Source organism: Streptosporangium sp. NPDC048886, assembly GCF_055586905.1.
The window spans coordinates 170,475-226,078 of sequence record NZ_JBVJHH010000009.1; the positions used below are offsets into that span (position 1 = coordinate 170,475).

Here is a 55,604-nt window from a genome sequence, read left to right on the forward strand (position 1 = left end):
ATCTTCGCTCTCCTGATGGGCAGCGACGTGGCCCCGCGCCGGGAGTTCATCGTGGGCAGCGCGGCCGAGATCGACCGCGACCACATCGACGCCTAGGTCACCGGCCCGCAGGCCCGCCCGCCCGGTCACCGGCCCTTCAGGGCCTGTCCGGCGGGCGGCCCGCCCCTGGTCGTCCTCACCCGGCGGCCGTCCCGGCCGGGCGTCACCACGGGCTCTGGAGTGCAACGGTCGCCGACCGCCCCCGCCCCGCCCCCGCGCCGGTGACCGGTACGGCCATCGGCCGCCTGGGGCGCGCCGTCAGCGATCGGTACGGCCATCGGCCGTCCCCTGCGCTGTTCAGTGATCAGTACGGCCACCGGCCGTCTTCGGCGGCCGGTGAGGCCGCCGGCCGTCCCTCCGCGCCGTTCGGTGACCGGTACGGTCGCCGAACGGCGGGTCCGTGCCCATGCCGGGCCCCCGGCGCGTGGCGGGCTCCGCCGGGGGCGGGGCGTCAGGTCAGGTCGACCGGCTCGAGCTTGCCGGTGCGCACGTCGTAGATGGCGCCTCCGATGGCCAGGTCCCGCGGAAGGAACGGGCTGGTCCTGATGCGCGTCAGGTCATGGCGCAGGGCGGCGTCCTGGTCGGGGACGGTGTGAAACTCCAGGCTCCGGGTGTCGACGCCGTGCTGGGCGGCGAGCTTGTGCACGTCGTCGTCGGTGCTCTTCGCCATGCCGCAGTCGGTGTGCGGCATGACCAGCACCCGTTCCACGCCCAGCAGGTAGACCGCCAGCACGAGCGTCCGCAGCACGTCGTCGGTGACCCGGGCTCCGGCGTTGCGCAGGATCTTGGCGTCGCCCGGCTTCAGGCCGAACACCCCCAGCGGGTTGATCCGGGAGTCCATGCAGGTCACCACCGCCAGACCGCGCGCCGCCCTACCGGTCAGCGCCGAGTCGGTGAACGTGGCGGAGAACTCCTTGTTCGCGGCCAGCAGGTCATCGAAGGCACTCACATGAATATCCCTTGCTCGACGGTAGCGGTATCAACGAATCAATGATCCTGCATGCCCGTTTCGTGGATGTTTCCGGGGGTCATGCCGGCGCGACTTCGGGAAGATCCCACAATTGGCCCTCACTATGAGTGATGATGTCGTGACGTGAAGTGCGGCAACCTGGAGAGGGTCATGAGCAGGATCGAATCCCTGGCCGAATATCTGCGTGCCGAGGGCAGGCGGAAGCTGGACCGGGTGGAGGTCCGCGACGGGGGCCGCAACGCCCGCTCGGCGCTCGCCCTGCTCGACGCGGCGGCCTACACCCAGTCGCTCGACGACGACGATCCGCTCCTGGCGGTGCTCATGGAGGCCGGATGCTACGGCCCGCACGGCTTCGACGACTTCCAGCCGGACGGGCGGGTCACGGGGCTCGTCCGTTCGTGGGAGTCCGGCGAGCCCTGGCAGCTGCTGATGGCGATCCGGTCCGCACTCCAGGGCTCAATGGCCTGACCCGGGCGGAATACCGCTGAGATCCCGGGGGACACTGTCATCGGCTTCATGATGGTGTCGTCATTGAGGAGGAAATCGTGGCAATCGCGCGGATGCGGTCAGTCGTCCTCGACTGTCCGGACCCCAAGCGTCTCGCTGACTTCTACAGCGAGCTCCTGGGCTGGGAGATCACTTCCGTCGAGGACGACTGGGTGGTCGTCACCAACGGGCAGCCAGGACGGCTCTGCTTCCAGCTCGCCGAGGACCACCAGCCGCCGGACTGGCCCAACCCCGACCGGCCCCAGCAGCTGCACCTGGACCTGACGGTGGACGACCTCGACACGGCCGAGGCCGAGGCCCTCGCGCTGGGCGCGGTCAAACACCGGTACCAGCCGGGCGAGAACGACGGGTTCCGCGTCTTCCTCGATCCGGCCGGACATCCGTTCTGCTTCTGCGTGGACTAGGTCCCCGTCGGATGTGAGAAGCCGGCGGAGTCAGAGCCAGCCCTGGTCGCGGGCGAGCACGAACGCCTCGGCCCTGCTCGACACGCCGAGCTTGGTGACGATGGCGGCCATGTAGTTGCGCACGGTGCCGTTCGACAGGTGGGTGCGCCTGGCGATCACCGCGACCGGAGTGTCATACTCCGCCAGCCTCAGCACGTCGAGCTCGCGCGGCGTCAGCGGGCACTCCGGCGCGGTGAGCGCGTCCGCGGCCAGCGCCGGGTCGACGTAGCGGCCGCCCGCGTGCACCCGCCTTATCACGTCGGCCAGTGCCCCGCCGGGCGATCCCTTGGGCAGGAAGCCCTTGGCTCCGGCCTCCAGCGCCCGCTTGAGCAGGGGCGGCCGGCCGTACCCGGTGAGGATGACGACGGCGCAGGAGGGCAGCGCGGCGGCGAGCTCGGCGCTGACCTCCAGCCCGCCGAGCGCGGGCATCTCCAGGTCGACCACGGCCACGTGGGGGCGGTGGGCCAGCGCCGCCTCCACCGCCGCCCGGCCGTCGGCCGCCTGCGCCACCACCTCCAGGTCGCCTTCGAGGCCGAGCAGGGCCGCCAGCGCCGACCTGATCAGCTCCTCGTCGTCGGCGAGCAGGACCCTGATCACAGGGTCACCTCGAGCGTGAACACGCCGTCGTCGAGGCTGGTGCGGAGCGTGCCGCCCGCTCCGGTCAGCCGCTCGGCCATGCCGCGCAGCCCGGAGCTGTGGCGGTCGGGGGCCGTCGCGGTCGCGCCGTCGTTCGTCACGGTCATCCGCACCTCGTCGTCGTCGCGGGAGATCTCGATCCTGCACCAGTCCGCCCGGCTGTGCCTGAGCACGTTCGTGCTCGCCTCGCGCAGGACGTGTGCGAGCTGGGCGGCCACCTCCTGCGGCAGTTCGCCGCGCGGCTGGGAGGTGGTGCAGCGGACGCCGGAGGAGCTGAGCACCCGCTCGACCGCGGTGAGCTGGGCCCGCAGGTCCACCTGGCGGTAGCCGTGCACGGTCTGCCGCAGGTCGGTGAGGGCGGCGGCGGCCAGCCGTCGCAGGTCCGCGACCTCCTGCGCGGCGCGTTCGGGGGCCCGCTCGGCCAGCTCGGCCTTCAACGCGATCACCGAGAGATCGTGGCCGAGCAGGTCGTGCACGTCCCGCGCGAATCTCAGCCGCTCCTCCGCGGCGGCCAGCCTGGCCTGCGCGGCCCTGCCGTCCTCGGCCTCCAGCAGCAGGTTCCACAGCCAGACGTGCAGGCCGCTGACCAGGACGGTGGCGACCCCGCTCAGCGAGGTGACCAGCACGTACTCGTGGACCGGGCCGCCCAGCCACCAGCCGACCCCGGCGGAGACGGCCACGGCCGCCGCCATGACGGCGACGGCCACGGCGCGCCCGGCCAGCAGCGGCGCCGTGGCGAACACCGAGGCGCCGATCCATCCCCAGGTCTCCCACCGCCCGGCGCCGACCGGCCCGGCCAGCGGGATCGAGGCGAGCGTCGCGATCGCGAACGCGACGACCAGCCTCCTGTGCGTCTTCCCGGACAGCGCGGGCGTCACCGCGGCGTACAGCACCCCGGCCTGGGCGGCGGCGAAGGCCAGGACGGCGGCGGCGCCGAGTGCCGCTCTGACCGCGCTCGGCTCGCGCAGCAGCCCGGCTCCGGGCATGACCACGCCGGCCAGCACGGTCATGCTCAACGTGGCCAGCGTGGCGATCCTGGCCCGGCGCAGCCGCCTCTCCCGCACGGGCGCGATTCTAGGCCGCGACATCCTGTCCTCTCCGTACGGCCAGCGTCGTGAGAGCCGGCACGACCACGTAGCCCGGTGCGACGGTGGCGAAGTAGGCGCCGACGTCGAAGGGGACCATCAGGTAGTGGCAGAGGTCCATCACGATCAGGACGGCGGTCCACAGCAGGCCCAGCAGGAGGCCCTCGGCCGTCGAGGCTCCGCCGGCCCTGCGCAGGTAGTGCAGGGCGAGGCCGAGCACGATCGTGACCAGGGCGCCCGTCTTCAGCGTCACGAACAGCGCCGTCCCGGTGGCGGCCTCCGGCAGGGCCTCGGCCGCGCCGACCACCAGGGAGACCCAGACCACCCAGGTCGTCAGTCCGTACAGGACCGCTCGTACGGGGAGTCGCATGGTCACGTCACCGGGAGGAACAGGAGCGAGGCGCCGACCAGGAGGTCGATCCATATGCACCACTCGGCGTACCAGCGGGGCACGACCCGGCCGGCCCTGAGGTGGGCGGCGTCCCAGACGGCGTGGGCCAGCCAGCCGGCCGCGACGACGTAGCGGCCGACGTCGGGATCGGCGACCAGCGCGATCACCGCCAGCAGGATGTACGCCAGCAGCCCGGCGCCCTGCAGCGTCAGCACGCCGGGCCTGCGCAGCTCGCCGCGGGCGGCGCCGAAGGCCAGGTAGGCGAGCGCCAGGAGCGGCAGCAGCCAGGTGGTGTCGTCGCCGGGGCGCCAGCTGTCGGTGGTCAGGAACATGAAAAGGCCCATGGCGAGGCCGGCCAGCGTGGGCCAGCGCCGCCAGATCGCGGCGGCGGGGCGGAGAGCGGGTGTGTCGTCCATGTCTCAACGATCGGGCGGCCGCCGCGCAAAGGGCAGATGCGGAACGCACGGACCGGCCGTGCGTTCCGCATGCCCGGCCGGGACCGGAGCCGGCCGGCCCGGTCGGGGCCGAGCGCCCGTGGGGCCCCTCAGGGACGCGCGGGTCCCGAGAGGCCCTGTCGGGCCACCTGCTCGGCCGGCGCGGCGTCGCGTCCGGTGAACGCGGGTCCTGAGAGGCCCCGCGGGGCCCGGAGGGTCACTGTCCGGACGGAGCCGGATCTCCGGCGGCCGGCTCCTGGCCGGACGCGCCGAGGGCGCCGCCCACCGCCGCCACCGTGTGGGTGAGACGGACGCCGGAGCCGTCACGGCGGCCCAGCTCCTCGGGGAGCGGGACCGGCTTGCCGACGGTGGAGACCGCGCGGGCCGGCGCGGGACCGGCCCAGGCGAGCAGCAGCACGTCTTCGCCCTTGAGGAAGCGCTGGACCCGGACGCCGCCGGTGGCGCGGCCCTTGGCCGGATATTCGGCGTAGTCGGAGACCTTCGCCCCGCCGATCTGGGTGCCGGGCAGCGCGGTGGAGGATCCCGCGATCGTCACGACCCGGGACTCGCGTGCCGGGTCGACCACGCCGAACCAGATCACCGTGGCGCCGCCGTCCAGTCGGACGCCCGCCATGCCACCCGCCGGACGGCCCTGCGGCCGGACGTTGGCGGCGGGGTAGCGCAGCAGCTGGGCGTCGGAGGTGATGAAGACCAGATCGTGCTCCTCGGTGGTCAGCTCCACCGCTCCGACCACGGTGTCGCCGTCCTTGAGCCCGATGACCTCGAAGTCGTCGCGGTTGGCCGGATAGTCGGGGACGACCCGCTTGACCACGCCCTGCGCGGTCCCCAGGGCCAGGCCGGGACCGTCGGGGTCGAGCGAGCCGATGCCCACGACCGTCTCGTCCGGGGCGAGGGTGACGTATTCGGAGACGGGGTGTCCGCCGGACAGCGACGGCGGGTTGGCCGAGGGGGGCAGCGTCGGCAGGTCGACCACCTGGATCCGGATCATCCGGCCCTGGTTGGTGACCACGCCCACCTCGCCCCTGACCGTGCTGTTCACCACGGAGATCAGCACGTCATGGGCCGAGCGCTCGCCCTCGCCCGCCAGCGGGGAGGCGTCGGCCGTACGGGCCAGCAGGCCGGTCGAGGAGTAAAGCACCAGGCACGGGTCGTCGGCCACCTCCAGGGGAGCCGAGGCGTTCCTGGTGATGCCGGAGGACTCCAGCAGCACCGTGCGGCGGGGCGTGCCGAAGGTCTTGGCGACCTGGGCGAGCTCGTCGGAGACGACCTTGCGGAGCTTGTCCTCGGAGGACAGGATCGCGGTCAGCTCGGCGATCTCGCTCTCCAGCGTCTCCTTCTCCCTGTCGAGCTCCAGCTTGTCGAAGCGGGTCAGGCGGCGCAGCGGGGTGTCGAGGATGTAGCCGGCCTGGATCTCCGACAGCTCGAAGACCTCCATCAGCCGCTCGCGGGCCTGGGCCGAGTCGTCCGAGGAGCGGATGACCTGGATGACCTCGTCGATGTTGAGCAGGGCGATGATGAGGCCCTCGACGAGGTGCAGGCGCTCCTCGCGCCTGCGGCGGCGGTAGGCCGAACGGCGGCGGACCACGTCGAGGCGGTGGTCCACGTAGACCTGGAGCAGCTCGCGCAGGCCGAGCGTGCGCGGCTGGCCGTCGACCAGCGCCACGTTGTTGATGCCGAAGGTCTCCTCCATCGGCGTCAGCCGGTAGAGCTCCTCCAGCACGGCCTCGGGGATGAAGCCGTTCTTGATCTCGATGACCAGGTTGAGGCCCTTGTGCCGGTCGCTGAGGTCCTTCAGGTCGGAGATGCCCTGGAGCTTCTTGGCCGTGACCAGCTCCCTGATCTTGGTGACCACCCGCTCGGGGCCCACGTTGAAGGGCAGCTCGGTGACGATGATGCCCTTGCGCCGGGGGCTGACCTGCTCCACGGAGCACTTGGCGCGCATCCGGAAGGTGCCGCGGCCCTTGGCGTAGGCGTCGCGGATGCCGTCGAGGCCGATGATCGTGCCGCCGGTGGGCAGGTCGGGGCCCGGGACGAACCGCATCAGGTCGTCGAGCGTGGCGTCCGGCTTCTTGATCAGGTGGCGGGCCGCGGCGACGACCTCGACGAGGTTGTGCGGCGCCATGTTGGTCGCCATGCCGACCGCGATGCCGGTGGCCCCGTTGACCAGCAGGTTCGGGAAGGCCGACGGCATGACCGTGGGCTCGGTCTCCTGGCCGTCGTAGTTGGGCTTGAAGTCGACGGTGTCCTCGTCGATCGACTGCACCATGGCCATGGCCGCGGCGGCCAGCCGGGCCTCGGTGTAACGCATCGCGGCGGGCAGGTCGTCGGGGGAGCCGAAGTTGCCGTGGCCGTCGATCAGCGGCAGCCGCATCGAGAACGGCTGGGCCATGCGGACCAGCGCGTCGTAGATGGCGGTGTCACCGTGCGGATGCAGCTTGCCCATCACGTCGCCGACGACCCGCGATGACTTGACGTGTCCCCGGTCGGGCCGCAGGCCCATCTCGCTCATGGAATAGAGGATGCGGCGCTGGACCGGCTTGAGGCCGTCCCTGGCATCGGGCAGCGCGCGCTGGTAGATGACCGAGTATGCGTATTCGAGGAAGCTGGTGCGCATCTCGGCGGAGACGTCGATGTCGACGATCCGCTCCTCGAAGTCCTCGTCAGTCGGGGGTGTGGTCGTCCGTCGGGCCATCTGATTTCCTGCGCGGGCACCTCGGCCTTCAGACCGAGAGGGAAGCGCATCCTCCTTCTGTCTTCGTGGTGTGACGGTGGTCCTCGGCTCGCTGGAGGAGCGTCGGGTCGGTGTGCGGGGTATCGGTATATCCCGTGCCGGTGGCGATGCGGTAGCGTACGGCGACGCGTCCTGTGCGCTCACGCACGGGGAACGGAGTCATCGAAGGCGCCTCCTCGATGATGACGGGGCTGATCCGCGGGCTCAACCCCGATCGGCGTGACCGGATGCTGTGCCACGATTCGTTACGATACTCACGCCGTCCGACACTTCCGGACCGTCTGTCAGGATCGTTCAGGCGCCGGGCGTGCGAGGCCCGGCCCCCGGCCACGGGCCGGGCACGGGCCCCTCATACTCGTCTCCGGGGGCGTTCAGCTTGGTGTCGAAGACCCGGAACCCCCGCGCCCGGTAGTTGGCGAGCGCGACCGGGCTGTCGAGGGAGCAGGTGTGCAGCCACACCCGCCGGGTGGGCTCCCGCTCCGGCTGCCGCTCGGCCAGGTCCCAGGCGCGGGCCGCGCCGGTCTCCAGCAGGTGGCCGCCGATGCCCCTGCCGATCGCCCAGGGCAGGAGGCCGAAGCAGGTGATCTCGACCGAGGCGTCGTCGCCGGGCATGAGCTCGACGTAGCCCGCCGGGGTGCCGCGGTGATAGGCCACCCAGGTCTCCACGCCGCGCTCCAGCCAGTCGGCCCACTGCTGCCAGGTCCACGGCAGCCGGTCGGTCCAGTGCCAGTCGCCGCCCACGGCCGTGTTCAGGAAGCGGCTGAACTCGGGGGAGGCGACCTCGGCGCGCACGATGTCGACCTCGATCGCCGGCGGCTTCGCGGGGAGCAGGTCGGAACGCGAGGTCTGTTCGAGGTACCACGTTGTGACGTCCATATGAGATGCATCAAACCACGGTGGCGAGCGTGGCCGGTCCGCCCGCTCCCGCCGGGAACGGCCGCCCGTTCACGTCCGGTCCGTCCGGCCGCTCCCGCCGGGGCCGCCCGGCCGCTCCCGGCCGGTCCGTCCGGCCCGGGCGGGAGTGATCCCCGGCGCCTTCTCCCCGGCCCGGGCGGAGCATATGCTTGACCAAGCGGTTGCTTGATAGGCGCGGTCGGGCGACGCTCGGAGCAAGGGGCTGCGGCCCCTGTGATCGACATGCGGCCACAACGGAGGGGCGTCCACAAGATGATCGAGTTCAGGCCCGTCACCAGGCACATCGGCGCCGAGGTGAGCGGTGTCGACCTGCGCAAGCCACTGTCGGAGGGCGAGGTCCAGGAGATCCGCCGGGGCTGGCTGGAGCACAAGGTCCTCTTCTTCCGCGACCAGCACATCAATGACGAGGAGCACATCCGCTTCGCCGAGAACTTCGGCTCCATCAACCACCCGGCCTTCAAGAAGGACAGCGGCACCCCGATCCACATCCTCGACCAGACCGATCCCAAGGGGGAGGGCGGCGACGAGTGGCACAGCGACAACACCTTCGAGCCGGTCCCGCCGATGGGCTCGCTGCTGCGCTGCGTGCAGCTCCCCAGCGTCGGCGGCGACACCCTGTTCGCCAACACCTATCTGGCCTACGAGACGCTCTCGCCGCCCATCCAGCGGCTCTGCGACGAGCTCACCGCGATCCACGACATCACGGCCTCGATGAAGAAGGCCATCTCCAAGGGCCATGACTTCGACCTGGCCGAGATCCAGGCCAAGTGGCCGCCGATCGAGCGTCCCGTGGTCCGGGTCCACGCCGAGACCGGGCGCAAGGCGCTGTTCGTCAACCGCTCCTCCACCACCAGGCTGGTACAGCTGTCCGACCGGGAGAACGAGGCGCTGCTGCCGTATCTGATCGACCACATCCGCTCACCCGAGTACCAGGTCCGGCTCAACTGGCGGCCGGGCACCCTGGCCTTCTGGGACAACCGCAGCACCCAGCACTACGCGGTGGCCGACTACACCGAGCGCCGCCGCATGCACCGGGTGACCATCAACGCCTTCCCGGAGCACCTGGACCGCTGACCGGCCCACCGGCGGGGGCGCGGGACCGGCCGCGGGCGGGCGCCGGCACGTGATCCGGTACGGCCCGCGGGCCGTACCGGAGTGAAACAGTCACCGGGACCTGGTACCAATGACCGGTGAGCGAAGAGCAGATGCTGCGCGAAGAGGCCGAGGGGCGGCTGCGGGCCCTGGCGGGCGAGCACGCCCGGCTGCGCGAGGACCAGTGGGCGGCCATCAAGGCGCTGGTCATGGACCGCCGCAGGGTGCTCGTGGTGCAGCGGACCGGCTGGGGCAAGTCGGCGGTCTACTTCATCGCCACCGCGCTCCTGCGCGAGCTGGGCGAGGGGCCGACCGTCATCGTGTCGCCGCTGCTGGCGCTGATGCGCAACCAGATCGCCGCCGCCGAGCGGGCCGGGATCAACGCGGTCACGATCAACTCGGCCAACCCCGAGGAGTGGGAGCAGATCTACGGCCAGGTCGCCGAGGGCATGGTCGACGTGCTGCTGGTCAGCCCCGAGCGGCTCAACAACCCCGACTTCCGTGACCAGGTCCTGCCCGAGCTGGCCGAGAGCGCGGGCCTGGTCGTGGTCGACGAGGCGCACTGCATCTCCGACTGGGGCCACGACTTCCGCCCCGACTACCGGCGGCTGCGCACCATGTTCGAGGAGCTGCCCGAGGGCGTGCCGATCCTGGCCACCACCGCCACGGCCAACGCCCGGGTCACCCGCGACGTCGCCGAGCAGATGGGCGAGGAGACACTCGTCCTGCGCGGGGCGCTGGAGCGCGAGAGCCTCCACCTGGGGGTCGTCCGGCTGCACGGCGCCGAGCAGCGCCTGGCCTGGCTCGCCCGGACCCTGCACGAGCTGCCCGGCTCCGGGATCGTCTACACCCTCACCGTCGCCGCCGCCCAGGAGATCGCCGCCTATCTGCGCGAGCAGGGGCACGAGGTGGCGGCCTACTCCGGGCAGACCGAGCAGGCCGAGCGGCTCGCCGCCGAGCAGGCCCTGCTCGACAACAAGATCAAGGCGCTGGTCGCCACCTCCGCGCTGGGCATGGGATACGACAAGCCCGATCTCGGCTTCGTCGTCCACGTCGGCGCGCCGCCGTCGCCGGTGGCCTACTACCAGCAGGTCGGCCGGGCGGGGCGCGGGGTCGAGCGGGCCGAGGTGATCCTGCTGCCCGGCGCCGAAGACCGGGAGATCTGGGCCTACTTCGCCTCGCTGGCCTTCCCGCCCGAGCCGGTCGTGCGGACCGTGCTCGCCGCCCTCGAAGAGGGGGGCGTGCTGTCCACGGCCGCGCTGGAGAACAGGGTGGACCTCAGCCGCACCCGGCTGGAGACCATGCTCAAGGTGCTCGACGTGGACGGCGCGGTGCGCCGGGTCAAGGGCGGCTGGGAGGCCACCGGCGAGACCTGGGGCTACGACGCCGACCGCTATGCCCGGGTCGCCGCCGAGCGCGAGGCCGAGCAGCGGGCCATGCTCGACTATCTCGACACCGCCGAGTGCCGGGAGATGTTCCTGCGCCGCCGCCTGGACGACGACACCGCCACCCCGTGCGGGCGCTGCGACAACTGCACGGGCGCCCACCGCTCGCCCGAGGTCGAGGCGCGGGCGGTGGAGCACGCCGCCGAGAGCCTGCGGCGGCCCGGGGTGGAGATCGAGGCGCGCAGGCAGTGGCCGACCGGGCTGACCGACCTCAAGGGCCGGATCAAGCCCGAGCTGGGCGCCGAGCCCGGCCGCGCCCTGGGGCGGCTGACCGACATCGGCTGGGGCAACCGCCTGCGCGGCCTCCTCGCCGACGGCGCCCCCGACGGCCCGGTGCCCGACGACGTCTTCGCCGCGATGGTCAAGGTGCTGTCGTCGTGGGAGTGGGCCCAGCGCCCGGTCGCGGTGGTCGCGATGCCCTCCGCCGCCCGTCCCAAGCTGGTCCGCAGCCTGGCCGAGCGGCTGGCCCAGGTCGGCCGCCTGTCCTATCTGGGCGACCTCGGATACCGCTCGGGCCCGCCCGGCCGCCAGTTCAACAGCGCGCAGCGGGTCCAGGCCGTCCGCGGCACGCTCGCCATGCCCTCGGCGCTCGGTGCCGCCATCGCCGGGGCGGGCGGCCCGGTCCTGCTGGTCGACGACCGCGTCGACACCGGCTGGAGCATGACGCTCGGCGCCGCCATGATCCGTCACGCCGGGGCCCCCGCGGTGCTGCCGCTCGCCCTCGCGGTGACGAGCTAGGCGTGCTGCCCGGGCACGCCGGTGGCGCGGCCGGCGGGTGGGAGACCCCCGAGCGCGGCGCCTCCCCGGTCCACGGCGGTCACAGCCACCCCCGCCGCCTGAACACCACGTAGAGCACGGCGGATCCCAGCACCATCAGGACCAGCGCCAACGGGTAGCCGGCGATCCAGTGCAGCTCCGGCATGTGGACGAAGTTCATGCCGTACACGGTGCCGATGAGAGTGGGGGCGAAGAAGATCGCCGCCCACGCGGAGATCTTCTTGATCTCTTCGTTCTGGGTGTAGCTGGCCTCGGTCAGGCGCTTGACCTCCGCGTTCTGCGCCTGGCCGACCAGCGCGGCCTTGATGGTGAGGGTGGTCTGGTAGAACTCGATCACCCCTTGGAGATACTCCCTCTCGCCGTCGGCCAGGCTGCGGATCCGGTCGAACTGGTCGGCGATGTCGACCACCAGCCGTCGTCCTTCGGGGGAGACACGGGTGAGGTTGGTCATCCTCCCGTAGATCGCGCCGCCCAGCGCGCCCATGGTGCGCACGGCGAGCAGGCCGTGGCGGGCACGGAACAGCTCGTTGAGGAACTCCTCGGGATCGCCGACCCGTCCGCCCGTGACCCGCTGCTCCAGCCGCCACACGTCGCTCGTCACCGTCTCCACGTAGTCCTCCTGGTTGCGGATCAGGGCGGAGACGATCGCGTACGACAGTTCGGACGGCGTGGCGGGGCGCAGGCGCCCGGCCACGATCCGGGTGAGCACCGCGCGGGTCTCACGCAGGGCGATCCCCGGGTCGACCGCCGGGTTGATCGGTCCGTGGACGGTCACCACGTAGTTCCGGCCGATGAACTGGTCGAGCTCGATGTAGTGCACGTGGCCGCGCTCGCCCCGTGCGGGGGCGTGCAGGACGACGAACGTGTGGTCCGGGTAGACGTGCACCTTGGGCACACGGTTACGCCCGACGCAGTCCCGGACCGCCATCGGATGGAAGCCGAACACCTCCGACAGCACGCGCGCGGCCTCCTGGTCGCAGCCGGGGATGTCCACCCAGACCAGGACGTCCTCACGGTCGAGCAGCGCCGCCAGTTCTTCGACGGGACGTTCCTCGACCCCCTCGTTGCCGACCAGGTGAACGTCCATCCTGCTCACATCCCTCACCGGTGCCAGCTCGGGCCGGTCGGACCGGCGCCGCGGGCTGACTGCGTCCCGTTGACTCCGATCGTGTCAAGAGCCGTCCGCGCCCCTGCGACCAGGGACTTCACATCGGTGTCCGGCCTTCGCGGGCGGCCCGGCGCCGCCCCTGCCCGGGGCGGGGGGCGTCCTGCCGGTCGTGCCCTACCGGGGCAGGACGGCTCCCGCCACGGCGGGCCGTACGGAGTCAGAGGCGGGGGCGGGCGCCCAGGTGGGAGATGGCCCTGGAGGCCAGGCGGCAGCCGGAGGCGAGGGCGTCGGCGGGGGGCTTGCCCTCCAGCCAGGCCGGCAGGAAGCCGGCGGTGAAGGCGTCACCGGCGCCGGTGCCGTCGACCACGCGCTCCACGGTCTCGGCGGGCACCTTGACCGGCTCGGTGCGGCTGTTGGTATACCACAGCGCGCCCTCGTCGTTGAGCTTGACCACGACCTGGGGGAACCAGGCGGTGAGCACCTTCGCGGCGGCGGCGGGCTCGTCACGGCCGGTCAGCACCTTGGCCTGGTCGGCGTTGGCGAACAGCAGCTTGGCGTTCTGGGTCCATTCGAGGAACGGCTCGGCCCCGGTCCGCTCCAGGGGGGCGGAGGAGGAGCAGTCGACCGAGACGGACATCCCGGCGCGGCGGGCCATCTCCAGGGAGGCGAGGCCGGCCTCACGGGAGCCCTCGTTGATCAGGGTGTAGCCCGACAGGTGCAGGTGACCGCCCTGGGTGAACAGGTCGCGGGGCAGGTCCTCGGGCGACAGGGCGGCGTTCGCCCCCGGGTCGGAGAGCATGGTGCGCTCGCCCTTGTGCGTGACGAGCACCACACAGGTGCCGGTCGGCCGCTCGGGGTCCATGACGAGGCGGGCGTCGACGCCGTAACCCATCAGCTCCATGTCGCGGTTGCGCCCGGTGATGTCGGCGCCGCGACGCCCGATGAAGGCCACCTCGGCGCCCTCGACGGCGAGCCAGGAGGCGATGTTGGCGCCCGAACCCCCGCCGTGCATGGTGACGATCGCCGGTGTGTCGCTGGCCCTGGCCAACGGGTAGCGAGCCCGTGCGACCGCGTCGGTCATGAGATCGCCCACCACGACCACCCGCGTCATGATGTCACCACCTTGCTGCCTTCGATGCCGACGTGCCTCTAGCCGCGAAAAACTTAACAGCTTCAGGCCAGCGTATGGGGTCCGGACCGGACACGGGACCGTAGTCGATGCACAAGCGTTGTGGGAACATGCCCGGCCTGTCCGTCATGTGGGATCCACGTTTACTCTCGGGACTGTGGAGGTTTCTCAGTATCCCGCTCACTGGGAGGCGGACGTCGTCCTGTCGGACGGCGGTACCGCCCATGTGCGCCCGATCCGGCCCGCCGACGCCGACCGGTTGCGCTCCTTCTACTCCAGGCTGTCCGAGGAGTCGATCTACTTCCGGTTCTTCGGCCCCCGGCCCCGGCTGTCGGACCGTGAGATCACCCGGTTCACCAACGTCGACTACGTGGACCGCGTCGCGCTGATCGCGACGATCGGCACGGAGATGGTGGCGGTGATCCGCTATGACCGGATCGAGCCGGGAGAGGCGGAGGTCGCCTTCCTCGTCGAGGACGCCCACCAGGGGCGGGGGGTCGCCTCGGTGCTGCTGGAGCATCTGGCCGCGACCGCCCGGGAGCGGGGGATCGCCCGCTTCGTCGCCGACGTGCTGCCGGCCAACCAGAAGATGATGGCGGTGCTCAAGCAGGTGGGCTACACCGCGCAGAGCCGCTTCGCCGACGGCGTGGTCCGGATGACCCTCGACCTCACCCCGACCGAGACCGCCCAGGAGGTGACCGCCTCCCGCGAGCACCGGGCCGAGTCCCGCTCGATCGAGCGGCTGCTCTCCCCGGGTTCGGTGGCGGTCGTCGGCGCGGGCCGCGAGCCGGGCGGCGTCGGCCAGACCGTCCTGCGCAACCTGCTCGGCGCGGACTTCACCGGCCCGGTCTACCCGGTGCACCGCGAGGCGCGGGCCGTCGCCGGGGTGCGGGCCTACCCGAGCGTGACGGCCATCGACGGAGAGGTCGACCTCGCCGTGCTGGCCGTACCCGCCGACGGGGTGATCGAGGTGGTGAAGGAGTGCGCGGAGAAAGGCGTGCGCGGGCTGATCGTGGTCTCCTCCGGGTTCGGCGAGACCGGCCCCGAGGGGCGGGCCAGGCAGGATGAGCTGGTCCGCATCGCCCACGCCTACGGCCTGCGCGTCGTCGGCCCCAACTGCCTCGGCGTCGCCAACACCGATCCGGCGGTCCGGCTGAACGCCACGCTCGCCGCGACCATCCCCGGGCGGGGCCGGGTCGGGTTCTTCAGCCAGTCCGGCGCCCTGGGCACCGCCCTGCTGCAGCGGGTGGCCCAGCGCGGCATGGGCATCTCCTCGTTCGTGTCGGCGGGCAACCGCGCCGACGTCTCGGGCAACGACCTGCTCCAATACTGGGAGGAGGACCCGCAGACCGACGTGATCCTGCTCTACCTGGAGTCGCTGGGAAACCCCCGCAAGTTCGCCCGCCTGGCCAGGCGGATCTCCCGGCGCAAGCCGATCGTGGTGGTCAAGAGCGGCGGCACCACCCAGGGCGTGCCCACCGGCCACGCCGCGCCCGTGCTCGGCCTGCCCGACACCGTGTTGAGCTCGCTGTTCGAGCAGGCCGGGGTGGTCCGGGTCGACGACCTGATCCAGCAGTTCGACGTGGCGCAGCTCCTGGCCTACCAGCCGCTGCCCGCGGGGCCCCGGGTCGGCCTGGTGAGCAACTCCGACGCGCTGGCGCTGCTCGCGGCCGACGCCTGCGTGCGGGCCGGGCTGGAGCCCGGCACGCCGGTCAACCTCGGCGCGCGGGCGGGGGCCGCCGAGTTCGGCACGGCCCTGGCCTCGCTGATCCCGGGCGTGGACGCGGTGGTCGCGATCTACATGCCGCCCATCCCCGGAGGGGCCGACGAGGTCGCCGCCGAGCTGCTGCGGGTCTCCCACGACTGCGGCAAGCCGGTGCTGGCCACCTTCGAGGGCAGGATCGGCATGCTGCCGGAGCTGCGGGTCGGCGCCGTCCCCGAGCGCGGGTCGATCCCGTCCTACCCGGCGCCGGAGGAGGCGGTCCGCGCGCTGGCCCATGTCGTACGGCACGCGCACTGGCTCAAGCAGCCCGCCGGCCTCCAGGAGGAGATCGAGGGCGTCGACACCGCCGCGGCACGGCGGCTGGTGCTGTCCGGATTGGGGGAGGAGCCGGCCGAGATCGAGGCTTCGGAGCTGCTCGCCTGCTACGGGCTGACCGTGTGGCCCGCGGAGGTGGTGGGCTCGCCTGAGGAGGCCGTCGAGGCGGCCGGGCGGCTGGGCTGGCCGGTGGTGCTGAAGGCCGCCGATCCCGAGGCGGCCAAACGCGCGGGCACGGTGCGTCTGGGGCTGTCCGGCCCCGACGGGGTCCGGGAGGCCTTCGCCGGCCTGCGGGAGCAGCTCGGCTCCGACGCCGTGCTCGCGGTGCAGCGGATGGTCCCGCAGCCCGCGGTGCCGACGGTGGTCGGCGTCGTCGAGGACTCCGCGTTCGGGTCGGTCGTCTCCTTCGGGCTCGGCGAGGTCACCGCGCGGCTGTTGCGCGATGAGGTCTACCGGCTCGCCCCGCTGACGCGTGAGGACGCGGCGGCCCTGGTCAGGGCACCGCGCGCGGCGCCCTTGCTCTTCGGCGAGTACGGCTACCCGCCGGTGGCGGTCGAGGCGCTGGAGGACCTGCTGGTCCGGGTCGGACGGCTGGCCGACGACCTTCCCGAGGTGGCCAGGCTCGATCTCGACCCGGTGCTGGTCGGGGAGGCCGAGGTGATCGTGCTGGGGGCGCGCGCGGTGCTGAGCAGCCCGGTGGGGCCGCGGCTCGACGGCGGGCCGCGCCGTCTCGGCTGACGCCGCCCCGGCCGGACACGCCCCGGCGCCGGCCTGGACGCGATGAAAGGCGCCGGGCCGTGATGAAAGGCGCCCGGGGCGTGGTGAAAAGCACTCGGGCGGCCGGGGAGTGGTGAAAAGCGCCAGGGTGGCCGGAGAACGACAATTGACCACGGAAATTTGAATTGAATGCCGGTGGCGCGTAAAAGGGCCACGGCGCGCCGGGTCACGATTTGCGCCGATGGCCGAACCGCGTGCGCACAGGGTGAAAGCGCTGCCCCGGACAGGGCAGGATGGACCCATGAGGGAAACCCGACTCTCGGCCGCCGGCCTGCGCGACGCCATCGACCGCAGTGGCTACTATCCCGACCTGGTCGCCGACGCGGTCGAATCCGCTTTGGGCAAGGAGCAGGTGGGCGCCTACGTGGTCCATCACGAGGCCACCTTCGACCCGGCCATGGAGGTGCGCCGGCACGTCACCGTCCTGGTGCTCTCACCCACCCGGCTGCTCGTCTGCCACACCGACGAGCACCCGCCGGTGGAAGGGGTCTCGGCCTCCCACGCCTCCACGACCACCGAGGCCGTACGGCTCAGCCGCATCCAGTCGGTGGCCGTCACCCGGGTCGTCCCCGACCCCGCCTCCTACGTGCCCGGCGTGCCGCCCACCGAGGTCACGCTCACCATCGGCTGGGGGGCCATCTCCCACGTCGACCTGGAGCCTGCCACCTGCGGCGACGAGAACTGCGAGGCCGACCACGGCTACACCGGCGCCATCACGGCCGACGACCTCTCCCTGCGGGTGAGCGAGGCGGCGGACGGGCCCGAGGCCGTCTCGCACGTGCTGGCCTTCGCCAAGGCGCTGTCGGAGGCCACCGCGCGCGCCGCCTCATGAACCCCCTGGTGCCCGCCTACGGCGCGGCCTCGCTCGCCGACCTGTCCTCCTCCCTCCTGGCGGCCCTGGGAATGGGGGAGGGCAACCCGCTGGGGCTCGCGCCGGCCGGGCGCGTCCTGGTCTTCCTCGTCGACGGCCTGGGGGCCGAGCTGCTCCGGGCCCATCCTGAGACGGCCCCGTTCCTGTCGGCCCGGACCGGCCGGGTGCTCACCGCGGGCTTCCCCGCCACCACCGCGACCAGCCTGGGCACGCTGGGCACCGGCCTGCCGCCGGGCGAGCACGGCATGCTCGGCTACCAGCTCGCCGTGCCCGGCGCGGGCTACCTGCTCAACTGCCTGCGCTGGACCGCCCCGGGCCCGCTGGTCCCTCCCGACGAGTGGCAGCCCACCCCGACGGTCTACGAGCGCGCCGCGGCGGCCGGGATCGCCGTCGGCTACGTCGCCCCTTCGAAGTTCGAGCCCACCGCCTTCAACCGGGCCGTCTACCGCGGCGTGAACTTCGTCGGCGCCGACGCGGTCGACGACCGGATCGAGGGCGTCCGCCGGGCCCTGGCCGAGCCCCGCTCCCACGTCACGGTCTACTACGGCGATCTCGACGCCATGGGCCACCTGACCGGTTGGGGCACCCCGCAGTGGCTGGAGCAGCTCGCCCTGGTCGACCGGATGGCCGAGCGGCTGGCGGACGCGCTCCCGCCCGGCTCGGCGATGTACGTCACGGCCGACCACGGCATGGTCAACATCACCGAGCGGATCGACGTGGACGCCGTCCCCGAGCTGCGTGCGGGTGTCGCCCTGCTCGGCGGCGACTCCCGGGCCCGGCACGTCTACGCCGGTCCGGGCGCGGCGGCGGCCGTGCTCGGTGCCTGGCGTGACATCCTGGCAGGTAAGGCGTGGGTGGTCTCCCGCGAGGAGGCGGTCGAGTCGGGGTGGTTCGGGCCGCGGGTGCGTTCCGAATGGCTGCCCCGGATCGGCGACGTCCTCGCCGTCCCCTACACCGACTGCGCTATCGTCGCCTCGGTCGCCGAGCCGCTCGAGGCGTCGTTCACCGGCTGCCACGGCTCCCTGACACCCGCCGAGCAGCACGTTCCTCTGCTGGAGGTAAGCACCCGATGACCCCGCTGATCACCCCTGCCGACCTGGCCGATCTGGCCGAGGTGACGGTCCTGGACGTGCGCTGGAAGTTCGGCGGGCCACCCGACGTCGACTCCTACCGCGAGGGGCACGTCCCCGGCGCCGTCTTCTGCGACCTCGACGCCGACCTCGCCGCCGCGCCGGGGCCGGCGGGCCGTCACCCGCTGCCCTCCGCCGAGCGGTTCCAGGAGGCCATGCGCCGCCTGGGCGTGTCCGGCTCCCGGACCGTCGTCGTCTATGACGGGGCCGACTCCACCGCCGCCGCCCGGGCCTGGTGGGCGCTGCGCCACTTCGGCCACCCCGACGTCCGGGTCCTCGACGGCGGACTGCGCGCGTGGACCGCCGCGGGACTGCCCGTCTCCGAGGGGGAGGAGACCGCCCCGCCCGGTGACTTCGTCGCACGCCCGGGCGGGATGCCCGTGCTCGACGCCGAGCAGGCCCTGGAGCTCGCCTCCGACGGGGTCCTCCTCGACGCCCGCGCCGCCGAACGGTATCGGGGCGAGGTCGAGCCGATCGACCCCGTCGCCGGGCACATCCCCGGCGCGGTCAGCGCTCCCACCGGTGAGAACGTCGACCCGTCGGGCCGTTTCCACCAGCCCGACTTCCTGCGCGAGCGCTTCAACACTCTCGGCGCCGTCCCCGGCGTGCGGGTCGGCGCCTACTGCGGCTCCGGCGTGACGGCGGCCCACCAGGTGCTGGCCCTGGAGGTGGCGGGCATCCCCGCCGCCCTCTACGTCGGATCCTGGTCCAACTGGGTGGCCGACCCCTCGCGGCCGGTGGCCACCGGCTGATCTCCATACCCGAAGCAGACGAAGCCGGCCACTCCGGTCTTCCCGCCCGCCGCCGCCAGCGCCCGGGCGGGCGGGTGGCCGGCGGCCAGCAGCTCGTGGAAGACCGTCATCAGCGTCAGGGTCTCCTCATCGCGCACCGGGACCAGACTGGCCACCACGCACTGCGACCCCAGCGACAGGAAGGCGCCCGCCAGCCCCAGCGGCGCCCCGTCGGCCGGAGCGTGCGCCATGCCCGCCTCGCACGCCGACAGCACCACCAGCCGCGGTGGCGTGCGCAGCCGTAACAGGTCGTAGGCCATCAGGGGGCCGTCGTCGAGGTCGAGGCTGGACAGCAGCGGGCTGCGCGGGGAGAACATCCCGTGCGCGGCCAGGTGCGCCACCTCGGCCCGCTCCAGCGCCGCCATCACCTCCGCCCGCAGCGCCGTGACCCGACCGGCCCCCGGGTGGCAGCCGCCGACCATGTCCGCCTCCGCCTCCGCGCACCGCAGTCCGGGGCCGGCGACCGCCACGATCCCCCCGTCGCGTACGGCCCGCATCCGGTGGCCGGCCAGCCAGGCGGCGGCGCCGGAGGTCACGGTCACCGGGCGGTCGGCGTTCATCGGCAGGATCGGCCAGGGCAGGGTGTGCAACGGCCCGGTCGGCACGATCACCAGCGGCCGGTCACCCAGCCGGCCGCGTAGCGGGCCGAGGAGCAGCCGCTCCAGCAGCGCCGCCTCCCCGGCCAGCTCCGGCGCCCGCCCGTCGAGCAGATGCGTCCGGCGCAGGCCGTACCGGATCCTGACGGTGGCCTCGGCGACCGCGGCGAAGGGACCGAGGTGGCGCAGCACGACGCGGTCCGGGGTGACCGCGACGGCGACCAGCTCACCGGCGTGACGGACGTATTCCACCAGCGCCGCCTCCCCGAGCGCGGCGCGCAGCTCCGCCACGCCGGGCGCGACGGGCCGCCCGGCGCCCCCGGCGACCGCCCGCCACCGCTCCGCCCAGGCCAGGACCGTACGGCCCCGCCCGGTCTCCAGGGCCAGCGCCAGCCCGAGCCCGGCCAGCGGCTCGCCGGTCCTGACGGCATGGGCGCGCACCATCGGGTCTCCGAAGGCCGTCACCCCGGCGCCCACCTCCGCCAGCCCGGCCCGGACCGCGGCGAAGGCCCCGCGCCGGTCGCCCGCCAGCGCCCGCCGCAGCGCCGTAGCCTGCCGGGAGACCAGGTCCGGGCCGGCCGAGACGAGCCGGGCGAGCTGCTCGCCGGCGGCCGGACGGTCATCGAGCCGGAGCGCGACCTCGGCGGAGGTGAGCCTGAGCGCCCTGGAGAGATGCCGGTGGCCCGCGGCGTCGAGGCCGGCGGCGCAGGCGAGCATCTCGGCCAGCAGCTCCGCGCCGGGCGGGCCGAGCATGAGCCGGGCGCGCAGGAGGATCTCGGTGGCCAGCGGTGCCAGGACCGTCCGGCCCTGCGCGGCCAGATCGGCCGCGGCCCGCTCCGCGCTCTGCCGGGCGCGGTGCGGGTCGCCGGTGCGCAGCTCGGCCCGGGCGAGCAGGAGGCGGGCCTCGGCCAGGGCGACGTTCGCCCCCGCCGCGGCCAGCTCCGGCACCGCCAGGTCGAGCAGCGCCCGGGCCTCACCTGGCAGATGGGCGGCGATCAGCGCCTCGGCCAGGTCACAGCGCATCGTGGCCAGCCGCTCCGGGTAGCCGGACAGGCTGTTCTCCGCGCGGGAGTAGGCGGTGAACGCGGCCGGCAGGTCGCCGCGCCGCGCGGCCAGGAACGGCAGGTTGCCCTCGGCGAGCGCGAGCACGTGGTCCAGGCCCGCGCCCTTCGCGAGCTCCGCGCACCGGGTCAGGTCGGCCTCGGCCGCCTCGAACTCACCCAGGAACACCCGGGCCAGCCCCCGGTTCAGCACCGCCCCGGCCAGGAACCTGACGTCGCCGCCGAGGGAGTCCAGGGCGCGGTCGCAGTGGCCGACGGCTTCGGCGTAGCGGCCGAGACGGCTCAGCGCCACCGCCCGGTGGACGCCGAGCCTGGCCACCTCGACCGGGGTGAGATGCGGCTCGGCGGAGTCGGCGATGGCCAGCGCCTGCCGGGGATGGCCGAGCTCGGTGCGGACGTGGACCAGCGACAGGCGCGCCTGGGCGGCCCGGTGCGGCAGCCCCGCGCCGAGCGCGACGTCCACGGCCTGGCGCAGATGCTCCTCGGCCAGCGGCAGGTCACCCAGCTCGCGTGCGGCCACCGCCAGCGCCCGGTGGGCGACCGCCGCGGCCTCGTCACGGGGGTCGGAGGCCGCCACGCGGCGTAGCACGCTGTGCGCCAGCGCCCGGGCCCGTTCCGGGGCCCTGCCCGACAGGTCCAGCGCCTGCTCGGCGGCGGCGAGCGCGTCGTCGGCGGTCACCTACGGGCGGATCCGGGTCCAGCTGGTGGCCACGGGGGAGTGCTCCGGCCGGTGGCACACCACGCTGAACCAGCCCGGGGGCAGGCCCGTCACGGCGAACTGGCCCGTCGGGGAGAGCTCACGCGACTCGGTGAGGTGCAGGGTGCGCACCTCCACCCGGGTGCCGGCCTCCGGGCACGGGGACACCTGCCCGGCCAGGTCCACCAGGCCGTCCATGGCGGTGACCTCCAGGTCGACCGTCAGCTCGGCGGCGGTGAACCGGAGCAGCCGCGCCTCGTCGGCGGACCGGACGCCCAGCGGAGCGGGCGTGGGCACCGGCCGGGCCGTGGCGGCGCCGGGCAGCCGCAGGCCGAAGACCGCGCGGGCGGCGGCGGAGACGTGGGCGGGCACGGGGTCGTGGCCGGCCGTCAGGCGGAGCGCGGCGATGAGGGACTCATCGTCGATCGTGGGGGGATGTCGGGTCACGGTGTCGCCTCCTGGGCGGTGAGCATGGTGCGTAGCCGGTTCAGGCAGCGGCCCCGGGTGGGGCCGTAACTGCCCCTGGGCATGCCCAGGCGGCCGGCGAGCTGGTGGACGCCCGCCTCGGGCGAGGTGGCCATCAGCCGGAACAGTGAGCGGCAGGGCTCGTGCATCTCCTCGACGGCCCGCCACAGCCTGCGGCCCTCGTCGGCGGTCAGCACCGCCACCGCCGGATCGGGGTGGAGGTGCTCGGCCAGTGCCGGATCGGAGCGGGCGTGCTCGGCGTCGGCCGGGTCGGCGATCAGCCGTTCGCCCCGGTTCCGCCTGCTCAGGAGGGCGGCCTCGCGCTTGGCCGTGGTGAACAGCCAGGGGCCGATCCGGTCCGGGTCACGGATGGTGTGCAGGCTCTCGACGAGCCGCAGCCACGCCCCCTGCACCGCGTCGGCCGCATCCGCCGCGCTCAGGTCGTAGGCGCGCACGGCCGACCACAGCGGCCCCGAGAACCGGTTGACCAGCGCGTCCCATGCCGCCTGGTCGCCTGCCAGCGCGGCGTCGATCGCGTGCTGGTCACTCACGGGCGCCTCCAAGGCCACGACGGACACTCTGAGTGTCCGTGCGACGACTTTGGGTGAGACTTTACCTTGGGGCGGGCACGACGGCGCCCAGTTCGGGGATTTGTCGGGTTCGCCGGGGATCGAGGACGTGGGCCGCGGCCTCCTGCGGGGTCCGGTCCCGGACCGCCGCCGCGATCGCCCCGCTGACCACGGCCGCGGCGAAGGAGGTCCCGCTCCAGCGCGCGTAGCCGCGGAACGCTCCGTGATCGAGGAAGGAGCTGGTCAGCCACTCGCCCCGGGTGCAGGCGTCCACCCAGGGGCCGTGCGCCGAGAAGGGGGCCGCGGCCTCCTCTGCCGCGTCCAGCGCGCCGACGGCGATCACCTGGGGCAGCGCCGCGGGCCAGAACGGCCGGTCGGAGGCCGTGTTGCCGGCGCAGGCGACCACGGCGGTGCCCGCCAGGCCCGCCAGCGCGGCCTCCACCAGCGGGGAGGGGCGGTCGTCGAAGGTGTGGCCGCCGAAGGAGAGGTTGAGCACCTGGGGCGGCTCGGCCCTCAGCCGGGCCAGGACGCGCAGCAGCCCCGCCTCGTCCCCGACGCCGCGCCCGTCCAGCACCCGTAGCGGGCGCAGCCACGCGCCCGGGGCCGAGCGCAGGACCAGCCCCGCGATGAAGGTGCCGTGCCCCGCCTGGGCGTCCAGCTCACCGTCGCCGTCGGAGTCGGGCGGCTCGGCGGCCTCGCGCCGCTGCCGCAGGAACCAGGGGTGCTCCCGCCACCAGGGGTGCGCGGTCAGGCCGGTGTCGGGTATGGCCACGGTCACGGCGTCCGCGGCCGCCTCGGGCGCGCCGGGCGGGGAGAGCGGGGTGGCCGGGAAGGGGCGGGAGGCCGGGCCGCCGAAGAAGAGCGGCTGGCCGACCAGGACGTGGTTGGGGGAGGCGGGGTGCCCCCGGTCGCGGACCGCCGCCACCAGGTCGCAGACGTCCACGCCGGGTGAGAGCCGGATGCGGAAGACCCCGTCGGCCTCGGCCGCCGCGGCGGTCCACCGGGAGACCGCCGCCATCCCCGAGGCGTCGGTCAGCAGCTGGCCGGGCCTGATCAGCGCGGGCGCTCCGGGCACGGGCTCCACCCGCTCGATGTCGGTGTCCATCCGCTCCTCCGGGGGCGATCGCCCTGTCGCTGGGTCTTCTCCTCTCCGAGGATGCCCCGAGCCGGGCGCCCGTGGCACAACATCTCGGTATGACCCCCCTCTGGTGCGACGTCACAACCGACGGTAGTCTCTCCTTCAGTCACTTGTGATCATCCTGGGACGAGGCCGTTGGGGAAGGCGCACCTCGTACGAAACGGGAGGTCCGGTGTCTGCTCGTGGCGTGCTTTACGTCCACTCAGCTCAGCCTGCGCTGTGCCCTCATATCGAATGGGCGGTCGCGGGTGTCCTTGGCGTGCCCGTAGACCTGACCTGGACTCCGCAGCCCGCCGCGCCCGGTCACGTGCGCGCACAGGCCGAGTGGGAGGCCCGTCAGGGGACCGCGGCGGCCATCACCTCGTCGTTGATGGGCTGGCAGCGGATCCGCTTCGAGATCACCGAGGACGCCTCGCCGGGTGCCGACGGGTCCCGTCACGCCTACACCCCGTCTCTCGGCGCCTTCACGGCGGTGATCGGGGCCTCGGGCGACATCCTGGTGCCCGAAGACCGGCTGCGCTCGGCGATGCTGGCGGCGCGCCAGGGCCGTGTGGTGCTGGAGGAGGAGCTCGACCGCCTGCTCGGCAAGCAGTGGGACGCCGAGCTTGAGTCGTTCCGTTACGCCGGTGAGGGCGCCCCGGTCCGCTGGCTGCACGCCGCGGTCTGACCAGGCGATCGCCTCCGGCCGGAAGGACGGACCCTCTGATCGGGAGGTGGGCGGACCCGGCCCGGACGGGGACGAGAGTGGCGCCTGCTCTGTCCCCCGTCCGCGCTCCCGGCCGCCCGTCCGCGCCGGAGGTCATGGCACCGCGACGGGCTGCGGCGGAGGTCATGGACGGCCATGGCACCGCGACGGGCCGCGGCGGAGGTCATGGCCCACCACGACACGGCACGGTACCGCTGCGCCGCCGTGGCGGGCCCACGATGGTGCCCCAAGCCCATGGAGCCCCACGGTGGTGCCCCACAGCGCGCGGAGCCCCCGCCGGTGTGCACCGGCGGGGGCTCCGTCGAGTCAGGATCGAACCAGGTCAGAGCGGGATGTTGCCGTGGGCGCCGCGGGCGGGGGTGGCCTGGGCCAGCACCCTGGCGATGGCGCCGCGGGTCTCCTCGGGCTTGACGACCTCGTCCACCACGCCGAGCTCGATGGCCCGGTCGAGGCCGCCGGCGACGATCTCGTGCTCCTCGGCGAGCCGGGCCTCCAGGGCCGCGCGCTCCTCCTCGGGCGCGGCCGCGAGCTCGCGGCGCTTGAGGATGCGGACCGCGGCGACCGCCCCCATGACCGCGATCTGGGTGGTCGGCCAGCCGAAGACCTTGGTGGCACCCAGCGAGCGGGAGTTCATCGCGATGTAGGCGCCGCCGTACGCCTTGCGGGTCACCAGCGTGATCCGCGGCACGGAGGCCTCGGCGAAGGCGTGCAGGAGCTTGGCGCCGCGGCGGACCACGCCGTCGTGCTCCTGGCCGACGCCGGGGAGGTAGCCGGGGACGTCCACCAGGACGACCAGCGGCACCCCGAAGGCATCGCACATCCGGACGAACCGGGCGGCCTTCTCCGCCGACAGCGAGTCGAGGCAGCCGCCCAGGCGCATGGGGTTGTTGGCGATCACACCGATGGTCCGGCCCCCGAGACGGCCCAGTGTGGTGACGACGTTGGGCGCCCACTTGGTGTGCAGCTCGACGCCCGGCTCGTCGAGCAGCCCCTTGACGAGGGGCTTGACGTCGTAGGCGCGGCGGACGTTGTCCGGCAGCAGGCCGGAGAAGTCGACCTCCTCGACCTCGGTGCGGACCCGGCCCTGGTGGCCCAGGAGCACCGCCAGGCGCCGGGCCTGGACGTAGGCGTCGGTCTCCGACTTGGTGACGATGTGCGCGACGCCGCTGCGCTTGCTGTGCGGCTCGGGGCCGCCCAGCGCGGCCATGTCGATCTGCTCGCCGGTCACGCTGCGCACCACGTCGGGGCCGGTGACGAAGATGCGGCCCTCGTCGGCCAGGATCACGACGTCGGTCAGCGCCGGGCCGTACGCGGCCCCGCCGGCCGCGGGGCCGACCACCACGGACAGCTGCGCGACCACGCCGGAGGCGCGGGTCATCGCCGCGAACACGCGGCCGACCGCGTGCAGCGACTCCACGCCCTCGGCCAGGCGGGCGCCGCCCGAATGCCACACGCCGATGATCGGGACGCGCTCGCGTACCGCGACGTCGTAGGCGTGGACGATGTGCTCGCAACCCTCGCTGCCCATGGCGCCGCCCTGGACACGGGCGTCGCTGACGAACGCCACCACGGGCACGCCCTCGACGCGGCCCATCGCGGAGAGCACGCCGCTGCGGTCGACGGGAGTGATCAGCCGGACCGACCCCTCGTCGAGCAGGGCCGCCAGGCGCACCTGAGGATCACGGGGATCGCCGGCCTCCTTGTCGGAGGCGTCGGTCACCACCCTGTTGTCGAGCACAGTCATCACTAGCTCCTTGTCAGATGCTGGTGAAGGCCACGGCGACGTCGTGTCCACCGAACCCGAAGGAGTTGTTGATCGCCGCGATCTGACCGTCGGGCAGCTTGCGCGGCGCGCCGCGCACGATGTCGACCTCGACGCCGTCGTCGAGGTCGTCGAGATTGATCGTGCCGGGCGCGATCCGCTCGTGCAGCGCCATGACGGTGAAGACGGACTCGATGCCGCCGGCACCGCCGAGCAGATGGCCGGTCATCGACTTGGTGCCGCTGACCAGCGGGTGGTCGCCGATGACCTCCTTGATCGCGATGGTCTCCACCACGTCACCGGCGGGAGTGGAGGTGGAGTGCGCGTTGACGTGCTTGATGTCCTGGCCGGTGAGACCGGAGTTCTCCAGGGCGCGGCGCATGGCCAGCATGACCCCGGCGCCGGTCGGCTCCGGCTGGGCGATGTGGTGGGCGTCGGCCGAGTAGCCGACACCGGCGGCGACGGCGTAGATCTTGGCGCCGCGCGCGAGGGCGTGCGCCTCCGACTCCAGCACGACGATGCCGGCGCCCTCGCCGAGGACGAACCCGTCACGGCTCTTGTCCCACGGCCGCGAGGCGAGCTCGGGCTCGTCGTTGCGGGTGGACATGGCGCGCATGGCGGCGAAGGAGCCGATGTTCAGCGGGTGGATGGCGGCCTCGGTGCCGCCGGCCACGACCACGTCGGCGCGTCCGGAGCGGATCATCTCGATGGCGTAGCCGATCGACTCCGCGCCGGTGGCGCAGGCGCTCACGGTGGCGTGCACGCCGGCACGGGCGCCGATCTCGATGCCGATCCAGCCCGCCGCGCCGTTCGGCATCAGCATCGGGACGGTGTACGGCGACAGCCGCTGCCAGCCCTTCTCCTTGAAGGTGTCGTAGGCGGCGAGGATCGTGGTGATACCGCCGATCCCGCTGCCCACGACCACGCCCAGGCGCTCCGGGTCGACCTTGTCGATCGCGGCGTGCGCCCAGGCCTCGCGGGCCGCGACCAGCGCGAACTGCTCGGCCCGGTCAAGCCGCCGTGCCTCCGGCCGGGGCAGCACCTCGGTCGGGTCCACGGCGGCCACGGCGGCGAACTTCACCGGGACCGAGTCGACCCAGTCCTCGGTGAGGTTGCGGACCCCGGACTGACCGGCGAGAAGCGCCGACCAGGACGAGGCGGCGTCCCCACCGAGAGGCGTCGTCGCGCCGAGCCCGGTGACGACGACACGTACCTGGTCTGTGTTCACGTTCTTGCGCTCCTTGTGAATCGCGGGTCGAATCCGGGAAGGTTAAAGATTTCTCAGCTCTGGATGAAGCTGATGACGTCCTTGACGGTCTTGAGGTTCTTGAGCTGCTCGTCCGGGATCTCGACGCCGAACTCGTCCTGGGCGGCGACGGCGATCTCGACCATGGACAGCGAGTCGATGTCGAGGTCGTCCACGAAGTTCTTCTCCGGGCTGACCTCGGAGGCCGGGATGCCGGTGATCTCGTTGATGATCTTGCCGATACCAGCGAGGATCTCCTGCTCGGTCAGAGCCATGTCGCGTGTTCTCCTTGGATTCGGTTTCTTCTTGTTCTGCACGGCGAACCGTGCAAGTTCTGTTTCCGTACGGCGGGCCGTACGAGTTCTGTACGGCGGGACCGTACAGGTCTCAGGGGATCTCGACGACCTGACCGGCATAGGTCAGGCCGGCGCCGAAGCCCAGCAGCAGGGCGAGCCCGCCCGACTGGACCTCGCCGCGCTCGATCATCCGGGACAGCGCCAGCGGGATCGAGGCCGCGGAGGTGTTGCCCGCCAGCACGATGTCCTTGGCGACGACGGCGTTGTCGGCGCCGATCTTACGCGCGATGGCCTCGATGATGCGCAGGTTGGCCTGGTGGGGCACGAAGGCCGCGAGGTCGGCGGGGTCCACCCCGGCACGCTCGCAGATCTCCTTGGCCACCGGGTGGAGCGCGGTGGTCGCCCAGCGGAACACGGTCTGGCCTTCCTGGTGCAGGAAGGAGTCGCGGTCCCTGATGATGATCGCGTCGGACTTGTCGCCGGCGCTGCCCCACACCACCGGGCCGATGCGAGGGGTGTCGGACGGGCCGACGACCGCGGCGCCCGCGCCGTCAGCGAAGATCACCGCGGTGGCCCGGTCGGTCCAGTCGATCCACTGGGAGAGCTTCTCGGTGCCGATGACCAGCACGTTGGTGGCCGAGCCCGCGCGGATCGCGTCGTTGGCGACGGCCAGCGCGTAGCAGAAGCCGGAGCAGGCGGTGTTCACGTCGAACGCGCCGGGGGCGTCGATGCCGAGCCGGGTGGCCACCCGGCCGGCCGCGTTGGGGATCTGCGTCTCCAGCGTACAGGTGGCGACGATCACCAGGTCGATGTCGGCGGCCGACAGCCCGCTCGCGGCCAGGGCCTTGCCGCCGGCCTGCACCGCCAGGTCGATCTCGGACTCGCCCTCGGGGGCGATCCGGCGCTCCTGGATGCCGACGCGGCTGCGGATCCACTCGTCGTTGGTCTCCATGGTGGCCGACAGATCGTCGTTGGTGACGATCTTCGATGGCTGGTAGTGGCCGAAGGCCAGGATCTTCGCGCCCGGCGCGCCATTCATGATCTTCATCCGTCGCTCACCACTTCTCGTTAGCTGCGTGGGCCGCCCGTGCCCCGCAGGCCGTCGTGCCCACCGCGCCGGCGTCAGGCCGATCCACTGAGAACCCCGCGGGCCGCGTCCAGGTCGTCGGGGGTCTTGAGGGCGACCGTGGCCACGCCGCGCAGCGCGCGCTTGGCCAGGCCGGTGAGGGTGCCGCCGGGGAGCAGCTCGATCATCGCGGTGACGCCCCGGGCGGCCATCGTGGCCATGCAGGCGTCCCAGCGGACCGGGTTGGCCACCTGGTTGATCAGGCGCTCCACGAACTCGGCGCCGCTGGTGACCACCGCGCCGTCCGCGTTGGACAGCAGGAGGGCGGACGGGTCGCCGGGCGTGATGCCGGCGGCGGCCTCGCGCAGGCGGTCGACGGCCGTGGCCATGTGCACCGTGTGGAAGGCGCCGGCGACCGAGAGCGGGATCAGCCGGGCCCGCGCGGGCGGCTCGGCCTTGAAGGCCTCAAGCTGCGCCAGCGTGCCGCCGGCCACGATCTGCCCGGCGCCGTTGATGTTGGCCGGGGTGAGGCCGTGCCTGTCGATGGCCGCGAGAACGTCGTCCTCGACGCCGCCGAGGACGGCGACCATGCCCGTCTCGGTCACCGCGGCGGCCTTGGCCATGGCCTGGCCGCGCTCGCGGACCAGGGTCAGGGCCTGCTCGGGGGTGAGGACCCCGGCCAGGGCGGCGGCGGTCAGCTCCCCGACGCTGTGCCCGGCGACGACGGCGGGGGAGGCCCCGAGGACCTCCGCCACGGCCAGCCCGGCGGCCACGAGCAGGGGCTGGGCGACCGCGGTGTCCCGGATCGCGTCCGCGTCGGCGGTGGTGCCGTAGGCGACCAGGTCGAGGTCGACCAGGTCGGACCAGGCGGACATACGGTCAGCCACACCCGGTATTTCAAGCCATGGAGCCAGGAAGCCTGGGGTCTGGGCGCCTTGGCCCGGAGCGACGATGACGAGCACGAAATCCAGCCTGCCCTGTAGGAGTCCGCTACACGGATAAGGATACGAACGAACTTTATCCACCTAGTTTTGTAGGAAGCCTACAGCGGTGGTTTCGTACAGGTTAAAGGAGGAGGCTAGGGCGCAGTCATTTCGGACAGCCGGCCGAGGATGAGTCCCACCTGCAGGGTGAAGGCGGAGCGGCCCTCCGTGGGCTGGTATCCGGTCAGCTCGGTGATCTTCCGTAGACGGTAGCGCACCGTGTTCGGGTGCACGAAGAGCAGGCGGGCCGTGGCCTCCAGGGACGTGCCCTGTTCGAGGTAGGTCGCGAGCGTGTCGAGCAGCGGCGTGCCCACCAGCGGCAGGTAGACGTTCTCGATCAGCTGGCCCCTGGCGTCGGCGTCGCCGTCGATCGCCCGCTCGGCCAGCAGGTCCTCGGCATGGACCGGCCGGGGCGCGTCCGGCCACCCGGAGGCGGCCCGCAGGCCGGCGATCGCGGCCCGCGCCGAGCGCGCCGCCGCGTGCAGGTCGTTCACCTCGGGCCCGATCACGACCGGTCCCGGGCCGAAGCGCGGCACCACGTGCCTGGCCGCGGCGGCGACGTTGTCCGCGCCGCCCACGATCACGATCAGCCGGTCGCCCTGGACCCCGGCCAGCATGTCCAGGCCGGATCTGCGCCCCCGGTCGCGCAGTCCGTCGATCACCGCCTGGGGGTCGTCGTCGGGCGTCTGCCCGGCCAGCACGACCACGGGGGAGGAGGTCCAGCCCAGCGCGGCGGCCCACGAGTGCAGGCCGTCGTCGACCTCGCCCCGCACCAGCGCGTCGACGATCAGCGCCTCCAGGCGCGCGTCCCAGGCGCCGCGCGCCTCGGCCTCCCGCGCGTAGACCTGGGCGGCGGCGAAGGCGACGTCACGGGTGTAGCGGAGCATCGCCTGCTGGAGCTGGTCCTCCCCGCCGGGCGCGGCCAGGTCCCCGGTCTGCGCCTCGACCACCTCGACCACGATCCGGACGATGTCCACGGTCTGCTGCAGGGAGATGGAGCGCTTGAGCTCGCGGGGAGCGGTGCCGAAGAACTCGATGCTGGGGGTCGGGCGGCCCTCCCCGGCGTGCTGGAACCACTCCACGAACGCGGCGATCCCGGCCTGGGCCACCAGCCCGACCCACGACCTGTCCTCGGCGGACAGGGCGCGGAACCACATCAGCCGGTCGTCCATCCTCGCCATGGCGGCCGTGCCCAGCGTGCCCATGGCCCGCTCCAGCCTGCGCGTGGTGTCTTCCCGCACGCGGTCTTGGTCGGCCTCCTCCGCGCCGGGCCCGACCATGACGTCACCGTGTCTGCTGCCTCGCTCGCTCCGCTCCCTCACGTCACTAAGAGTGCCAGGTCGCACGAGATGCGCCAGCCGTCGGACCGCACAGCGCGCGGGCCGCGATCCTGTGCGATCCGCGCACAGGCGGGGCGCCGGCCGGTGGCGGGTCAGATGACGGCGACGGCGGTGATCAGGCCGATGACCAGGTGGGTGACCGCGAGAAGGCGGGCGCCGGGCTGCGGGTCGGGCTCGCTGACCAGCTCGCGGACCGAGATCCCGGCGACCTTGTCGAAGGCGACCATCGCCACCGTCTGCACGGCGATGCCCACCAGGCCGAAGACCGCGGTCGCCAGCAGCCCTTCGTGCAGGGCTCCGCCGGAGGACCAGATGGAGGCCGCGACGATCAGCCCCACCGCGGCCAGGCCGGAGCTGGTGAGCAGGGTGGCGTTGGGGTTGCGGTCGGTCTTGATCAGGTGGCTGAGCTTGCCGGGGATGGCCATGTCGATGACGTAGAAGCCGATGATCAGCAGGATCACGCCGAGCGCCGCGTAGGAGACGACGGCGAGCGCGCCGCGTCCGAGGGTCTCGGCGAGGGAGATGGTCTCGGCGCCGATCGGGGCGGGGAGCAGGCTGGGCTGGGGGGTGGGACTCATGTGGTTCTCCAGGGTTCAGAGTTCGATGCGGTGCGGGACGAAGGACGACGTGTCGTCGGTGATGAACCCTGAGGTCTCACGGATGCCGACCCCGGCCGCCTCGTCGTGTACGACCCAGGCGCCGAGCACGGGACGCCAGCCGTCGAAGACGGGCAGTGCCTGGAACTCCTGGTAGACGTGCCCTTCGGCGCCGTAGCCGCCGGAGGTCTCGACGCGGTCGCCGGGGGTGACGATCCGCATGCTCGCGCCCTCCCGGCCGAGCAGCGGTTTCGCGATGTAGGAGGGCATGTCCCGGGGGCCGTCGAGGTAGGCCGGCAGCAGGTTCGGATGCCCGGGATACAGCTCCCAGAGCACCGCGAGCAGCGCCTTGTTGGACAGCAGCATCTTCCACAGCGGCTCGATCCAGGTCATCGAGACCTGCTGGCGCACCGCCCGGTCGCCGAACGGGTCGGCCACCGCCCACTCCCACGGGTACAGCTTGCACAGCGAGCGGATCACCCGGCGCTCCATGTCGACGAACCGCAGGTTGAGGCTGTCCCAGCCGATGTCCTCCATGGCCACCGCGACCGTCTTCAGCCCGGCCTGGTCGGCGGTCTCCTGGAGGTAGGCGAGGGTCATCGCCTCCTCGCCGGTCTCGTCCATGTTGGTCCAGGCGAAGTGCGCCGGCCCGGTGGGCAGACCGGCCGCTATCTGCTGCCACCGGTCGATCAGCCGCTCGTGGATGGAGTTCCACTGGTCGTCGTCGGGGTAGCGGTCGCGCAGCCAGAACCACTGCACGACCGAGCTCTCCAGCAGACTGGTCGGGGTGTCGGCGTTGTACTCCAGCAGCTTGGCGGGGCCGGTCCCGTCGTAGCGCAGGTCGAAGCGGCCGAACAGGTGGGGGTCGCTCCGCTCCCAGGAGCGGGCGATCTCCGGCGCCACCCATTCGGGGACGGCGAAGTCGGCGTAGCGGCCGTGCTCGATGACGTGCTCCACCGCGTGCAGGCACATCCGGTGCAGTTCCTCGACCTGGTTCTCCAGGTCGAGGACCTCGTCCATGGAGAAGACGTACTGCACGCCCTCGTCCCAGTAGGGGCGGGCGAGGCCGTCGGGGTGGGCCGAACGGTGGTAGGCCAGACCGTGGCCTTCGATGATGCTCTCCCAGCCGTCCCGGGGGAGCGAGGTTTCGCGTCGCATCTGCCCGGGCTCAGCTCCCGCTGCCCCAGCCGCTGCGGCCGCCGAAGCCGCCGCGCTGGATCACGGTGCCCTTACGGCTGGTGATCCTGACGTCCGAGGGGCGCACGGTGGTGCCCTGCAGGATCCGCGCCCCGGACCGCACACCTCCGTAGTACCAGCCGTAGGCGCCGCGGGAACCGGAGTAGTGGACGTGGTCGTCGTCGCAGTATTCCTCGTCCACGACCGTGTAGGAACCGTCCGGCTGGTAGCTGTTGAGGTCCACGCAGTCGGCGCCGACCTCTTCGTAGTCGTCCTGGGCCGCGCAGTAGCCGATGAGGAGCAGCGAGACGACACCGATGCCGGTGAGCGTGATGATCTTGGAGGCCTTCGAACCGGAGGAGGCGGGCTCGTGCGGAGGACGCTGTCCTGCTGCCAGTGGGTGTTTCGGTCCTGCGGCCATCGAACTCCAATGAGATGTGTCGGCACAGGCTATCGATGCTGTTTTGTCTGTTCAACTACGGCAAAGGGATTGCCGCTCATCTGGAGTGTCGGTATCGCCGCGTAACGTCGCAAGTGTGAACCGTACGGATCGGCTTTACGCCCTGGTCGAGGAGCTCCGCGCGATCTCGCCCCGTTCCCGGTCGGCGCGGGAGCTCGCCGCCAGGTTCGAGGTGAGCGTCCGCACCGTCGAGCGCGACATCTCCGCGCTCCAGCGGTCGGGGGTGCCGATATACGCCGAGCCGGGCAGGCGCGGCGGCTACGCCCTCGGCAAGAGCATGTCCCTGCCGCCGCTCGACCTCACCCCGGCCGAGGCGGCGGCGGTCGTCGCGGCGCTTGAGCGGGCGGGGGGCGACCCCTCGGCCCACCACGCCCGCAGCGCCCTGCGCAAGCTGGTCGCCGCGATGTCGCCCGCCGAGAGCGCCGAGGACGTCGAGAGCATCGGGGACGCCGAGAGCACCAGGGGTGTCGAGAGCGCCGGGAGCGTCGGGGACGCCGAGAGCGCGGAGGACGTCGAGGGCGCGGAGGACGTCGAGGGCGCCGCGGCCGGGGGGCCGGCCGTCCGGGTGCACGCCGCCGTCGAGCCGGAGCCCTACCCCCGGGTGTCGCGCGTGATCGGGCAGGCGCTGCTCCACCGCAGGGTGCTGCGGATCCGATACGAGGACCACAAGGGCCGGGTCACCACGCGTGAGGTGGAGCCGGCGATCTTCGTGGGCGGGCGCGGCGGCCACTGGTATCTCGTGGGCATGTGCCGCCTCCGGCAGGACGCGCGGGTCTTCCGCCTCGACCGCATCGGCTGGGCGGAGGAGACCGACGAGTCCTCGCCCGAGCACCCGCCGGAGCGCTTCGCCCCGCAGCTCCCCCAGGTGATCACGGGCACTCCGGAAACCGGCTGAGCCCGCCCGCGCGCCGACGCGCGCTCAGCCCCGGCGGGAGGCGGCCGGCCGGTCGCCGAGGGCGAGGAGCACCTCGCGCAGCAGGTCGGCCAGTGCCCGGGCGGTCTCCTGCGGGACGCCGGCGAGCAGCTCCCCGTGGGCCTCGGTCGTGGCCAGGGCGAGCTCCTCGGCCCGTCGGGCGCCCGCGGGCGTCAGGCGGACCCAGGAGCTGCGGCCGTCGGCGGGGTCGGGCTCGCGCTCGACGAGCCCGGCGGTGGTGAGCCGCTGCAGGATGTTGCTCGTGCCGCCCGTCGTGAGCGAGGAGCGGGAGGCCAGCCGGCTGGGCTTGAGGCGGTAGGGGGCTCCGGCCCGGCGCAGTGTCGCCAGGACGTCGAACTCGGCGTAGGTCAGTCCGTATTCACCTAGCACGGACTGGGTGGTCTCCTCGACGAGGGCCTTCAGCCGGCCGGCGCGCTTGATGATCTCCAGTTGGACGGTGGCGGCCTCGGGGAGCTCGGCCCGCCACCCCTCCATCATCTCGTCGACGTGGTCGCGCCGTGTGGTGTCTCGCCGTCCCATGGGATTGAGGATATCCCTCTCCCCTGATAGCTTTCAGAAAAGCTTTATTGATTGCTTTTTGGAAAGAGGACCCCCCGTGCGCATGCTCATCACCGACGGAATCGTGATCGACACCGATCCGGAACCCCATGTCCTGCCGGGGGCGGACGTGCTCATCGAGGACGGCGTGATCGCCGCGGTGGGCCCCGGACTCGGTGCCGCGTTCGGCGTCGCGCTCGACGGCGCCGAGGTCGTCGACGCGGCCGGCCGGATCGTGCTGCCCGGCTTCGTGGACACCCACCGCCACCTCTGGCAGAGCGTGCTCCGCTCCATCGCGGCCGACACGACGCTGGGGGACTATCTCAGCCTCGTCCTGGGCCGGCTCGCCCCCGCCTTCCAGGCCGAGGACGTCTACGCCGCCAACCTGTGGGGCGCGCTGGAGGCGCTCAACGCCGGTGTCACCACGCTCTACGACTGGTCGCACATCCAGCTCACCCCGGCGCACACCGACGCCGCGATCGATGCCCTGCGCGATTCGGGGATCCGCGCCGTCTTCGCCTACGCGCATCCGGGCAGCGACGATGCCGCACGCCGTGAGGGAGAGGTGCGCAGGGTCGCCTCGCTGGGCCTGTCCGGCCTGGTGACCCCGGCTCTGGCGGCGTGGGGGCCGGTCTACGGCTCGGTCGGCGCGGCCGAGGCCGACTGGCGGCTGGCCCGTGAGCTCGGGCTCCCGATCAGCCTGCACGCGACCGGGACCGGGGCGGTCGAGCGGCTGCACCGGAGCGGGCTGCTCGGGCCCGATGTGATGTTCGTGCACGGCAACGGCTTCACCGACGAGGCCATGAGGCTCATCGCCGGCAGCGGCGGCACCGCCTCGGTCGCGCCCGTCGTGGAGTCGCAGATGGGGCATGGGCACCCGGAGACCGGCAGGTTCCGCGAGTTCGGGATCCCGACGGGGCTCGGCGTCGACACCGTCACCGACGCGCCGGGTGACCTGTTCGCCGTCATGCGCGCCGCCTTCGCCGCCGAGCGGGTCCGGGGCGGATCGCTGACCACGGGCGAGGTGCTGCGGATGGCGACGGTCGAGGGGGCGCGGGTCCTCGGCCTGGAGGACCGGATCGGGTCGCTGCGGCCGGGCAAGCAGGCCGACCTCGTCCTGCTACGCGCCGACGCCCTCAACCTCGCGCCGGTGCACGACCCGATCGGCGCGGTGGTGACCTGCGCCGACACGAGCAACGTGGACACCGTGATCGTCGCCGGCCGGGTCGTGAAGCGGGCGGGCCGGCTCGTCCACGCGGACGTGCGCCGGGCCCTCGACCTCGCCTCCCGCTCGGCCGCGCGGCTCGGCGCGGCCGCCGGGGCGCCGGTGGCGGCCCCGCGCTGACGCCGGCCGGCGATCACCGGCCGGCGCCCTGGCCGGACCCCGCTCCCGCTCCTGGTCCCAGTCCTGGTCCTGGTTCCGCTCCCGCTCCCGGTTCCGCTCCTGCTCCTGGTGCGGGCGCGGGCGTGCCGGCGGTGGCGGCGGCGCGGTCTTCGGCCGGCAGCCAGTGCCGGCCGGGCTCGTAGTGCAGCCACCCCTCCCGCCGGGCCGTCGCGTCGGCGGTGTCCAGCATCCGGCCGAGGAGCGGATGGCGGTTGTCGCGCCGCCAGACCATCGACCAGGGGTAGAGCGGGGTGGGACCGGCCAGCGGGACCAGCACCGTGGCCGGGAGCCGGGCGGTCCGGACGTCGGCGTCGATCAGCCACACGCGGTCGGGGTGCGCGTGGATCTGCGCCACCACCTGGTCGAGGGTGGCGACCGCCGGTCCGATGGTCAGGGGGATGCCGAAGTGGTCGCCGAGCGCGCGCAGGTAGCCGTCCAGCTCGGTGGCGCCCGCGAGGGCGGGCGTCCAGATCCCGTGGGGGCGCAGGTCGGCCGGGCGCAGCGTGGGCCGCGCCGCCAGCGGGTGGCGCAGCGACATCAGCGCGTGGAGGGGCTCCAGCCGCAGCAGCCGGTGGGCCAGGCCGTCGGGCCAGGGGTGGGGCAGGCCGTGCACCCGCCCGAAGGCCACGTCGATCTCGGCGCGCCGCAGTGCCGACAGGGCGGTGCCCAGGCTGTGCCGGGTGCTCAGCTCCAGCGGCAGGTCGCCCAGATCCACGATCAGCTGGCGGAGCAGCGAGGAGGCGGCGATCGGCCGGAAGGTGTCGAGCCGCAGCGGCTGCTGATCGAGCTGCGCCGCGGCCACGATCTCGTCGGCGACGGCCAGGGCCTGCCGCGACAGGGGCAGCAGCCGCCGTCCGAGATCGGTCAGCTCGACGACGTGATGGCCGCGCACGAACAGCGGCCCGCCCAGCGTCGTCTCCAGGCGCCGGATGCGGTGGGACAGGGCCTGCTGGGTGAGGAACAGCCGGCCCGCGGCCCGGCCGAAGTGCAGCTCCTCGGAGGTCGTGACGAAGGCCTGGAGCTGGCGCAGGTCGAGATCCATCCCCAACAAGCTGCAGTGACAAGAACTGCTTGTCAAGGAGGCGAGTTGTTGTTGGACGCCCTGGGACACCAGGCGGTTGGGTGGATCACATGGATGAGGACCTCCGGTCCCGCGGACCGGCTCAAGACCCGGACGGCACGGCAGACCCGGACGGCACGGCGGCCGCGCCGGATCCGCGCCGCTGGCGCGCGCTGGCGGTGCTGGCCCTGGTGCAGTTCATGTTCACCGTGGACAGCTCGATCGTGAACATCGCGCTGCCCTCGGTGCAGCGGGATCTGGGGGCGTCGACGGAGGGCCTGGCCTGGGTGGTCAACGCCTACGTCGTGACCGCGGGCGGGCTGCTGCTGCTCGGCGGACGGCTGGCCGACCTGTGGGGACGGCGCCGCGTGTTCCTCGCCGGCACCGCGGTGTTCGCGCTGGCGTCGCTGGCCAGCGGTGTCGCGGGGAGCACCGGCATGCTGGTGGCCGGCCGGTTCGGGCAGGGGCTCGGGGAGGCGCTGGCGGCGCCGGCCGCCCTGTCGATGATCGTGCTGATGTTCCCCGACGGCCGCGAGCGGGCCCGTGCCCTGGCGATCTGGGGAGGGCTGAGCGGGCTGGGCGCCACAGTCGGGGTGCTGCTGTCGGGGGCGCTGACGGAGCTGGCCGGCTGGCGCTGGGTCTTCTTCGTCAACCTGCCGGTCGCCGCGGTCGCGCTGCTGCTCGCCCCCCGGCTGGTGGACGCGCGGCCCGGCGCCGGCGGGCGCAGGGTGGACTGGGCGGGCGCGGTGCTCGTCACCGCCGGCCTGATCGCGCTCATCGCCGGCCTGCTCGCGGCCGGCCGCAACGGCTGGAGCGCCCCGGTCGTGCTGCTGCCCCTGGGCGCCGGGCTGGCCGCGCTGGCCGCCTCCGCCGTGGTGGAGACGAGGAGCGCCGCGCCGCTGGTGCCGCCGCGTTTCCTGGCCAGCCGCGTCCGCCTGTCGGCGAACCTGGCGACGATCACGCTGACCAGCGGCATGGCGGCGACCATGTTCCTGCTCACCCTCTACATGCAGAACGTCCTCGGCTACCAGCCGCTGGCCACGGGGCTGGCCTACCTGCCCTTCTGCGTGGCCTTCCTCGCCGGCCTGGCGGCCTCGACCGCGCTCACCGCCAGGCTGGGCACCACGGGCACCATCGGCGCCGGCCTCGTCCTCAGCGCCGCCGGGATGCTGTACGTGGCCGTGCGCATGTCGGTCACCAGCGGCTACGCCGCCGACGTGCTGCCCGCCATGGTGATGATCGCCGCGGGGCTGGGGACCGCCTTCCCCGCGCTGCAGAACGCGGCCCTGCACGGGGTGACCGACGACGACGCGGGGCTCGGCTCGGGGGTGCAGACGACCATGCAGCAGTTGGGCAGCGCCCTCGGCCTGGCCGTCTTCACCGCGGTCGCGATAGGCCGCACCGGCACGGCGCTGGAGGCCGGGCAGTCCTCCCCGGAGGCCGCCGTCAGCGGCTACCAGTGGGCCTTCTACGCCGCGGCGGGCGTGCTGCTCCTGGCCGCCCTGCTGGTGTCGGTGACCGTACGGCCCGCGCGGGACGCCGGCGCGCGGACGCGGGCCGCGGAGCCCTCCTGACGCCTCCGCCGGCCGCCACGCCCGACCCGCCGGTCCCAGTGGAAGCACTCGGCGGGCCCGGCGGAAGCACCCGGCGGGCCCTCAGCCTGCGGGCCCTCAGCAGGGCCGTCCGGCCTGTGCGGCGCGGCCGCCGGCGCTCATCCCGGCGCCAGCCGTACGGTGACGGTCAGGCCGCCGCCCGGACGCGGCACGGCCTCCACCGAGCCGCGGTGGGCCCGGGCGACCGCCCGGACGATCGACAGGCCGAGGCCCGCGCCGGCGGTCGAGCCGGTCCGGTCGCGGTCGAGGCGGCGGAACGGCTCGAAGAGCTCCTCGATCCGGTCGGCGGGGACGACGCGGCCGGTGTTCTCCACGGTGACGACGCTCCCCCGCCGGTCCCGGCCGGTGCGGACGGTGACCAGGGCGCGCCCGTCGTTGTACTTCACCGCGTTGTCGAGCAGGTTGCCGATCATCTGTCCCAGCAGCACCGGATCACCGGTCGCCGGGGCCGGGTTCAGGTCCGCCGTGGCCTCCGGCACGGAGGTCAGCGCGCTCCCGGCGAGTTCGGCCAGGTCCACCGGGCGGCGCTCGGTCAGCTCCCGCTCGCTCTGGGCCAGCAGGAGCAGTCCCTCGATGAGCCGTTCCTGGCGGGCGCCGGCGGCCAGCAGCTCGGCGCCGACGGCCCTGATCTCCGTGGGGAGGCCGGGATCGGTCATGGAGACCTGCACCAGCGCCCGGTTGATGGCCAGCGGGGTGCGCAGCTCGTGGGAGGCGTTGGCGACGAAGCGGCGCTGGCTGTCGAAGGCGTGGTCCAGGCGTTCCAGCATGGAGTCGAAGGTGTCGGCCAGGTCGCGGAGCTCGTCGCGGGGGCCGTCCAGGGCGATCCGCTCGTGCAGGGTGCTCTCCGACAGGCGGCGGGCCGCCTCGGTCATCGTGTGCAGCGGGGCCAGCGCCCGGCGGGCCACGATCCACCCGACGGCCAGCCCCGCCACCCCGACGATCGCGGTGGCCAGCAGCGACCACTGGATCATCGAGGCCATCACGCTGTCGCGGTACTGGCCCTTGACGTCGGTGAAGGTCCGCAGGAGGTCGCCGTCCCGGGGGAACGGCACGGCGACGGCCTCCCGGGGCGTCACCCTGACGGGCTGGTGGAGCATCTGCCGGACGACGAAGTAGTTGGCCAGCACGAGCACGAGGCCCGCGGCGGAGAACAGGCTGCCGTAGACCAGGGTCAGGCGGAGCCGTACCGAGATCCGCCGCGCGCTCACAGCCGGTATCCCAGACCGGTCACCGTCTCCACCACCGGCGGGTCGCCGAGCTTCCTGCGCAGGGTCATCACCGTGACCCGCACCGAGTTGGTGAAGTAGTTGATGTTCTCGTCCCAGGCCTTCTCCAGCAGGTCCTCGGCGCTGACCACGGTGCCCTCGGCGCGCATCAGGATCTCCAGCACCGCGAACTCCTTGGGGCTCAGCGCCACGTACCGGCCGTCGCGGAAGACCTCGTGACGGCCCGGGTCGAGGGTGATGCCCGACCGGCTGAGCACCGGCGGCACCATCTGGGGGGTCCGGCGGGCCAGGGCGCGCAGCCGGGCCACCAGCTCGGGGAAGTCGAAGGGCTTGGGCAGGTAGTCGTCGGCGCCGATCGACAGGCCCTCCACCTTCGACCCGAGGTCCCCGGCGGCGGTCAGCATGATGATCCTGGCCGGGACCCGGGCGGAGACCAGGCGGCGGCAGACCTCGTCGCCGTGGAGCACGGGCAGGTCCCGGTCCAGCACGATCACGTCGTAGTCGTTGACGGCGGCCCGTTCCAGCGCCGCGTCCCCGTCGTGGACCACGTCCACGGCTATGGTCTCCCGGCGCAGGCCGGTCGCCACGATGTCGGCGAGCACCCGCTCGTCCTCCACGATGAGCACTCGCATGATCGCAATCCTGTCCGTCCAGGGGTAAACATCGGATAAGTGCCCTCCCTCAGGCCCTCAGGGCGTGGTGAGAGCGAGGGTGGGGGACATGCGGGCCGCCCGCATCGCGGGATAGATCCCGGCGACCGTCCCCACCAGCAGGGGCGCCGCCAGGCCGCCGGCCAGGGCCCAGAGCGGGACCACGGCGGGCAGGTCCCGCACGGCGGCGTACCCGACGGTGACCAGCGCCCCCAGTGCCACCCCCGCGGCGCCGCCCATACCCGACAGGAGCAGCGACTCGGTGAGGAACTGGCCGCGCACCTGGCCCCGGGTGGCGCCGAGCGAGCGGCGCAGGCCGATCTCCCCGCGGCGTTCCAGCACCGAGATGACCATGGTGTTGGCCACGCCGACCCCGCCGACCAGCAGCGCCATCGCGCCGACGCCGAGCAGCAGGTCCGTGAACGCCCCCGCGGCCGCGGCCTTCGCGACGAGCCCGTCGGAGGGCCTGCTGACCTCGACCTCCTCGGGGTGCTCCGGGTTCACGGTCCTGGGCAGCACCTGGCGCACCTCGCCCACCGCGGTGTCGGAGGAGCGGATGTAGAGCGTGGTGGGGTGGCCGTCGAAGTCCAGGTACCGTCCGGCGGCCTCGGACCCGACGAGCACCGACCGGTCGATCTCCGGCGCCAGCGGGGAGGCGGCCAGCACGCCGGTGACCGTCCACCATCGCCCGCCGATCCACACCTGGTCCCCCACCTCCCGCACGCCGAGCCGCCGGGCCGCCACCGACCCCAGGACCACCGCGCGCTGCGCCCCGGTCGCCCGGTTGAGCCAGACGCCCCGCTCGAGGCGGGTCTGGAGCGTGGTGAGCAGGCCGGGCGAGGCCGCCCGGACCCCGAGCCCCCCGGTCTGCTCCCGTGGCACCATGTCGGTCCGCCAGACGTGCTCGCCGGTGTCACCGGTGGCGGCGGCGCCGGTCACCGGCCCGATCCTGGCGGCCATGGCGACCGCCTCCTCCGGCAGCTCGGCACTGCCCCCGAGCACGGTCCGCCCGGCGGTGACGGTGAGCAGGTCGGTGCCGAGCCGGTTGAGCTCGTCGAGCAGCCGGGCCTTGCTGGAGGAGGAGATCCCGACGACCGCCACCATGGTCGCGATGCCGATCGCGACGCCCAGCGCCGACAGCAGCACCCGGCCCGGCCGGGTCCGCAGCCCGGAGCCGCCCACCCGCAGCAGGTCCGCCCAGCCGAGCCGGCCGGGGACCGGATCCGGTGTGGTGCGCGCCGGACCGGGCCGCCCGTCCTCCGGTACGTGCCGTGTCCGGTTCATGCCGTGCTCCCCGGGAGTGCCCCGCCGCCGGTCTTCCCGCCCGCGTCGATGTCGGTCCTGTCGTCGGTGACGATCAGGCCGTCGCGCAGCCTGACCCGGCGCGGGGCGGCCGCGGCCACCTCGTCGTCGTGGGTGATGATCGCCACGGTGGTGCCGGAGGCGTTGAGCTCGCGCAGGATCGTCAGCACGGCGTGGCCGGAGGCGGTGTCGAGGTTGCCGGTCGGTTCGTCGGCCAGCAGCAGCGACGGCTCGCCGGCCACGGCCCTGGCCACCGCGACCCGCTGGCGCTCCCCGCCGGACAGCTCGCCGGGCCGGTGCCCCAGCCGGTGGCCGAGGCCGACCCGCCTGAGCGCCTCGGCGGCCCGTTCCCGCCGTTCCCGGCGTGGGGCTCCGCCGTACAGCATGCCGTCGGCGACGTTGTCGAGCGCGGTGACCCCGGCGGCCAGATGGAACTGCTGGAAGACGAACCCGATGCGCCGGGCGCGCAGCGCCGACAGCTGCCGGTCCGACAGTGCCCCCACGTCGTGCCCGGCGACGCGGACGGTCCCGGCGGAGGGGCGGTCGAGGGTGCCGATCAGGTGCAGCATGGTCGACTTCCCCGACCCGGAGGGGCCGACGATCGCCACGAGTTCGCCGGGCAGGACGCGCAGGTCCACGCCGCGCAGCGCGCGCACCCCGCCGGGATAGGTCTTCTCCGCCCCCGACAGCTCGATCATCGGGGCGGGCGGGCCGGTGGTGTCCGCGGGGCCGGGGGCGAGGTCAGGCCGGTGGCTCATGACTGCGGCACCTCGACCTTCACACCCTCGGCGAGACCGGCGCCGGACACCTCGACGCGGCCGGAGGCGTACAGGCCGGTCTCGACCGCGACGGTGCGCTGATCGGCCAGGCGCAGGCCGTAGCCGCCCTCGCGGAGGGCCAGCAGCGCCTCGACCGGGACGGAGAGCACGTCCCGGCGGTGCTCGCCGCGGAGGTTCACCGTGACGGGGGCCTGGTCGAGGCGGCCGAGCTTCCGGGGGTCGGCCAGGGTGACCTCAAGGTCGATCGTGGAGGCGCCGGTCGGCCGGCCGCCGTCCATCTCGGGCTCGGCGACCGTGCCGACCGAGGTGATCCGGCCCCTGGCCGGGCCGCCGCCGGGCAGCTCCACCGTCACCGGGGCGCCGATCCTGGCGAGCTGCTGGTCGGCCGAGTCGAGGTCGATGTGGACGACCCGGCGGGTGCTGGTCGTGGTCACCACCGACCGGCCCGCGGCGGTCCCGGGCTCCGCGGTGACCTCGGCGATCCGCAGCCTCCCGGAGGCGACCACGACCTGGGCCGCGTCGACCGACCCGGTCTCCGGCAGGCCCGCGGCGTCCTGCCACCACCGTACGGCCCGCGCGGTCAGCCAGGAGAAGTCGCCGTCCACCGTGCCGGGGTCGTGGCCGAGGGCCTTGAGGTTGCGCTCCAGCTGCTCGACGTCCTTGCCGCTGGAACCGGAGGACAGCGTGCGGTACATCGGGATGTCGCCGTACATCAGGATCACCGGCCTGCCGTCGACCCGGTAGAGCCAGCCGCCCCGGCCCACCGTGGATCCCTGTTCCCTGACCCTGGTGACCGTGCCGTCCGCGTGGTTGGGCAGCCTGCGGCGGCCCGAGTAGCCGAGCGTGCCGTCGACGGCCTCGGCGTCGGCCAGGTCGGAGCGGGTGATCTCGGCGGTCGTCACGGGGGCGGCGGAGGCCGCGGCGGGGGCGTCCTGCCGGCCGGTCAGCGTGAGCGCCGCCACGCCGCCGCCGGCGAGCAGGACGGCCCCGGCGGCCCCGGCGATGACCCTGCCGTGTCTCAAGGCCGCTTCCCCGATCCGGGCAGATGCTCCCGGCAGATCTCCATCGCCTTCTCGGTCTCAGGAGAGTTGAGATTCATCCTATTTCCGCCTAAACGCACCCTTCCATCTGAAAAGTCAGGATCCTTCATGTCGACGCCGTTCTCCCGCATACAGCGGGCGTACTTCAGCAGGGCGTTCTGCACCGCGGGGTCGGCCGCCGACCTCTTCTTCTGGCCGGCCGGGCCGTATTTCTCGCAGGCCCTGGACGCCCTGTCCAGGTTGTCCTTGTCGACCTCCCCGCGGAGCGTTACGGCGTCGCTGCCCGGCTCCGGGTCGGGCATGTCGACGCCGTTGTCCCGCATGCACCGGGCGAACCTCAGCCCGTCCGGCTGGGCCGGTGCCGCCGGGGCGGCCGAGGACGTGGCGCCTCCCGCGGAGGCGATCCCGGGCTCCGGGCTCTGCCCGCACCCGCTCACCGCGGCGGCCGAGACGATCGCCGCCACCACCAGAACTGTTCTCATCGCGATTCCCTCCCTGTCGCCACAGATATTGCGAGAACCCTGTTAAACACTCTTTAAGCGGATCCGTTTAACCGGTCCTTATCTCCGGGTCGTGGCGGGAGCGGGCGATCTTCACCCTTCCGATGTGTAATGCTTGGGCAAAGCGGTGCATACGAGGGGTCGGCGATGCCGGAGATCAGACCGCTGCGGCCCGGGGATCCGCCGCAGTTGGGGGACTACACGCTCCAGGGCAGGCTGGGGGAGGGCGGTCAGGGGGTCGTCTACCTCGGGGAGTCCGCCGACGGGGGACGCGCCGCCATCAAGCTGCTGCACGTGCGCTTCACCGGCGAGGCCCACGCGCGCTCCCGCTTCGCGCGCGAGCTCGCCGCGGCCCGGCGGGTGGAGGCGTTCTGCACCGCCCGGGTCCTCGCCGCCGACCTCGACGGCGAGACGCCCTACATCGCGAGCGAGCTGATCGACGGGCCCTCGCTGCGCCAGGTGGTCGAGCGCGACGGACCGCTGAGCGGCGACGCGCTCAGCCGGCTCGCCATCGGCACGGCCACCGCGCTGACCGCGATCCACCACGCCGGGATCGCCCACCGCGATCTGAAACCGGACAACGTGCTGCTGGCCGCGGACGGCCCCCGGGTCGTCGACTTCGGCATCGCGAAGATCATCGACGAGAGCGGGACGATCACCACCCGCGCGGTCGGGACCCCGGCCTACATGGCGCCCGAGCAGATCGCCGAGGAGCGCGTCGGCCTGCCCGCCGACGTGTTCGCCTGGGCCTCGACCATGGTCTTCACCGCCACCGGCAAGGCGCCCTTCGGCGGTGACACGATCGTGGCGACGCTCAACCGCGTCATCAACCACGAAGCCGACCTGAGCGCCCTCCCCGAGGACCTGCGCCCGACCGTCGCCGCCTGCCTGAACAAGGACCAGCGGCTCCGGCCCACCGCCGACGAGGTGCTCAAACGCCTGCTCGGCCATCCGGTGGACGAGGCCCGGGCCTCCGAGGAGGTGCTGGCCGAGGGCGTCCAGGCCGCCACGGTCGACCTGACCCGGGTGGAGCGGCGGACCCCGGCCCGGCGCCGCCGCCGGGCCGCCGCCGCCGTGGCCGTGGTCCTCGGCGCGGCGGCCGCCTTCGTGGCCGTCCAGTCCGGCCCCATCTCCGGCTGGGGCGCCGCCGCCTCGCCGAGCCCGGCCGCCTCCACCCCGGCCCCGGCGGCCTCCACCGGCTCGCCCCTGCTCGACCGGATCAGGGCCGGCGGCGTGCTCAGGATCGGCTACCGCAACGGCCTCCCCGGCGTCTCGCTGGGCGTGCCGCCCACCGGGTTCGAGATCGACGTGGCCGAACACATCGCCAGGGCCCTGAAGGTGCCCGAGGGCAGGGTCAGATACGTACCCGTGGGCTACGCCGACCGGGAGGCGGCGGTCGAGCGGGGCAAGGTGGACCTCGTGGTCGCCAACCTCTCGATCGACAGCGCCGACCGCGGCCGGGTCGCCTTCGCCGGACCGTACTACCTGGCCCACCGCGACGTGCTCGTCCGGGCGGGCGCCAAGATCTCCAAGATCGAGCACCTGCGCGGCAAGCGGCTCTGCCTGGCCTCCGGCCAGACCACCAGCCCCCTGATCAGCGACAGGGGCGTCAGGTTCGTCGCCGTCCACGACATCGACACCTCCAAGTGCGCCACCCGGGTGGCCGACGGCAGCGCCGACGCCCTGCCCGGCGACGACGTGCTGATCGCCGGGTTCGGCGCCCGCCTGCGCGGAGCGGGACTCAAGATCGCCGGGATCCGGCTCACCGCCGAGCGGTACGGCGTGGCGCTGAGAGCCGGCGATCCCGGGGCCTGCCGGGCGATCAACGCGGCGATCGGGTCCATGTACGCCGACGGGACCATGCGGACGCTGCTCGAACGCCACTTCGGCAGGGTCGGCTTCCGCTTCGAGACCGAGCTGCCCGAGCTGGAGACCTGCCGGTAGCGGGACAGGCCCGGGCGGCCCCGCCCGGCGGGGCCGCCTCCACCGGTCAGGACGCGGGACAGGTCGTGCCCTTGGCGGGGGTCTTCCCGCCGAGCAGGTAGCCGTCGATGACCTTCTTCACGCACGCGTCGCCCGACAGGTAGGCGCCGTGGCCCTCGCCCTTGTAGGTGACCAGCACGCCGGTCGTGAGCTCCGAGGTCATCTTCGGCGCCCACTCGTACGGCGTGGCGGGGTCGCCCGTGCCGCCGACCACCACGATCGGCGCGGAGCCGGTGGCGTTGACCTTCCTGGCCTCGTCGCTGCCCGGGACCGGCCATGACCGGCAGATGCTCCCCAGCCCCGCGCTGCCGAACAGCGGCGAGATCTTCAATGCCGCGGCCTCCACCTTGTCCAGCTCCCCGGGGGTCGGCCGTTCGGCGGTGTCCACGCAGCTGATGGCCGGGAAACTGCTCATCAGGGTCGAGTAGGACCCGTTGGGCCTGCGGCCGTTGTAGCTGTCGGCCAGCGACAGCAGGAGCCGGCCGTCGCCCTTGAACCCCTGGGCCAGGGCCTGCTCCAGCAGCGGCCAGGTCAGGTTGGAGTACAGCGCGGCGGCGACGCCGGTGCTGGCCAGGCCCTGGGTGAGCGAGCGGTTGCCCACCGGCAGCGGCCGGTCGTCCAGCTCGTCCAGGAAGTTGTCGACGTTCTTGTTGGCGATGGTCGCGTCGGCGCCGAGCTCGCACTGGCCCCGGTCCTTGACGCAGTCCTTCAGGAAGGACTCGTAGGCCTGCTGGAACCCGGAGGTCTGCGCCAGCGTGCGCTGCTCCAGGGTGACGCTGGGGTCGAGCGGGGCGTCCAGCACGAAACGCCCCACGTTCTTGGCGAACTTCGTCGCGTAGACCGCGCCGAGCTGCGTGCCGTACGAGATGCCGAAGTAGTTGAGCTGCCCGTCGCCCAGCGCCGCGCGGAGCCGGTCCATGTCCTGGGCGGCGTTCACCGTGCCGACGTAGGGCAGGACCTTGCCGGAGGTCTGCTCGCAGGCGGTGGCGAACTCCTTGATGACCTTGTCCATCGCGGCCCGCTCCGCCGGGGTGGTGGCCACGCTGTCCATCGAGGTGAACCGGTCCATCACCTTGTTGTCGCCGCACCTGACGCCGGCGCTGCGCTCCACCCCGCGCGGGTCGAAGCTGACCAGGTCGTAGCGGGTGCGCAGGGTGCCGAAGACCTTGACGGCCTGGGCCAGGGTGTCGACGCCGGACCCGCCGGGACCTCCGAAGTTGAAGACCAGGGAGCCGATCCGCTCGCCGGGGCCGGTGGCCCTGACCCTGATCACGGCCATCTCCAGCGGCTCGCCGTCCGGTCTGGCGTAGTCGAGGGGGACCTTGAGCTTGCCGCACTGCAGGTTGGGGTCGGGTTTGGCCGGAGCCTGCCCGCCGGGGCGCTCGATGTCGGTGCACGGGCCCCAGGCGATCGGGTCCGACGTCCCGGCCGCGTTGTGGGCGGAGGCCGGTGCCTGGGGGGCGCCGGAGGCGCGGTGGCCGTCCGTCGCGGTGCCGCCGCTGCAGGCGGTCAGCGCTGTGGACAGGACCGCCGTCACGGTGGCGGCCGTCAAGACTTTTCGCACGTGGTGCTCCCCTCGGATCGTTCGCCGGGGGAAGCGATTCAACACTAACCGGGCGGGGCCTTCCAAAGAAGGACCCGCCCGGCAGGGATCACAGCCCCATGGACTGCGTGTCGTTGCTCTCGGCGCCGCCTGCCTCGGTGACACCGTTCTTGAGGTGGTACTTGGCGATCGCGTCGTTCAGCACCCTGGAGTCGAGCTCGCCCCGCTTGACGAGCTGGGTGAGCACGGCGAGCGTGATCGAGGCCGCGTCCACGTGGAAGTGGCGGCGCAGCGCCGACCGGGTGTCCGACAGGCCGAAGCCGTCGGTGCCGAGCGAGGTCCAGTCGCCCGGGACCCACTGGGCGATCTGGTCCTGGACCGCGCGCATGTAGTCGCTGACGCCCACGAACGGCCCCTGGGCCGCCGACAGCGCCTGGGTCACGTACGGCACGCGCTGCTCGGCGTCGGGGTTGAGCATGTTGTGCTCCTCGGCGGCCAGCGCCTCGCGGCGCAGCTCCGCCCAGGAGGTGGCCGACCACACCTCGGCCGCCACGCCCCACTCCTCGGCCAGCATCCGCTGGGCCTCCATGGCCCACGGACCGGCCACGCCCGATACCAGGATGTTGGCCTTCGGGCCCGCGGCGGCCGGCGCCGCGGCGAACCGGTAAAGGCCCTTGAGCAGGCCCTCCACGTCCAGGTCGGCGGGCTCGGCCGGCTGCGGGTAGGGCTCGTTGTAGACGGTCAGGTAGTAGAAGACGTTCTCCGGCTGCTCGCCGTACATCCTCCGCAGGCCGTCCTTGATGATGTGGGCCACCTCGAAGCCCCACGACGGGTCGTAGGCGACCGCCGCCGGGTTCGTCGAGGCGATCAGCGGGGTGTGACCGTCCTCGTGCTGCAGGCCCTCGCCGTTCAGGGTGGTGCGGCCCGCGGTGGCGCCGAGCAGGAAGCCCCGGCCCATCTGGTCGGCGAGCTGCCACATCTGGTCGGCGGTGCGCTGCCAGCCGAACATCGAGTAGAAGATGTAGATCGGGATCATGTGCTCGCCGTGCGTGGCGTACGCCGAGCCCACGGCGATCGTCGAGGCCATCGAGCCCGACTCGCTGATGCCCTCGTGCAGGATCTGACCCTCGGTCGACTCCTTGTAGGACAGCAGCAGCTCGCGGTCGACGGCGTCGTAGGTCTGGCCGTGCGGCGAGTAGATCTTGGCGGTCGGGAAGATCGCGTCGAGACCGAAGGTGCGGGCCTCGTCCGGGATGATCGGCACGAACCGGTGGCCGATCTCCTTGTCGCGCATGAGGTCCTTCAGCAGGCGGACGAACGCCATGGTGGTGGCGACGTTCTGCTTGCCGGAGCCCTTCTTGAGCTGCGCGAAGGCGGCGTCGCCGGGGAGCTTGACCGGCTTGGCGCGGACCACGCGCTTGGGCAGGAAGCCGCCCAGGGCCGCGCGGCGCTCCTTCATGTATTCGATCTCGGGGTCGTTCTCGCCCGGGTGGAAGTAGGGCGGCAGGTCGCCCTCGAGCGCGGAGTCGGGGATCGGCAGGTAGAGCCGGTCGCGGAACTCCTTGAGGTCGGCCTTGGACATCTTCTTCATCTGGTGCGTCGCGTTGCGCGCCTCGAAGTCCTTGCCCAGCGTCCAGCCCTTGATGGTCTGGGCGAGGATGACCGTCGGCTGGCCGACGTGCTCGCGGGCCGCCTTGTAGGCCGCGTAGACCTTGCGGTAGTCGTGGCCGCCGCGCGACAGCTTGCGGATGTCCTCGTCCGACAGGTGCTCGACCATCTTGCGCAGACGCGGGTCGCCGCCGAAGAAGTTCTCGCGGATGTATTCGCCGCTCTCGACGGAGTAGGTCTGGAACTGGCCGTCGGGGACGGTGTTCATCTTGTTGACCAGCACGCCGTCGACGTCGGCCGCCAGCAGCGGGTCCCAGTCGCGGCCCCAGACGACCTTGATGACGTTCCAGCCGGCGCCCCGGAAGTAGGACTCCAGCTCCTGGATGATCTTGCCGTTGCCGCGTACCGGGCCGTCGAGGCGCTGCAGGTTGCAGTTGATGACGAAGGTGAGGTTGTCGAGCTCCTCGCGGGCGGCCAGGCCGATCGCGCCGAGCGACTCCGGCTCGTCCATCTCGCCGTCGCCGAGGTAACACCAGACATGGCTGCGGCTGGTGTCCTTGATCTTCCGGTTCAGCAGGTAGCGGTTGAACCGGGCCTGGTAGATCGCGCCGATCGGGCCGAGGCCCATGGAGACCGTGGGGAACTCCCAGAAGTCCGGCATCAGGCGCGGGTGCGGGTAGGAGGGCAGGCCCTTGAAACCGTGCGACAGCTCCTGCCGGAAGGCGTCGAGCTGGCCCTCGTTGAGGCGGCCCTCCAGGAACGCCCTGGCGTAGATGCCCGGCGCGGCGTGGCCCTGGATGAAGACCTGGTCGCCGGACTCGCCGTGGTCCTTGCCGCGGAAGAAGTGGTTGAAGCCCACCTCGTAGAGTGACGCGGCCGAGGCGTAGGTCGCGATGTGGCCGCCGACGTTGGTGCGGGCGTTGGCCCGGGTCACCATGACGGCCGCGTTCCACCGGATGTAGGCGCGGATCCGGCGCTCGACGTATTCGTCGCCAGGGAACCAGGGCTCTCGCTCCGGCGGGATGGTATTGATGTAGTCGGTGCTGCGCAGGCCGGGGACCCCGACCTGGTGTTCGCGGGCCCGCTCCAACAGGCGAAGCATCAAATAACGGGCCCGAGTGCGACCTTCCGTCTTGATGACGTTGTCGAGCGACTCGAGCCACTCCTGGGTCTCGCTGGGGTCGACATCAGGGAGCTGGCTGGGTAGGCCGTCGCTGATGACCGAGAAACGCTGGCGTCCGGAAGCCACTGGGTCTCGCCTTCCGAGGATGGACTTTTGTCTGGTGTAGGTCGTCTTCCATCCTGGTCTCTTACCCCGGAAAGTGCATCTCTACTGACCGGTAACCAGGAAGTCCCTGCTGGCAGGGGGGGAGATGTGGCCTAGACCACCGATGGTAGGACGAATTGCCACCAAAGGTTACATCCATCTCCCCCTTTTCTGGAGGCCCGGGTCAAGGGCTTGTGGGGGGCTGATCCGCGTGGCTCCGGGAACCCCTGTACGCGGCCGGTTCCGCCGCCGGTCCGTGCCCGCTTCCGCCGCCGGTCCGGGCCCGGTTCCGTGCCCGCTTCCGCGCCGGTTCCGGGCCTGGTGAAGAAAGGCCGACAACGCGGCTGGCGGCCGGTCCGCCCGGGTGCGTGGCGCGCTCCGGCGGCGGGTGCGGCCCATCCCGCGGCACACGGACCGCGCGTGGTCGTCGTCCCAGCTCAGGATGGATCGTAGGATCGGGTATGTGAGATCTCAGACAATCGAGGTGGTAACGGGTTCCCGCGAGCGGGTGCACGACATCACCTCCGAGTGCGAGAGCTTCGTCCGGTCATGCGGAGGAGACGGTCTGCTGAACGTCTTCGTGCCGCACGCGACCGCGGGGATCGCGCTGATCGAGCTCGGCTCGGGCAGTGACGACGACCTGATCGCGGCCTTGCAGGACCTGCTTCCGGCCGACGAGAGATGGAGGCATGCGCACGGATCCAGAGGGCATGGACGGTCGCATGTCATGCCGGCTCTCATTCCTCCGTACGCAACCGTCCCGGTCCTGTCCGGGCGGCTCGCGCTGGGCACCTGGCAGTCCGTCGCCGTTGTGGATCTCAACATCGACAATCGGGAACGCCAGGTCCGTTTGTCATTTTTGTCGGACTAATTCATACGTAGCCCAGTCGTTGCCGTGGCGACCGTTGACGACTAAGGGTCACAGCGTGTGGACTGTGCCGAAGCACTTTGAGCACCGTGTAATCGCGGGGCCATTCAAGCAGGAGGGACAAACGTGAGCGCGACCGCGGGTCAGGCGCAGGGCGAACGCAGCCTGGCCGAACGACTCGGTCTCAAGCCGGGTCAGGTGGTGCAGGAGATCGGATGGGACGAGGACGCCGATGACGATCTGCGCGACTCCATCGAGGAACTGACCGGCAACGAACTGGTCGATGAGGACTTCGAAGACGTCGTCGACATCGTGCTGCTGTGGTGGCGCGACGGCGACGGTGATCTGTTCGACGCCCTGAGCGGCGTGTTGACCAACCTGAGCGAGGGGGGCCAGATCTGGCTGCTCACCCCCAAGGCGGGGCGGGAGGGGCACGTGGAGCCGAGCGACATCGGGGAAGACTCCACGACGGCGGGTCTGTCGCAGACCAGCAGCATCAGTGCCGCCCCCGACTGGTCGGGGACGAGGCTGGCCACGCCTCGGGCGCGTCGCTGAGGGTCCCGCCCTGCCGTACGGCTCGCGTGAGCCGTACGGCAGGATGATGACGCTTGCCCGTCATCCGATGAAAGGACCTGTGGACATGGCAGTCGAGGTGGGGTCCCCGGCTCCGGACTTCGAGCTGAAGGATCAGCACGGCGCTCCGGTCAAGCTCTCGGACTACCGGGGTAAAAAGGTCGTGCTGATCTTCTATCCCCTCGCGTTCAGCGGCGTCTGTCACGGTGAGCTCTGCGCGATCCGCGACGAGTTCATCGCCACCGCGCCCGAGGACGTCCAGGTGGTGACCGTCTCGGTCGACTCGATGTTCACCCATCGGGCCTGGGCGGACCAGGAGGGCTACACCTTCCCCCTGCTCTCCGACTTCTGGCCGCACGGACAGGTCGCCCAGGCGTACGGTGTGTTCGATGAGGAGAAGGGGCTCGCCACCCGGGGCACCTTCATCATCGACGGCGAGGGCGTGGTCCGCTGGAGTGTCGTGAACCCGATCCCGGTGGCACGCGACATCGCCGAGTACCGCAAGGTGCTCGCCGAACTTTCCTGAGCGGTGATCCGGCGGACGCTCATGAGGCGTCCGCCGGTCTCGACCTTCCGGAGGCGATCATGCCCTGCTTCTCCTGCGGGGCCAGGCAGACCGATCCGGTCCGTGGCGCCAGCCCGTGGAAGCGCGGGGTGCGCCACGAGACGCAGGTGCTCATCTGCCCGGACTGCCAGCGCGCGCACGACCTCGACCTCGACACGTGCTCCGGGTGCGGATCCGTGGCGCTCATCTGCCGGCTCGGCGAGGTGGAGTGCCGCTCCTGCGGGGCGGTAAGGCTGGCCCGGGCCGGTGAGCAGCTCGCCGAGTCCTGCGCGCCCGGCCTGTCGGACGAGGTCGAGGCCGCGCTGAACCGTGTCCTGGGCCGGGTTCATTAATGCTTATAAATCGGCTTTAAGTGCATTTATGAGCTTGGGGAGTGATCTGTCGTTCTTCCCATGCGCTAGGGTCGGGCTCGGCCCCGCCCCTTCGACCTGCTGGATGCGTGCATGAGCTCCTTCGTTGTGGCCCTTGACGTCGGCGGCACCTCCATGAAGGGCGGTCTCGTCACCCGCTCGGGCGAGGTCGTTCTCACCGACCGCCGGGTGACCCCGCGCGACGAAGGACCCGCCGCAGTCGTCGGGACGATCCGGTCCTTCATCGACGACCTCGCTACCGCGGGCGGCGGCGCCCCGGCGGGGGTCGGCCTGGCCGTGCCGGGCCTCGTCACCGCCGACACGGCGCTCTACTCCGCCAACATCGGCTGGCGCGACGTCCCGGCCGCGGACTTCGTCCCGCTCGAGGTGCCCGTCATGCTCGGCCACGACGTGCGCACCGGCGGCCTGGCCGAGAGCGTGCTCGGCGCCGGCCGCGAGGTCTCCGACTTCCTCTTCCTGCCCATCGGGACGGGCATCGCCGGTGCGGTGATCCTCGGCGGCGAGCCGTACGGCGGGACCGCCGGATGGGGCGGTGAGATCGGTCACATCCCGGTCTTCCCCGCCGGGGAGGTGTGCGCCTGCGGCCAGATCGGCTGCCTGGAGACCTACGCCTCGGCCTCCGCGGTGGGCCGCCGCTACTCCGCCCGGGCCGCCTCACCCGCCACGGCCGAACAGGTCGCCGCGCTGACCGTCTCAGGCGACCCGCTGGCCGTGGAGGTGTGGGACGAGGCGGTCGAGGCCCTGTCCCTCGCCCTGGCCACCTACACGCTGCTGCTGGACCCCTCCGCGATCGTCCTGGGCGGCGGCCTGGCCGAAGCGGGCCCCCTCCTGTCCGACCCGCTGGCCGAGCGCCTCCGCGGCCGCCTGACCTTCCGCGACGCCCCGCCCCTCCGCCCGGCCGCCCTGGGCGTCAACGCGGGCATGCTCGGCGCCGCCCTCCTCGGCTGGCGCGCCGCCGGAATCCCCGATGCCGGCGCCACATGGTCGTTGGATGTGCTGAAATCCCCCCGCGTGGCGTAAGGTGTTATCCCGTCTGCCGGACGGGATCCCCGGGGCGCTTAGCTCAGCGGTAGAGCGCTCGCCTTACAAGCGAGATGTCACTGGTTCGAACCCAGTAGTGCCCACCAGTAAGAACGCCCCGTTCCTGATCTTGGGAACGGGGCGTGAGTGACTAACTGAGTGACTAACTCTTGAAGATCTCATCCATGGCCTCCGCGCCCTGCATGAGCACCGGCCGGATCTGCTCCTGATAGACAGTCTCGGTGACCACCGTGTTCCGGTGACCGACCAGGCGCGAGATGTCCTCGATGGGGACGCCGCAGTCCGAGAGCAGCGAGACGAAGCTGTGTCGCATCTCGCGGGGAGTCCAGTCGGTGGCCCGTAGCCCCGCCTTCTCAAGGATCTTCCGCATATCCCGGCGCACGTTGCCCGCGCTCATGGGAGTCCCCTTCGAGGTGGAGAAGACAAGGCCCGCTTCTGTCTCCGCCTTCTCCTGTTCCTCCCGGAGCGCCCGCAGCGCGTCGACGCACCGCCGAGGGAGCTTGAGGGAGCGGCGCGACTTGACGGTCTTGGTGTCTCCCTTCTGCCGTACGGACCGCCAGACGTAGATCGCGAATTGCTCGTGATCCCAGCCCGTATCGGCTACCGGTAACCACGCCTTGCGCTCCTCGTCGAACGCGACCACGTGGGACCAGAGGAGCGCGCGTAACTCCTCGGTCCGGGCGCCGATCAGCAGCGAGAGCACGATGTACGCTCGCATGCGCGCGTTGGCCTTCTCTGCCAGGGCGATGACGGATTCCGCCTGAGCGAGCGTGAGCGCCTTGGAGGTACGGCCCGCGCGTCCCTCCGGGATCTCGCAGAGATCGACGACGTTCCGCTTCACCTTGTCGCGACGCATGGCGCTCTTCATCGACCGGTTGAGGATGCCGTGGATCAGCTTGAGAGATCGGGTGCTCAGCTCACCCGTCTTGCTCGCCAGCCACTGGTCGACGTCCTCCACCGACAGGTCACGCAGCTTGCGCGCTCCCACCGCGGGGATCACGTGGTTGTCGGCGAACGTCGTGTACATCTTGACCGTGGTTGCCGAGCGCCCGCCCAAACCGTGCTGCAACCAGTACTTCACGGCGTCGGCCACCGTGTAGTTGGCCGGAGCGATGGCCAGGCCGTCGTCGTAGTCGCGCATGATCTCCTTGAGCCTGTCCTTGGCCTCCGTCTTGGTCTTGCCGCTGGCCTTCTTGACGATGCGCTTTCCGGCCGGGGTGTAGCCGACCGTCACCGAGGCGATCCAGCGCTCCCGCTGCTCGTCCCAGTGCAG

The 55,604-nt window shown here is 72.5% G+C and carries 52 protein-coding genes and 1 tRNA gene (2 of these 53 cut by a window edge); 20 read left to right on the forward strand and 33 right to left on the reverse strand.

Translation table 11 applies throughout. The features are described 5' to 3' along the window. Positions 1-96, forward strand: the 3' end of a protein-coding gene (locus tag ACZ6R6_RS13405; RefSeq protein ID WP_470093045.1) for a DNA gyrase/topoisomerase IV subunit B. The gene continues 1,977 nt to the left of window position 1, outside the view; 96 of the gene's 2,073 nt are visible here — the last part of the coding sequence; its start codon lies beyond the left edge, outside the window; it ends in the stop codon at positions 94-96. Between the two features lie 394 nt (positions 97-490). Here the strand turns inward: ACZ6R6_RS13405 and ACZ6R6_RS13410 are convergent, their stop codons facing one another. Next, positions 491-988: a beta-class carbonic anhydrase gene (locus tag ACZ6R6_RS13410; RefSeq protein ID WP_470093047.1), complete on the reverse strand. Its 498-nt coding sequence runs from the start codon at positions 986-988 to the stop codon at positions 491-493. Between the two features lie 171 nt (positions 989-1,159). Between ACZ6R6_RS13410 and ACZ6R6_RS13415 the strand changes: the two genes are divergently transcribed. Both ACZ6R6_RS13415 and ACZ6R6_RS13420 read left to right on the forward strand, forming a co-directional pair. Further along, a complete protein-coding gene (locus ACZ6R6_RS13415) occupies positions 1,160-1,477 on the forward strand; it encodes a hypothetical protein (RefSeq protein WP_470093049.1) in 318 nt (105 codons plus the stop codon). A 77-nt stretch (positions 1,478-1,554) separates the two neighbouring features. After that, a complete protein-coding gene (locus ACZ6R6_RS13420; RefSeq protein ID WP_470093051.1) occupies positions 1,555-1,920 on the forward strand; it encodes a VOC family protein in 366 nt (121 codons plus the stop codon). Positions 1,921-1,950: 30 nt separating this feature from the next. On the opposite strand, the gene ACZ6R6_RS13425 is transcribed toward ACZ6R6_RS13420, so the two are convergent. The 6 genes from ACZ6R6_RS13425 to ACZ6R6_RS13450 form a co-directional block, all read right to left on the reverse strand. Then, on the reverse strand, positions 1,951-2,556 hold the full coding sequence (locus tag ACZ6R6_RS13425; protein ID WP_306866881.1) for a response regulator transcription factor: 606 nt from the start codon (positions 2,554-2,556) through the stop codon (positions 1,951-1,953). Then, on the reverse strand, positions 2,553-3,659 hold the full coding sequence (locus ACZ6R6_RS13430; protein ID WP_470093053.1) for a sensor histidine kinase: 1,107 nt from the start codon (positions 3,657-3,659) through the stop codon (positions 2,553-2,555). The genes ACZ6R6_RS13425 and ACZ6R6_RS13430 overlap by 4 nt, the downstream gene beginning before the upstream one ends. Positions 3,660-3,669: 10 nt before the next feature. Then, positions 3,670-4,056 (reverse strand): hypothetical protein, encoded by a 387-nt coding sequence (locus ACZ6R6_RS13435; protein ID WP_470093055.1) that lies wholly within the window; start codon positions 4,054-4,056, stop codon positions 3,670-3,672. Next, the gene (locus ACZ6R6_RS13440; protein ID WP_470093057.1) at positions 4,053-4,487 is read right to left on the reverse strand and encodes a hypothetical protein; all 435 of its coding nucleotides are present in this window, start codon (positions 4,485-4,487) and stop codon (positions 4,053-4,055) included. The genes ACZ6R6_RS13435 and ACZ6R6_RS13440 overlap by 4 nt, the downstream gene beginning before the upstream one ends. Positions 4,488-4,722: 235 nt before the next feature. Further along, the gene (locus tag ACZ6R6_RS13445; protein WP_470093059.1) at positions 4,723-7,218 is read right to left on the reverse strand and encodes a DNA gyrase/topoisomerase IV subunit A; all 2,496 of its coding nucleotides are present in this window, start codon (positions 7,216-7,218) and stop codon (positions 4,723-4,725) included. A 333-nt stretch (positions 7,219-7,551) separates the two neighbouring features. Next, positions 7,552-8,133, reverse strand: a complete 582-nt coding sequence (locus tag ACZ6R6_RS13450; RefSeq protein ID WP_470093061.1) for a GNAT family N-acetyltransferase — start codon at positions 8,131-8,133, stop codon at positions 7,552-7,554. A 291-nt stretch (positions 8,134-8,424) separates the two neighbouring features. Between ACZ6R6_RS13450 and ACZ6R6_RS13455 the strand changes: the two genes are divergently transcribed. Continuing rightward, the gene (locus ACZ6R6_RS13455; protein WP_306866897.1) at positions 8,425-9,246 is read left to right on the forward strand and encodes a TauD/TfdA dioxygenase family protein; all 822 of its coding nucleotides are present in this window, start codon (positions 8,425-8,427) and stop codon (positions 9,244-9,246) included. Positions 9,247-9,377: 131 nt separating this feature from the next. Continuing rightward, positions 9,378-11,447: a RecQ family ATP-dependent DNA helicase gene (locus ACZ6R6_RS13460; protein ID WP_470093217.1), complete on the forward strand. Its 2,070-nt coding sequence runs from the start codon at positions 9,378-9,380 to the stop codon at positions 11,445-11,447. Positions 11,448-11,526: 79 nt separating this feature from the next. Here ACZ6R6_RS13460 and ACZ6R6_RS13465 read toward each other — a convergent pair whose 3' ends face one another. Together ACZ6R6_RS13465 and ACZ6R6_RS13470 are read right to left on the reverse strand one after the other, a co-directional pair. Then, complete coding sequence (locus tag ACZ6R6_RS13465) at positions 11,527-12,573, reverse strand: magnesium transporter CorA family protein (RefSeq protein ID WP_470093063.1); 1,047 nt, start codon at positions 12,571-12,573, stop codon at positions 11,527-11,529. A 238-nt stretch (positions 12,574-12,811) separates the two neighbouring features. After that, positions 12,812-13,705, reverse strand: a complete 894-nt coding sequence (locus ACZ6R6_RS13470; RefSeq protein WP_470093065.1) for a carbohydrate kinase family protein — start codon at positions 13,703-13,705, stop codon at positions 12,812-12,814. A 175-nt stretch (positions 13,706-13,880) separates the two neighbouring features. Between ACZ6R6_RS13470 and ACZ6R6_RS13475 the strand changes: the two genes are divergently transcribed. From ACZ6R6_RS13475 to ACZ6R6_RS13490, 4 genes are all read left to right on the forward strand, one after another. Further along, complete coding sequence (locus tag ACZ6R6_RS13475) at positions 13,881-16,499, forward strand: bifunctional acetate--CoA ligase family protein/GNAT family N-acetyltransferase (protein ID WP_470093067.1); 2,619 nt, start codon at positions 13,881-13,883, stop codon at positions 16,497-16,499. Positions 16,500-16,779: 280 nt separating this feature from the next. Then, positions 16,780-17,370: a DUF5998 family protein gene (locus ACZ6R6_RS13480; RefSeq protein WP_089207763.1), complete on the forward strand. Its 591-nt coding sequence runs from the start codon at positions 16,780-16,782 to the stop codon at positions 17,368-17,370. Further along, positions 17,367-18,482, forward strand: coding sequence for an alkaline phosphatase family protein (locus ACZ6R6_RS13485; RefSeq protein WP_470093069.1), 1,116 nt, complete (start codon positions 17,367-17,369; stop codon positions 18,480-18,482). Before ACZ6R6_RS13480 ends, ACZ6R6_RS13485 begins: the two co-directional genes overlap by 4 nt. After that, a complete protein-coding gene (locus ACZ6R6_RS13490) occupies positions 18,479-19,291 on the forward strand; it encodes a sulfurtransferase (protein WP_470093071.1) in 813 nt (270 codons plus the stop codon). The genes ACZ6R6_RS13485 and ACZ6R6_RS13490 overlap by 4 nt, the downstream gene beginning before the upstream one ends. Here the strand turns inward: ACZ6R6_RS13490 and ACZ6R6_RS13495 are convergent. From ACZ6R6_RS13495 to ACZ6R6_RS13510, 4 genes are all read right to left on the reverse strand, one after another. Next, positions 19,231-21,666, reverse strand: a complete 2,436-nt coding sequence (locus tag ACZ6R6_RS13495; RefSeq protein ID WP_470093073.1) for a CHAT domain-containing protein — start codon at positions 21,664-21,666, stop codon at positions 19,231-19,233. The genes ACZ6R6_RS13490 and ACZ6R6_RS13495 overlap by 61 nt on opposite strands. Continuing rightward, on the reverse strand, positions 21,667-22,131 hold the full coding sequence (locus ACZ6R6_RS13500; protein ID WP_306866947.1) for a hypothetical protein: 465 nt from the start codon (positions 22,129-22,131) through the stop codon (positions 21,667-21,669). Continuing rightward, positions 22,128-22,700, reverse strand: coding sequence for an RNA polymerase sigma factor (locus ACZ6R6_RS13505; RefSeq protein ID WP_470093075.1), 573 nt, complete (start codon positions 22,698-22,700; stop codon positions 22,128-22,130). The genes ACZ6R6_RS13500 and ACZ6R6_RS13505 overlap by 4 nt, the downstream gene beginning before the upstream one ends. A 61-nt stretch (positions 22,701-22,761) precedes the next feature. Then, positions 22,762-23,823: a S8 family peptidase gene (locus tag ACZ6R6_RS13510; protein WP_470093077.1), complete on the reverse strand. Its 1,062-nt coding sequence runs from the start codon at positions 23,821-23,823 to the stop codon at positions 22,762-22,764. 205 nt (positions 23,824-24,028) lie between these two features. On the opposite strand from ACZ6R6_RS13510, the gene ACZ6R6_RS13515 reads away from it, so the two are divergent. Beyond that, a complete protein-coding gene (locus ACZ6R6_RS13515; RefSeq protein WP_306866956.1) occupies positions 24,029-24,523 on the forward strand; it encodes a DUF3145 domain-containing protein in 495 nt (164 codons plus the stop codon). 361 nt (positions 24,524-24,884) lie between these two features. On the opposite strand, the gene ACZ6R6_RS13520 is transcribed toward ACZ6R6_RS13515, so the two are convergent. From ACZ6R6_RS13520 to ACZ6R6_RS13560, 9 genes are all read right to left on the reverse strand, one after another. After that, on the reverse strand, positions 24,885-26,306 hold the full coding sequence (locus ACZ6R6_RS13520) for a carboxyl transferase domain-containing protein (RefSeq protein WP_470093079.1): 1,422 nt from the start codon (positions 26,304-26,306) through the stop codon (positions 24,885-24,887). Positions 26,307-26,319: 13 nt separating this feature from the next. After that, positions 26,320-27,552 carry a beta-ketoacyl-ACP synthase II gene (gene fabF, locus ACZ6R6_RS13525; protein WP_470093081.1) on the reverse strand — a complete coding sequence of 411 codons (1,233 nt, stop codon included), beginning with the start codon at positions 27,550-27,552 and terminating at the stop codon, positions 26,320-26,322. Between the two features lie 53 nt (positions 27,553-27,605). Beyond that, positions 27,606-27,845 (reverse strand): acyl carrier protein, encoded by a 240-nt coding sequence (locus ACZ6R6_RS13530; protein WP_306866964.1) that lies wholly within the window; start codon positions 27,843-27,845, stop codon positions 27,606-27,608. Positions 27,846-27,957: 112 nt separating this feature from the next. Continuing rightward, positions 27,958-28,914, reverse strand: coding sequence for a beta-ketoacyl-ACP synthase III (locus ACZ6R6_RS13535; RefSeq protein WP_470093083.1), 957 nt, complete (start codon positions 28,912-28,914; stop codon positions 27,958-27,960). A 74-nt stretch (positions 28,915-28,988) separates the two neighbouring features. Beyond that, entirely contained in the window at positions 28,989-29,894 is a 906-nt protein-coding gene (locus tag ACZ6R6_RS13540; protein WP_470093085.1) for an ACP S-malonyltransferase, read from the reverse strand. A gap of 116 nt (positions 29,895-30,010) precedes the next feature. Then, positions 30,011-31,195: a PucR family transcriptional regulator gene (locus ACZ6R6_RS13545; protein ID WP_470093219.1), complete on the reverse strand. Its 1,185-nt coding sequence runs from the start codon at positions 31,193-31,195 to the stop codon at positions 30,011-30,013. A gap of 152 nt (positions 31,196-31,347) precedes the next feature. After that, positions 31,348-31,833 carry a DUF350 domain-containing protein gene (locus tag ACZ6R6_RS13550; protein WP_470093087.1) on the reverse strand — a complete coding sequence of 162 codons (486 nt, stop codon included), beginning with the start codon at positions 31,831-31,833 and terminating at the stop codon, positions 31,348-31,350. 15 nt (positions 31,834-31,848) lie between these two features. Next, complete coding sequence (locus tag ACZ6R6_RS13555) at positions 31,849-33,009, reverse strand: glutathionylspermidine synthase family protein (protein ID WP_470093089.1); 1,161 nt, start codon at positions 33,007-33,009, stop codon at positions 31,849-31,851. Positions 33,010-33,019: 10 nt separating this feature from the next. Continuing rightward, a complete protein-coding gene (locus tag ACZ6R6_RS13560) occupies positions 33,020-33,448 on the reverse strand; it encodes a hypothetical protein (RefSeq protein WP_470093091.1) in 429 nt (142 codons plus the stop codon). A gap of 115 nt (positions 33,449-33,563) precedes the next feature. Between ACZ6R6_RS13560 and ACZ6R6_RS13565 the strand changes: the two genes are divergently transcribed. Then, positions 33,564-34,382 (forward strand): helix-turn-helix transcriptional regulator, encoded by an 819-nt coding sequence (locus ACZ6R6_RS13565; protein WP_470093093.1) that lies wholly within the window; start codon positions 33,564-33,566, stop codon positions 34,380-34,382. Between the two features lie 24 nt (positions 34,383-34,406). Here ACZ6R6_RS13565 and ACZ6R6_RS13570 read toward each other — a convergent pair whose 3' ends face one another. Then, positions 34,407-34,940 carry a MarR family winged helix-turn-helix transcriptional regulator gene (locus tag ACZ6R6_RS13570; protein ID WP_470093095.1) on the reverse strand — a complete coding sequence of 178 codons (534 nt, stop codon included), beginning with the start codon at positions 34,938-34,940 and terminating at the stop codon, positions 34,407-34,409. An 82-nt stretch (positions 34,941-35,022) separates the two neighbouring features. On the opposite strand from ACZ6R6_RS13570, the gene ACZ6R6_RS13575 reads away from it, so the two are divergent. Beyond that, positions 35,023-36,303, forward strand: a complete 1,281-nt coding sequence (locus tag ACZ6R6_RS13575) for an amidohydrolase family protein (RefSeq protein ID WP_470093221.1) — start codon at positions 35,023-35,025, stop codon at positions 36,301-36,303. A 13-nt stretch (positions 36,304-36,316) separates the two neighbouring features. Here the strand turns inward: ACZ6R6_RS13575 and ACZ6R6_RS13580 are convergent, their stop codons facing one another. Next, positions 36,317-37,384 carry a LysR family transcriptional regulator gene (locus ACZ6R6_RS13580; RefSeq protein ID WP_470093096.1) on the reverse strand — a complete coding sequence of 356 codons (1,068 nt, stop codon included), beginning with the start codon at positions 37,382-37,384 and terminating at the stop codon, positions 36,317-36,319. 89 nt (positions 37,385-37,473) lie between these two features. Here ACZ6R6_RS13580 and ACZ6R6_RS13585 point away from each other — a divergent pair, with 89 nt between their 5' ends. Beyond that, positions 37,474-38,976, forward strand: a complete 1,503-nt coding sequence (locus ACZ6R6_RS13585; RefSeq protein WP_470093098.1) for an MFS transporter — start codon at positions 37,474-37,476, stop codon at positions 38,974-38,976. Between the two features lie 137 nt (positions 38,977-39,113). On the opposite strand, the gene ACZ6R6_RS13590 is transcribed toward ACZ6R6_RS13585, so the two are convergent. From ACZ6R6_RS13590 to ACZ6R6_RS13615, 6 genes are read right to left on the reverse strand one after another with little or no spacing between them, the layout of a single operon-like run. Next, complete coding sequence (locus ACZ6R6_RS13590; protein ID WP_470093100.1) at positions 39,114-40,223, reverse strand: sensor histidine kinase; 1,110 nt, start codon at positions 40,221-40,223, stop codon at positions 39,114-39,116. Further along, positions 40,220-40,873 (reverse strand): response regulator transcription factor, encoded by a 654-nt coding sequence (locus ACZ6R6_RS13595; RefSeq protein ID WP_470093102.1) that lies wholly within the window; start codon positions 40,871-40,873, stop codon positions 40,220-40,222. Before ACZ6R6_RS13595 ends, ACZ6R6_RS13590 begins: the two co-directional genes overlap by 4 nt. Before the next feature lie 57 nt (positions 40,874-40,930). Next, entirely contained in the window at positions 40,931-42,175 is a 1,245-nt protein-coding gene (locus ACZ6R6_RS13600; protein ID WP_470093104.1) for an ABC transporter permease, read from the reverse strand. Continuing rightward, the gene (locus ACZ6R6_RS13605; protein WP_470093223.1) at positions 42,172-42,891 is read right to left on the reverse strand and encodes an ABC transporter ATP-binding protein; all 720 of its coding nucleotides are present in this window, start codon (positions 42,889-42,891) and stop codon (positions 42,172-42,174) included. Before ACZ6R6_RS13605 ends, ACZ6R6_RS13600 begins: the two co-directional genes overlap by 4 nt. 56 nt (positions 42,892-42,947) lie before the next feature. Then, positions 42,948-43,994, reverse strand: coding sequence for a peptidoglycan-binding protein (locus ACZ6R6_RS13610; RefSeq protein WP_470093106.1), 1,047 nt, complete (start codon positions 43,992-43,994; stop codon positions 42,948-42,950). Beyond that, positions 43,991-44,494 (reverse strand): hypothetical protein, encoded by a 504-nt coding sequence (locus tag ACZ6R6_RS13615; protein WP_470093108.1) that lies wholly within the window; start codon positions 44,492-44,494, stop codon positions 43,991-43,993. Before ACZ6R6_RS13615 ends, ACZ6R6_RS13610 begins: the two co-directional genes overlap by 4 nt. Positions 44,495-44,659: 165 nt before the next feature. On the opposite strand from ACZ6R6_RS13615, the gene ACZ6R6_RS13620 reads away from it, so the two are divergent. Beyond that, the gene (locus ACZ6R6_RS13620) at positions 44,660-46,456 is read left to right on the forward strand and encodes a bifunctional serine/threonine-protein kinase/glutamate ABC transporter substrate-binding protein (protein ID WP_470093110.1); all 1,797 of its coding nucleotides are present in this window, start codon (positions 44,660-44,662) and stop codon (positions 46,454-46,456) included. Between the two features lie 46 nt (positions 46,457-46,502). Here the strand turns inward: ACZ6R6_RS13620 and ACZ6R6_RS13625 are convergent, their stop codons facing one another. Next, entirely contained in the window at positions 46,503-48,059 is a 1,557-nt protein-coding gene (locus ACZ6R6_RS13625; RefSeq protein ID WP_470093112.1) for an alpha/beta hydrolase, read from the reverse strand. A gap of 88 nt (positions 48,060-48,147) precedes the next feature. Next, positions 48,148-50,895: a pyruvate dehydrogenase (acetyl-transferring), homodimeric type gene (gene aceE, locus ACZ6R6_RS13630; RefSeq protein WP_470093114.1), complete on the reverse strand. Its 2,748-nt coding sequence runs from the start codon at positions 50,893-50,895 to the stop codon at positions 48,148-48,150. Between the two features lie 460 nt (positions 50,896-51,355). On the opposite strand from aceE, the gene ACZ6R6_RS13635 reads away from it, so the two are divergent. The 6 genes from ACZ6R6_RS13635 (at position 51,356) to ACZ6R6_RS13660 (ending at position 54,417) form a co-directional block, all read left to right on the forward strand. Beyond that, complete coding sequence (locus ACZ6R6_RS13635) at positions 51,356-51,784, forward strand: secondary thiamine-phosphate synthase enzyme YjbQ (RefSeq protein ID WP_470093116.1); 429 nt, start codon at positions 51,356-51,358, stop codon at positions 51,782-51,784. Positions 51,785-51,907: 123 nt separating this feature from the next. After that, positions 51,908-52,336 carry a DUF3052 domain-containing protein gene (locus ACZ6R6_RS13640; protein WP_306867013.1) on the forward strand — a complete coding sequence of 143 codons (429 nt, stop codon included), beginning with the start codon at positions 51,908-51,910 and terminating at the stop codon, positions 52,334-52,336. An 85-nt stretch (positions 52,337-52,421) separates the two neighbouring features. Next, entirely contained in the window at positions 52,422-52,880 is a 459-nt protein-coding gene (locus ACZ6R6_RS13645; RefSeq protein WP_470093118.1) for a peroxiredoxin, read from the forward strand. A 59-nt stretch (positions 52,881-52,939) separates the two neighbouring features. Then, positions 52,940-53,251: a hypothetical protein gene (locus ACZ6R6_RS13650; protein WP_470093120.1), complete on the forward strand. Its 312-nt coding sequence runs from the start codon at positions 52,940-52,942 to the stop codon at positions 53,249-53,251. Between the two features lie 111 nt (positions 53,252-53,362). Continuing rightward, the gene (locus ACZ6R6_RS13655) at positions 53,363-54,310 is read left to right on the forward strand and encodes an ROK family protein (protein ID WP_470093122.1); all 948 of its coding nucleotides are present in this window, start codon (positions 53,363-53,365) and stop codon (positions 54,308-54,310) included. A gap of 32 nt (positions 54,311-54,342) precedes the next feature. Then, positions 54,343-54,417, forward strand: a tRNA-Val gene (locus tag ACZ6R6_RS13660). A 56-nt stretch (positions 54,418-54,473) separates the two neighbouring features. Here the strand turns inward: ACZ6R6_RS13660 and ACZ6R6_RS13665 are convergent. Continuing rightward, positions 54,474-55,604 carry the 3' portion of a site-specific integrase gene (locus tag ACZ6R6_RS13665; protein ID WP_470093124.1) on the reverse strand. It continues 33 nt past the right edge of the window, so only the last 1,131 of its 1,164 coding nucleotides appear in the window; its start codon lies off the right edge, out of view; it ends in the stop codon at positions 54,474-54,476.

Coding starts and splice junctions, on each gene's coding strand:
- ACZ6R6_RS13415 (WP_470093049.1), top strand. CDS start 1,160: ATGAGCAGGATCGAATCCCTGGCCGAATATCTGCGTGCCGAGGGCAGG.
- ACZ6R6_RS13440 (WP_470093057.1), bottom strand. CDS start 4,487: ATGGACGACACACCCGCTCTCCGCCCCGCCGCCGCGATCTGGCGGCGC.
- ACZ6R6_RS13445 (WP_470093059.1), bottom strand. CDS start 7,218: ATGGCCCGACGGACGACCACACCCCCGACTGACGAGGACTTCGAGGAG.
- ACZ6R6_RS13450 (WP_470093061.1), bottom strand. CDS start 8,133: ATGGACGTCACAACGTGGTACCTCGAACAGACCTCGCGTTCCGACCTG.
- ACZ6R6_RS13455 (WP_306866897.1), top strand. CDS start 8,425: ATGATCGAGTTCAGGCCCGTCACCAGGCACATCGGCGCCGAGGTGAGC.
- ACZ6R6_RS13460 (WP_470093217.1), top strand. CDS start 9,378: ATGCTGCGCGAAGAGGCCGAGGGGCGGCTGCGGGCCCTGGCGGGCGAG.
- ACZ6R6_RS13465 (WP_470093063.1), bottom strand. CDS start 12,573: ATGGACGTTCACCTGGTCGGCAACGAGGGGGTCGAGGAACGTCCCGTC.
- ACZ6R6_RS13470 (WP_470093065.1), bottom strand. CDS start 13,705: ATGACGCGGGTGGTCGTGGTGGGCGATCTCATGACCGACGCGGTCGCA.
- ACZ6R6_RS13480 (WP_089207763.1), top strand. CDS start 16,780: ATGAGGGAAACCCGACTCTCGGCCGCCGGCCTGCGCGACGCCATCGAC.
- ACZ6R6_RS13485 (WP_470093069.1), top strand. CDS start 17,367: ATGAACCCCCTGGTGCCCGCCTACGGCGCGGCCTCGCTCGCCGACCTG.
- ACZ6R6_RS13490 (WP_470093071.1), top strand. CDS start 18,479: ATGACCCCGCTGATCACCCCTGCCGACCTGGCCGATCTGGCCGAGGTG.
- ACZ6R6_RS13510 (WP_470093077.1), bottom strand. CDS start 23,823: ATGGACACCGACATCGAGCGGGTGGAGCCCGTGCCCGGAGCGCCCGCG.
- ACZ6R6_RS13520 (WP_470093079.1), bottom strand. CDS start 26,306: ATGACTGTGCTCGACAACAGGGTGGTGACCGACGCCTCCGACAAGGAG.
- ACZ6R6_RS13530 (WP_306866964.1), bottom strand. CDS start 27,845: ATGGCTCTGACCGAGCAGGAGATCCTCGCTGGTATCGGCAAGATCATC.
- ACZ6R6_RS13535 (WP_470093083.1), bottom strand. CDS start 28,914: ATGAAGATCATGAATGGCGCGCCGGGCGCGAAGATCCTGGCCTTCGGC.
- ACZ6R6_RS13545 (WP_470093219.1), bottom strand. CDS start 31,195: ATGGTCGGGCCCGGCGCGGAGGAGGCCGACCAAGACCGCGTGCGGGAA.
- ACZ6R6_RS13550 (WP_470093087.1), bottom strand. CDS start 31,833: ATGAGTCCCACCCCCCAGCCCAGCCTGCTCCCCGCCCCGATCGGCGCC.
- ACZ6R6_RS13555 (WP_470093089.1), bottom strand. CDS start 33,009: ATGCGACGCGAAACCTCGCTCCCCCGGGACGGCTGGGAGAGCATCATC.
- ACZ6R6_RS13560 (WP_470093091.1), bottom strand. CDS start 33,448: ATGGCCGCAGGACCGAAACACCCACTGGCAGCAGGACAGCGTCCTCCG.
- ACZ6R6_RS13570 (WP_470093095.1), bottom strand. CDS start 34,940: ATGGGACGGCGAGACACCACACGGCGCGACCACGTCGACGAGATGATG.
- ACZ6R6_RS13575 (WP_470093221.1), top strand. CDS start 35,023: ATGCTCATCACCGACGGAATCGTGATCGACACCGATCCGGAACCCCAT.
- ACZ6R6_RS13580 (WP_470093096.1), bottom strand. CDS start 37,384: ATGGATCTCGACCTGCGCCAGCTCCAGGCCTTCGTCACGACCTCCGAG.
- ACZ6R6_RS13585 (WP_470093098.1), top strand. CDS start 37,474: ATGGATGAGGACCTCCGGTCCCGCGGACCGGCTCAAGACCCGGACGGC.
- ACZ6R6_RS13595 (WP_470093102.1), bottom strand. CDS start 40,873: ATGCGAGTGCTCATCGTGGAGGACGAGCGGGTGCTCGCCGACATCGTG.
- ACZ6R6_RS13600 (WP_470093104.1), bottom strand. CDS start 42,175: ATGAACCGGACACGGCACGTACCGGAGGACGGGCGGCCCGGTCCGGCG.
- ACZ6R6_RS13605 (WP_470093223.1), bottom strand. CDS start 42,891: ATGATCGAGCTGTCGGGGGCGGAGAAGACCTATCCCGGCGGGGTGCGC.
- ACZ6R6_RS13615 (WP_470093108.1), bottom strand. CDS start 44,494: ATGAGAACAGTTCTGGTGGTGGCGGCGATCGTCTCGGCCGCCGCGGTG.
- ACZ6R6_RS13620 (WP_470093110.1), top strand. CDS start 44,660: ATGCCGGAGATCAGACCGCTGCGGCCCGGGGATCCGCCGCAGTTGGGG.
- ACZ6R6_RS13635 (WP_470093116.1), top strand. CDS start 51,356: ATGGATCGTAGGATCGGGTATGTGAGATCTCAGACAATCGAGGTGGTA.
- ACZ6R6_RS13645 (WP_470093118.1), top strand. CDS start 52,422: ATGGCAGTCGAGGTGGGGTCCCCGGCTCCGGACTTCGAGCTGAAGGAT.
- ACZ6R6_RS13650 (WP_470093120.1), top strand. CDS start 52,940: ATGCCCTGCTTCTCCTGCGGGGCCAGGCAGACCGATCCGGTCCGTGGC.
- ACZ6R6_RS13655 (WP_470093122.1), top strand. CDS start 53,363: ATGAGCTCCTTCGTTGTGGCCCTTGACGTCGGCGGCACCTCCATGAAG.